Below are 57,153 nucleotides of genomic sequence, written 5' to 3'. Positions count from 1 at the left end.
TGTGCTACTTTCAGTCGGAGTTCTTCGTAGATGCTGTTCTTTTTCATGTTGTTCGCCCCCCCTCATCTATAGTGTACATGAGTTCACTATGATGACTCCATTCCAATTATGGGGCTTAAATGTATTAGTTACTTCAGGTTCACTGTTCCTCCAATTGCCGAGAAGTGGAGCCAAATAGCGTAACGAGGTTCACAAATTAGCAAATTCGGTTCATTTTTCAGCTGATGTGCTTTTTTTGCGACGGCTTAAAGACTTCTATTTCCACCGATAGCGCTCTTCCGCTTACCGAAGTTGATCTTCAGGCGAACGATCTGTTCATGCGGCAGACTGGTCACATGCGTACCGATCGTCAGCCCGCGGCCATCACATTTTAGGGGAGTTTATTTTGCATTTCCTATTTACAAGTTAAAAAGGATGGGCTTATAATGAACTCGAAAGATACAATAGTGTCATAATGTGATACGACGAAGTTGAAAATGTACAAATGTGCGATCTATTTTTATTGGGCGCAGTCGTCAGCCGGATGCTATGACTTCGGCGCTTGGCAAGCGATTTCAAAACGATATAAGAAAGCGGTGAACGCAAGATGACACGCGGTAAAGACGTCGCAACAATCGGATCGAGGATCGAAATGTTCGTCGACAATTGGCTGATCGAAGAGCGGCAAGGAACCGAGCTGCGGGTGACCCCGCCCGTCAAGCGCGAAGTCGTAATGAAGTTCGACCAGCCTTGGGAAGGCAATACCGTTTGTTATTTCACGGTCATTCAAGACGAAGGGAAAATTCGGCTGTACTACCGGGGCAATGCGCGCGCCGACGATCACGACGACCGGCAAGTTACCTGTTATGCGGAGAGCGAGGACGGCGTCCAATTCGCCAAACCGGCGCTCGGGGTCTACGAGTATGAAGGTTCCGGCAAGAACAACATCATATGGCGCGGTCTGGAATCGCATAATTTCGCGCCGATGAAGGACGTTTCACCGGCTGCAGCGAAGGAGTCGCTGTTCAAGGCTGTAGGCGGAGTCGCACCGCGAGGAACGCCGTGGACGAAAGGGATGCTTAACGCCTTACATTCGCAGGACGGGATTCATTGGTCGAAAATGGAAGAACATCCGGTCATCACCGACCAGCCGTTCGATTCGCACAACATCATCCTGTGGGATCCGAACATTGAGGCGTACCGCTGTTACGCCCGTTATTGGACGGAGCAAAAAGTCAGGGCCGTACATAGCTCCGTCTCCCCTGATTTTCGGACGTGGCAGCCGTTCGAGCTCAACACATACGATGCGGACGTTCCGATCGAACACTTTTATACGAACGCTTCGGTCGTCTGCCCGGGCGCCGAGCATATGTATTTGTCTTTTCCGAAACGATTCGTGGAGTCGCGCAAAAAAGTGGCCGAACACCCGGTCTCGGGGCTGTCGGATACGGTATTCATGTCTAGTCGCGACGGGCTTCATTGGGACCGGACGTTTCCGGAAGGTTGGCTGCGCCCGGGCCATGACCGGAAAAATTGGACGGAGCGCAGCAGTATGATTGCGCACGGCATCGTGCAGCTGGAAACGGAGCCAGAGCTGTTCTCGCTGTACGTAACCGAGCATTACCGTTGGGACGACGTCCAATTGCGTCGGGTGACGGTGAGAAAGCACGGCTTCGGCTCTCTCCATGGAGGGTATCGGGGAGGAGAGGCGACGACCCGTCCACTCGTTTTCTCCGGAAACCGGCTTCTGCTGAACTATGCGACTTCGGCTGCCGGCTCTATCCAAGTCGAACTGACGGATGAATCAGGTAGGCCGTTGGAAGGGTACGCGGCAGCGGATATGGAGACGTTGTACGGAGACGAGCTGGAAGGCGTCGTAAGATGGCGTAACGGCGAAGACGTATCGGCACTTGCCGGCAAGCCGGTGCGGATCCGTTTCCTTTTGAGCGATGCCGATATTTATTCGTTGCAATTTAAATGACGGTCAAACGGATCGCAGGGGGAAACTTCCAATTCACCGCCATAGCGGAGTTGGAGGTTTTTTCGCATTGCGGCATGCAAAATTTGAAGTACCCGGCCGGATGTGATACCTTGAATAAGATACAGGGTTCGGATTTCGCCGGCAAGCCGGCGCAAGGCAATATACGAATTTGGAGTGGGCAGCCGGTGAATACGACGAAAGATTTCATGAAAGATGCAATGGAAATGCTGGCACTGACAAGCAGGACGTTCTTGATTCCGATAAACGGTCTGGTACCGGGATTAAAGGAAGCGGTCGCATCGGCCTACCTGTGCATGAGGGCTATCGACGAGATCGAAGATCACCCCGACCTGCCGTCCGACGTGAAGGTGAGCTTGCTGACCGGGATCGGTACAATCGTTCGGGAGCCGTCCAGAAGCGACGCGCTGCAATCGCTGTTTCATCCGTATCGGGAACAGCTGCCGGCCGTTTCCGTGCGTCTGAACGATTGGATCGAGCTGTGCCCTTCCACGATTACCGACCGGGTTCTGCAAAGTACGGCACAGATGGCGGAGCAGATGGCGGAATGGGTGGAACGAGAGTGGCATATCCGGACGGAAGACGATTTGGACCACTATACGTACTGTGTGGCTGGAGCCGTTGGAGAGCTGCTTACCGATCTTTGGATGTGGTACGACGGTACGGCGACGGATCGAACGAAAGCGGTCGCCTTCGGCCGCGGACTGCAAGCCGTCAACATCTTACTGAACCGCAACGACGATCAAACAAGAGGCGTCGCTTTTTTTCCCGACGGCTGGGGAATGGAGGAAATGGTCGCCTATACGAGAAAAAACTTGCGGCAGGCCGACGAATATATCGCCGCGATCCCTCCGGGACCGGTCTATCAATTTTGCAGCATTCCACTCGCGCTGGCGCATGGCTCACTGAACGCGCTGGCCGCCGGCGAGAGCAAGCTGAGAAGATCGGATGTGCTGGAAATCGTCGGCAGGCTGACCGGCGATACGAAATCTTGAGCGCGGTACAACACTGCATTCGAGTAAATGTGATTCTTCGTGCAAGAACGAAGTAATAAGCGTTGGAGAAGGGGCCTTCGGGGCTCCTTTTTTTGCGTTTATTGAAGTTATATACAATAATAAAGAAATTTGTCGACTTTAATATTGTTGACAATATTACACCGCTGGTTTAATCTATAGATATGAAATGAAAGCGCTGTATCGGAGATGTGCGAATCATTTTGCGGTATTCGTACGGTATGAGGCGGACAATCGATCCGCTTTATATAAAATGAAGTTTGAGGTGAGCGTATGGGCAATGCTTGGGGGAGCATGAGAATGTCCGGGGTTGTGTTGGCGGCGGCGCTGGCGGTGACGGCCTGCGGAGGCAAAACGCAAGGAACGGAGGAGGCGCAGAAAGCGCCCGCGGAAAGCGCGAAGCCGGTGAAGCTGCAGGTGCTGACGCCGGGAGGCGGGAACAACGAATGGTTTATGGATAGGTATGGGAAAAGCATTCAGCAGAAATATCCGCACATTTCGTTCGAGGTGATCGAGAATACCGGACAGACCGTGCAAAATCTCGTAACGGAGAAGCGCAAGATCGATCTCATCATCACCTCGTTCGTCGGATATCGCGGGCAAATCAAACCGGTCGAGCTGACTGCGGACATGTCGGATTTGATCAAGAAGCATCAATTCGATATCAACCGGCTGGACCCCGCTTACATGGACATGATCCGCAACCTGGATGGCGGGAAGGTAACCGCGCTGCCGTTATACGATCTTAGTCTGCTGCTTTATTACAATAAAGATATTTTCGATAAATTCGGCGTTCCTTATCCGACGGACAATATGACATGGGAAAGCTTGTACAGCGTCGCCACGCGGCTTACGAGAAACGAAGGCGGAGTCCAGTACCGCGGCTTCGTCACCGCTCCGTCGAACTTGGTGTCCGTCAATCAGCTGTCTCTCGGTTATCTGGATAGCAAGGGGGAGAAAGCGGCGCTCCAGACGGATCCATGGAAGCAGTTCATCGAGACGATGCTTCCGCTGTATACGATGCCGGGATATAATGCGACTAAAGCGATGATCAGCGGCAATGCGATTAAAGAGGCGTTTTTCAAAGAGAAGTCGTCCGCCATGTTCGTCATGTTCAACTCCGATGCGCCGAAGCCGGAAGACGGCTTGAACTGGAACGCCGTCAGCCTGCCGGAGATGAAGCAAGCGCCGGGCGTCGGTTCCCAGCCGTATCCTGTTTACATTGCTGTCGCCTCCACGAGCGAGCATCGCGACGAGGCGTTTCTCAGCATCGCCCATCTGCTGTCCGACGAAGTCCAGACGAAGCTGATGTCCGACTTTGCGCAAATCTCTCCGCTGAAAAGTACGGAAGTCAAGGCGGCGTTCGGCCGGAACGTGGCGCAATGGCAAGGCAAAAATATCGCCGCGATTCGAGCGAAGAAACCGGCAGCGCCGCCCGCTTACGTCGGGGAGTACAACAACTTCGGGCAAACGGCGATTACGAACGCCATGCTCTCGGTCATCGTCGGCGAGAAAGATATGAACACGGCTCTCAGGGACGCCGATGAAGAAGTGAACAAAAAAATCGCGGAAGCGAAAGCGATGAAAAAGTGACGGCGCTTGCGGGAAGGAAGATGCGGAAATGTCCAGAAAGCTGTTTTATAATTTGCGCATACAGGCTGCGGAAGGCGGCGTCCGCCTTTCTTTCTACAAAAGCACTCCTCTCTTCCTCTCCGGATCTGAGAACGGCCAACCGCCGATGATCCGCATTTACCGGAAGGAGGAACCGGCCTTTAGTTTCAATGAAGATTACGGCGAGTATTTCGACGGACTTTCTCCCGAACAGGCCGAGATTCTTTTCGAGGGAGCAATGGATGCGGGAAACGGCCGTAAATACACGTATGTTGATTCTCTTGCAAAAGTAGGCTCCACATACGCTTATTGGGTAAGCTCCGACCGGGGTGACCCCCCGGTCGGTCCCGCTGCCGTCCGCGTCCGGGATGCGGAGATATGGTGGCCGCAGCAAGAGATCGATAGACGGATGGAACGGCTTTCCGCGATGTACCCGCAGCTCGTTACGCTGAAGAGCTTCGGGCGTTCCGTTCGGGGGGCGGATATTCGCGGGCTGCTTGTCGGGAATGCGGCTCGTCGCGCGGCCTTTATCGGCTTGATCCACCCGGGGGAATCGGGGCCGGAGCTGATCATTCCGGCTGTCGAGCGTTTATTGAGGGATAACGGCGATGAGCTGGCGCATGCCGGGCTGGCCATTCTTCCCGCCGTTTCGACCGATGAACGGGAGCGGCTCGTGCATGGACATCCGGGTTATTTACGAACAAACGGCAGCGGGGTGGACATCAACCGCAATTTTCCGGCCGAATGGGAAGAGACGGATTATAGCTACGGACTGGATACGTCCGATCCGGACGCGATCACATATAGGGGGCCTCGGCCTTGTTCCGAGCCGGAGACGCGAGCGGTCATCTCCTTTATCCATGAAGCGAAGCCTCGCTGCGTCTTTTCCTTCCACTGCTTGGCCAGCATATGCGGACCTGCCTTCTTCGCTTCCAAATACGCCCGCAACGATCAAGCCTTCTCGGAACGCTCGCTTCCATTGCTTGCGGCTTATACGAAAGGGTTTTACGGGCTGGAGGATAGGCCGGTTCGGATGAGCTACGCCTGTTCCTCCGGAAGCTTGCCCGCGTGGCTGTATAAGGAGCTTGACGTACCCGGCTTCGATTTGGAGTGGGAGGGCGAGGAACGGTCGAGAATAACGCATACGGACAAGACTACGCGGGAGCTTCTTCGCGATTATCAGGATCGACATTATCAAGGCATGCTGAGCGTTTTACGGGAATTACGAGAAAGGTGCGAATTCGATTGAATGAGGGAGGCCGTCCGTAATCGAACGGTCGGCCTTCTCCAACGGATTGGGAGGTTACAGGAATGGACGGATTGCTGAAATTGGAGTGCCATACCGCATGTCTGGAAGCGGAGCAGGCGGCGCGGATCGCGGCAGAGCGGATCGGCGAGATAAAGATGAAGGGCGGCGACACGCGGCCCTTTCGGCTAGCGTTTGCAGAACGTGAGACGAAAGGATACGTGTTGGACGTGGCGGATCCTTGGAATGTGACGATCGGCGCGAAGCGGAGGCGGGATTTCATAGCCGGGCTGGGAGAGTTGTTAAACCGGCTGTTGAAGGCGGTTGACGATGCTGCAGCAGCAGGCACCGCCGAAGCGCCGGGCTTAACGGTCGGAGTATGGGAGACCGTGCCGGCGATCAGGGACCGCATCCATTATATGCCCGGCCATTTCGGCAACTCGTTCGAGGTGTGCTGGAGCGGAGAGATGCGGCGCTACTTGGAAGATTTGGCGCTGTCTGGCGCGAGCGGATACGGGGATTGGTTCGATCCGAACGACATGCCGGACCCGTATCATCCTCACGTCTACCATAGCACGTCGATGTTTTTGTGGCGCCGGAAGAAGGAGTGGCTGTCGTTCAGCCAGCAGCTCGGCTTGGACAATGTGCTCGTCGTGACGCCGAATGTAGGATATGTCGACCAGATGCGCCCGGAATGGGTCGGGGTGAGAAATCATAGCTTGCGCGTACAGGGGCAGGTGCTGTGCCCGTCCAACCCGCAAGCCCGCGAGGTCATTCTCGGCAATCAGAGGCGGCTGTTCGAGGATTTGCGGCAGTCGGGCATCCGGGTAAGCAAGATCGTGTGCGCTCCGTACGACGACGGCGGCTGCGCCTGTCCGGATTGTCAGCCGTACTACCCGGTATTTCTGAAGCTGGTGCGGGACGTATACGATACGGTAAGCGCGTTCTACCCCGAGCTGAAGGCCGACATTTGCGGCTGGTGGACTTCTGAGGAGGAAAGCCGCCAACTTCAGGAGTTTATTAACGGGCCGGCCAAGACCTGGTTCGGATCGTTCCAATACAGTGCAGCATATGGCGTATTCGAGCTGCCCGACGACATTCACGCGCGAACTGGCGGAATGAACCTCGGTTGTTTTCTCCATATCGGCTTCTCCCATGATCGCAGGGACGTATATACGAAGACGGGGGTTCACAGCGCCTCGCGCCGAATTCAGTCGGTGCTCCGTTCGTTCGCACGTGCGGAGTGCAACGGGTTTATGACGTACAACGAGTCGTTCGGCGATCATTTCAATGCGTTCGCAGCGGGATTGCTCGGGTGGAACCCGGATCGGGACGTCAGAGAAATCGCCGAATTTTACGGCAGGCTGATGTTTCGCCTTAACGGTTCCGCTCTGCAGAAGCTCGCCGATGTCCTGCTGGAGATGGAAATGCTGGACAGCGCGCGGGCGTCCGATTGGGCGGAGACGCTTCGCGGCATCGCACCGGAAGTGAGAACCCATGAGCGGCAGGAGTGGGCGTTCGGACATATCCGGCTGAAGGCCGAGCTGATGCGGTTGGATGAACGGATCGAGCGGAAGCTCGCGGATCATGATTCGGAGGCGGCATTTCCCGATATGAAGGAAAGGCTGCGCTTGACCGAGCGGCTGTGGCGCGGCATGTACGGCTTCGGAGTACTGCGGCATATTCTTATCCCCGAGCGGATGCTGCCGGATTGGCATAAGGCTTACCTCGACATGGAGCAGTCCGGCGGGAGCGGGGGAGGCATCCGAAGCGGAGTGATGGCGGAAGAGGCGTGAGCTTGCTGAAAAAGCGACCTATTATCGGAAGGCCTTTTCCGATAGGTCGTTTTTTTTCTGTTTCTTTCGGATGCGGCGGCTTCGCGCTGTGGATAAGGTACAAATGCACACTATTTATGAAAAAATGTCGATCTTTAGCTGAAATAACGTTCATATGTACCTTATTTGATGTGAGGTGGCGCCAAAACCGCGGAAAGCGGGGAGACAGCGATGGATAAGGTACAAATGTGCACTAACCAAGCAAAAATGTCGGTGTCGAGCTGAAATAGTGTTCAATTGTACCTTATCGAGAGGCAGAATAGCACCGCAAGCCGCCGCCTTCGCTGTCCCTGCCCCTATTCGAAAAGCGTAAATTAGCGCGCCATTGCTGGAAGGCATGCAATTTTGGTATAATGGAGCGTAATGCGCGAAAACCGGGAGGGTCAACATGCCGCAAAGTACGGACAGACAAAGCATGATACGCAATTTCAGCATCATTGCCCATATCGATCACGGCAAGTCTACGCTTGCCGACAGGATCTTGGAATATACAGGGGCCTTGTCCTCGCGCGAAATGCAGGAGCAGGTGCTCGACCAGATGGATCTGGAGCGCGAGAGGGGCATCACGATCAAGCTGCAGGCCGTTCGTCTCGGCTACCGTGCGGACGACGGCAAAGATTATATCCTGAACTTGATCGACACGCCGGGGCACGTCGACTTCACCTATGAAGTGTCCCGCAGCCTCGCGGCCTGCGAAGGCGCGCTGCTCGTCGTCGACGCGGCCCAGGGCATCGAAGCCCAGACGTTAGCCAACGTCTACTTGGCGCTCGACAACAATCTGGAAATTTTGCCCGTCATCAACAAAATCGATTTGCCGAGTGCCGAGCCGGAACGGGTCAAGCAGGAAATCGAGGACGTTATCGGGCTGGATGCAAGCGAAGCGGTGCTGGCGTCGGCCAAAGCGGGGATCGGCATCAAGGATATACTGGAGCAAGTCGTGAAGAAGGTGCCCGCACCGACCGGCGATCCGAGCAAGCCGCTCAAGGCGCTCATTTTCGATTCGCACTATGACGCCTATAAAGGAGTTATCGTCTACGTGCGGGTCGTCGACGGCACGATGCGCAAAGGAACATCGATCCGGTTCATGGCGACCGGAGCCGAATTCGAGATTATCGAGGTCGGCGCCTTCAAGCCGCGGATGACCGTGGTGGACGAGCTGACGGTCGGAGACGTAGGGTTTGTAGTAGCGGGGATCAAGAACGTGAAGGATACCCGCGTGGGCGATACGATCACCGATTCGCGCAATCCGACGGCGGAGCCGCTTTCCGGCTACCGGAAAATCAACCCGATGGTATACTGCGGTCTGTATCCGATCGATACGGCCGACTATAACGATTTGCGCGAAGCGCTCGAGAAGCTCGAGCTGAACGACGCCTCGCTGCGCTACGAGCCGGAGACGTCTACGGCGCTCGGCTTCGGTTTCCGCTGCGGCTTTCTCGGATTGCTGCATATGGAGATTATCCAGGAGCGGATCGAGCGGGAATTCAACATTCCGCTCATTACGACGGCTCCGAGCGTTATTTTCCGGGTTACGCTGACGAACGGCGAAGTGCTTCTTATTGATAACCCGTCCAATTATCCGGAGACCGGACGTATCGATTTCGTCGAAGAGCCTTACGTAAAGGCGTCGATCATCGTACCCAAAGATTATGTCGGCGCGATTATGGAGCTTTGCCAAGGCAAGCGCGGCGAGTTCATTAATATGGAATATCTCGATACGACACGCGTTACGCTCATCTATGATATACCGCTTTCGGAGATTGTCTACGATTTCTTCGACCAGCTGAAGTCGAGCACGAAAGGATACGCTTCGTTCGATTACGAGCTGTCCGGCTACCGGCGCTCGAATCTGGTGAAGATGGACATCCTGCTGAACGGCGAGCAAGTCGACGCCCTGTCGTTCATCGTTCACCGGGAGCGGGCATACAACCGCGGCCGGATCATCTGCGAGAAGCTGAAGGATATTATTCCGAAGCAAATGTTCGAGGTGCCGATTCAGGCGGCTGTCGGCCAGAAGGTCGTTGCCCGGGAGACGATCAAGGCGATGCGCAAAAACGTGCTGGCCAAATGTTACGGCGGCGACATTTCGCGGAAACGGAAGCTGCTCGAGAAGCAGAAGGAAGGGAAAAAGCGGATGAAGCAGGTCGGCAACGTCGAGGTGCCTCAGGAAGCCTTCATGGCGGTGCTGAAAATAGACGAGTAAGCGTGCGCCGGCGGCCGCCATTGCGGCATTAGCTGAAGTACGTTATTTCGTTCGAAAACCGAGCTGCTGGAACGATAAAGGAACTCAGTTCCGTTAAATGGCCTAAGCGATGAGGTTTTGCCCCGCGATAGGCTGGATAGCGGAACCAAGTTCCTTTATTAATAGGAAATGCCGGGAAATATAGCCGATAACGGAGTCAAGTTCCGTTATGAGCTCCGTTAGTCCGGCAACAAAACGGAAAGGACACAGTGCTATGACGCAGAAGCAGCCAAGCGAGCGGAAGCATACGGTCACACAACCCGAATACAATCAAGCGCCGCCGCGGGCGGTATATATTCATATCCCTTTTTGCACGAACAAGTGCCACTATTGCGATTTTAACTCCTATGTGGTGCAAGGACAGCCCGTAATGGACTATTTGCGGGCGCTGGAGCGGGAGATGGAGCTGACGGCGGAGCGGACGCCCGCCGAGAGGATCGAGTCGATCTTCATCGGAGGAGGGACGCCGACCGTATTGACGCCGGAGCAAATGCGGTTTTTCCTCGGTACGGTCAATAAGCATTTTGGCGAACGTTCGTCGGATTGCGAAATTACGATGGAAGCGAACCCGGGGACAACGGACGCGGAGAAGCTAATGGCCATGCGGGAAGGCGGCGTCAACCGGATCAGCTTCGGCGTGCAGTCGTTCGACAATAAGCTGCTTTCGGACATCGGGAGGATCCATACTACCGACGACGTATACCGCAGCATCGACAATGCGAGAAAAGCCGGCTTCGACAACTTGTCCATCGATTTGATGCTCGGCCTTCCGAACCAAACCGTAGCCACGCTGAACGCGACGATCGACGAGGCGCTTCGGCTCGGACTGGAGCATTACTCCGCCTACAGCTTGAAAATCGAAGAAAATACGCTGTTCCATACACTTTATCATAAAAACAAGCTGCCGCTTCCCGACGAAGACGAGGAGCTGGACATGTACTTGACTGTCATGCGCCGCATGAGAGAGGCGGGGTACGACCAATACGAGATCAGCAATTTCGCCAAGCCGGGCAGGGCCAGCCGTCATAATCAAGCCTATTGGCGCAATCTTTCCTACTACGGTCTAGGAGCCGGCGCGCACGGGTATATAGACGGAACGAGACACGTAAACATCAAAGGCGTACAGGCTTATATCGACGCTTGCAAGACCGGTTTGCCCGTCAAGGAAACGAATGAGGTCAGCCGTCGGGAAGCGATGGAGGACTTTATGATGGTCGGGCTTCGCTTGCTCTCGGGTGTAAGTAATGCCGACTTCCGCAGCCAATTCGGAATAAGAATGGAAGAAGCGTTCGGAGAACAGCTGGACCGGCTGCTGGCGCAAAATATGCTGCTTGCGGACGAGAACGGCTACCGGCTGTCGGAGCAAGGAATTTTGTTCGGTAACGACGTGTTCGGGGCGTTTCTTGCGGATCTCGAAAATTGATTGTCCCTGCGGGGAAAAAAGGTATTGCATAAACGCTTGTGTGCGTGTATATTTATTCATATTATTTCACGTTCGAACAGCAAGGTGGGAAGCGCCATGAGCGTCATATGCAGAAGAGCGACCGAAGACGATGTCGATTCGCTCTACGATATTATTCAATCTTATGCGGAAAAAGGAATTATGCTGCCTCGCTCGAAGGAAGCGCTGGGGCGTAATATCGATACGTTCGTCATCGCCGAATACGACGGTCGGTTCGTCGGGTGCGGTTCGCTGTTCCGACTCGGCAAGGATCTGGTCGAAATTCGTTCTCTCGGCGTAACGGATGGCTATAAAGGCCAGGGAATCGGCCGCAAAATCGTCACCTTCCTGACGGAAGAGGCGATCGCGCAGGAAATACCGAAAATTATGGCGCTTACTTATGAGGTCGCCTTTTTCGAAAAAAACGGTTTTTCCGTCGTTCCGAAAGAAATATTCCCGGAGAAAGTTTGGACCGACTGCGTCCACTGCAAGAAGCAGCACAATTGTGACGAAATAGCCGTATTGAAGCGCCTTGACTGACTTGACAAGGTGCTTTTCTTTTTGGTATTTTTGTAATAAGGTTTAGCACTCCTTTGGATTGAGTGCTAACGACGCGTCAGAAGCTTGGAAACTAGAGGGAGGTCCGCATATGTTATCTGAACGTCAGAAATTGATTTTGAGCGCCATTGTCGACGACTACATTCGTTCAGCCGAGCCTGTCGGATCACGGACCATTTCCAAGCGAGGCGATGTCGGATACAGTCCGGCTACGATCCGAAACGAAATGTCGGATTTGGAGGAGCTCGGATTTTTGGAACAACCGCATACTTCGGCGGGGCGCATTCCTTCCCATAAAGGGTACCGCTATTATGTGGACCACCTGGTGAAGCTCGGAAGCTTGTCCGGCGGCGAGCTGGACGTGCTGAAGCTGTTTTTCGCCGAGAGGCTGCAAGAGATGGAGCATATGATTCAGCACGTGGCGACCGTATTGTCCGGTCTGACCAATTATACTTCGATCGTGCTCGGACCCGAGCTGATGACGACTACGCTGAAGCATTTGCAGATCGTGCCTTTGAATGAAACATCGGCCGTAGCCATTATTGTAACCAATACCGGTCATGTGGAGAACAAGGTGATTTCGATTCCGGACGGAATGCCGGTAGGCGAAATCGAGAAAATCGTGAATTTAATGAACGCCCGCTTGTCCGGGGTTCCGCTCGTCCACTTCAAGTCGAGGCTGCATAACGAAGTCAGCTCGGAGCTGGGCAAGTACGTATCGAAGTACGAGGAACTGATCCGGATGATCGAGGGCACTTTGCAAAGCGACGAGGAGGACCGCATTTTCGTCAGCGGCTCGACGAACATGCTGACGCAGCCCGAGTTCAAGGACGTCGATAAAGTAAAGGGAATTTTGGACCTGTTCGACGAGGCGCATACGCTCGTAAGGCTGTTTTCCGCCGCCCCGAAAGGCATCCAGGTCAAGATCGGCACGGAAAACAGCGTTGAGGCGATTAATAGCTGCAGCCTTATAACGGCATCCTATTCGATAGACGGGCAGCTGCTCGGAACGATCGGCATATTAGGACCGACACGGATGGAATACGGGAAAGTCATCAGCCTGCTGGACCATTTATCGAAAGACATGGCCGTCATGCTCGCCCGATGGTACAAATGATACGGGCTTCGGGCAGCCGGCCGGAAGAGGGATCGGACGGGTATGAAACAAGCGAATCACGAAGGAGAAGAACGTCACGCCGCCCTGCTTAACAATGCCGCCGCAATACGCGCCATATGCTCCGCCGTCGAAGGGACGCTCGGTCCGAAAGGGCTCGATACGATGCTCGTCGGCTCGCGCGGGGAAGTGCTCGTAACGAACGACGGGGCGACCATCTTGGAGAAGATGGACGTCTCGCACCCGGCCGCCCGCATGCTTGTGCAGGTGGCGCGATCCCAGCAGGAGCAGATCGGCGACGGAACGACGACGGCGACCGTGTTGGCCGGCGCGCTCGTATCGGAGGGCGTGGCCCAAGTTACGAAAGGGGTTCCGGTAGCCAAGGTGGTACAGGGAATCGTCGACGGTGTCGGGTACGCCTCCGAGCGGATGCTGGCACGCTCCCGCAAGGTGAGCGGCCCGGACGACCCGATTTTGTACCGGATCGCCTTCGTTGCCGGACGGGAGCATGGCGATATCGCGGAGCTGGTCGTAGAAGCGGCGAAGAAGCTTGGCGGCGGCCGGCTGACCGAAGACGGATTCCGTTTCGCGGACCTTGTCGTCTCTCACGAGCGGCAGTCGAGCGAAGTATGGCCGGGTCTGCTGCTGGAGCAGAAGCCGTTTCAGGCGCATCAGTTCGAGTCGGTCGTCGCCGGCCCCGCGGTGCTCGTGCTGTACGACGCTTTGGAGCCGGAGAAGCTGGAAGAAGAAGCGTTGGTCACGGAAGCGGGCTTCCAAACGTTCATGAAGCTGAAGGAGAGGTTTGCGGATCATTTGCGCAAGCTGCTCGAATTGAACATAAGGCTCGTCGCGTTGGACCGCGGCGCTGACCCGGAAGCCGAGCAATTTTGCTCGGATCACGGCATTATGCTGCTGCAGCGCGTGCCGAAGCGCGAGCTTGAGCGTTTATGCGAACATACCGGGGCCCGACCCGCGCGCCGTTCCGCATTGGGCAAGCCGAATCAGGAGCTGGCCGCCTATACGGGCCGCTGCGAGGCGCTCCTGTACGACAGCCGCATCCGCCGGGTGCGGTTGTCGGGAGGAGCCGGCAAGCCCACCGCGACGGTGCTCGTCGGCGCCAGCACCCGCGAGGTGGTAGGCGAACGGGCGCGAATCGCGCAAGACGCGGCGGCAGCCGTACAGGCGGCGATTCGGGGAGGCTATTTGCCCGGTGGCGGTTCGGTGGAAGTGGCAATCGCCCACGAGCTGGAGCGCTACCGGGAGATGGTGACCGGACTCGAGGCGTTCGGAGTAGAAGCGGTGGCCCAGGCTTTGCGCAAGCCGCTCGCCCAAATGGCGCAAAACGCCGGATTCAATCCGCTGGAGAAGGTAGAGTCGGTCAAGTCCGCGCAATTGGCCGAGCGGTCGGACAGGCATGGCATCGATTGCGACAGCGGTCAGGTGACGGACTGTCTGGCGAGCGGCATTATCGATCCGACGCCGGTCAAGGTGCATGCGCTTAGAGCGGCCGGCGAGGTTGCCGCCGCGGTACTGCGCATTCATACCGTAATTAAGATGAAATCCGACGAGTAACGAAACGGATTACGATCATGGAGGTGTACTGAGGTGACTGAACAAGAGAAGCGTCAAGCGATTCTCGATACGGAAGAGGAAACGAAAAAGCCCGGCGATGTGGCGGCGACCGATCCTCAGTCCGCAAATGAAGAGGCTGTTACTAAAACTGCGGAAGCGAGTGCAGGTGAATCCGCCGAGGCGCAGGAAGCAACGTCTGCGACTGCCGAATTGCAACGCCAGTTGGAGGAACAGCGTAAGCTGGCCGACGAGCATTACCAGCGTTATTTGCGCACACAGGCCGATTTCGACAATTTCCGGCGCCGGTCGCGCCAGGAGAAGGAAGATTTCGCCAAATACGCATCCGGCAAGCTGATCGAGCAGCTGCTGCCGATCGTCGATAATTTCGATCGGGCGATTTCCGTCTCCAAGGAAAATAAAGATCACGATTCGCTGCTTAAAGGCGTTGACATGATCTACCGCCAACTGGATCAAGTGCTCGTCCAGGAAGGCTTGAAGCCGATCGAGTCGGTCGGTCAGCCTTTCAACCCGGAATACCATCAGGCGATCATGCAGGTGGAATCCGAAGAGCATGAGGAAGGCATCGTAGTGGAAGAAGTGCAAAAGGGATACATGCTCAAGGATAAAGTTCTCCGCGTAGCGATGGTTAAAGTAAGCGGCTGACAAATGTTCATTATACCAGATAGTTCCATTCCAAGGAGGTAACAATAAGATGAGTAAAGTAATCGGAATCGACCTGGGTACGACCAACTCCTGCGTAGCCGTCATGGAAGGCGGAGAAGCGGTAGTTATCCCTAACGTGGAAGGCAATCGCACGACCCCTTCGGTGGTCGGCTTCAAGAAGGACGGAGAGCGCGTCGTCGGGGAAACGGCGAAACGCCAAGCGATCACGAACCCGGACCGCACCGTTATTTCGATCAAACGTCATATGGGTACGAACCACAAGGAAAAAATCGACGACAACAACTATTCGCCGCAAGAAATTTCGGCCATGATCTTGCAGAAGCTGAAGGCGGATGCCGAAGCTTACTTAGGTACGACCGTATCCCAAGCGGTTATTACCGTACCGGCTTATTTTAACGACAGCCAGCGCCAAGCTACGAAGGATGCGGGCAAAATCGCCGGACTCGAAGTGCTGCGGATCGTCAACGAGCCTACGGCAGCCGCTCTTGCTTACGGTCTCGACAAGCAGGATACGAACCAAACGATTCTCGTATACGACCTTGGCGGCGGTACGTTCGACGTATCGATCCTCGAGCTCGGCGACGGTATCTTCGAGGTTAAAGCAACGAGCGGCGACAACCGTCTCGGCGGCGACGATTTCGACCAAGTCATTATCGATTATTTGGTAGCCGAGTTCAAGAAAGAGCACGGCATCGATTTGAGCAAGGATAAAGCGGCCGTCCAACGTCTGAAGGATGCCGCCGAGAAAGCGAAAAAAGAGCTTTCCACCGTGCTCACGACGACGATTTCGCTGCCGTTCATCACGGTTGTCGACGGTGTGCCCCAGCACTTGGAAGTAAACTTGACCCGCGCCAAATTCGAAGAAATTTCGGCTCCGCTCGTAGAGCGTACGCTCGGCCCGACTCGTCAAGCGCTAAACGACTCCGGTCTAGCGACAAGTGAAATCAACAAGGTCGTATTGGTAGGCGGATCGACGCGGATTCCGGCCGTTCAAGAAGCGATTAAGAAATTGATCGGCAAAGAGCCGCACAAAGGCGTTAACCCGGACGAAGTCGTAGCACTCGGCGCAGCGATTCAAGCGGGCGTACTGACCGGCGACGTAAAAGATGTCGTGCTGCTCGACGTTACCCCGTTGTCGCTCGGAATCGAGACGGCCGGCGGCGTGTTCACGAAGATGATCGATCGCAATACGACGATCCCGACGAGCAAATCGCAAGTTTATTCGACTTATGCGGACAACCAAACGAGCGTAGAAATTCACGTTCTTCAAGGCGAGCGCGCGATGGCGAGCGACAACAAGACGCTCGGACGGTTCATGCTCGGAGATATTCCACCGGCTCCTCGCGGCATTCCGCAAATCGAAGTTACGTTCGACATCGATGCCAACGGTATCGTGAACGTATCCGCGCTCGATAAAGGAACGGGCAAAAGCCAAAAAATTACGATCACGTCGTCGAGCGGTTTGAGCGACGATGAAATCGACAAAATGATGAAGGACGCCGAAGCGCATGCCGAAGAAGACCGCAAGCGCAAAGAGCTGGTCGAAGCCCGCAACGAAGCGGATCAGCTGATCTACTCCGTCGACAAAACGATCAAGGATCTCGGCGACAAAGTCGATCAAGCGGAAATCGACAAAGCGAACGCCGGCAAAGAAGAGCTGAAAAAGGCGTTGGAAGGCAACGACCTGGAGGCGATCAAAAAAGCGACGGAATCGTTGACCGAAGTCGTGCAGCAGCTGTCCGTCAAGCTGTACGAGCAAGCGGCTAAAGACGCGCAAGCCGGAGAAGGCGCTGCAGCGGGCGGAGCCGAAGGCGCGAAGCGCGATAACGTCGTAGACGCCGACTACGAAGTCGTGGACGACAAGAAGTAATAGTTGGGTTGCAGGCGATTTCGTCGGAAGTCAAAGCCGGGGCTTTCCTTGGCTTTGACTTTCGTTTTGCAATCGAATCGGGTGGGGCAAGTACGTCACTTTTTGGGGCATCAGTCTCGGGGTCCCCGAAAAGTACTCGGAATATGCAACGAAGAAATACGTCACTTTTTGGGGCATCAGTCTCGGGGTCCCCGAAAAGTACCCGGAATAAGCTACAGAGCGATACCTCACTTTTTGGGGTAACTTGGGGGAGGTGGAACGGTGAGCGACCGCGATTTTTATGAAGTGCTCGGCGTGGGCAAAGATGCATCGGAAGACGACATCAAGAAGGCTTACCGTCGGTTGGCCCGCCAGTATCATCCGGACGTGAACAAGGCGGCCGATGCGGAAGAGAAGTTCAAGGAAGCGAAGGAAGCTTACGAAGTGTTAAGCGACAGCCAGAAGCGGGCGAACTACGACCGTTTCGGCACTGCGGATCCGAGCCAGGGCGGAGGCGGCTTCGGCGGTCAAGATTTCAGCGGCTTCGGAGACATCTTCGACATGTTCTTCGGAGGAGGCGGCCAGCGCCGCAACCCGAACGCGCCGCAGCGCGGAGCGGATCTGCAGTATACGATGACGATCGAGTTCAAGGAAGCCGTCTTCGGGAAAGAAATGGATATCCAAATTCCGCGTACCGAATCGTGCGACAACTGCCACGGCTCGGGAGCGAAGCCGGGAACCCGGCCGGAAACGTGCCAAACGTGCCGCGGCACAGGGCAGCAGGAGGTCGTGCAAAACACGGCGTTCGGGCGGATGGTCAACCGCAGAGTGTGTTCCACCTGTAACGGACAAGGCTCGATTATCAAAGAGAAGTGCTCGACCTGCCACGGCGCGGGCAAAGTGAAGAAGCAGCGGAAAATTCACGTGAAAATTCCGGCCGGCGTTGACGACGGAGCGCAGCTGCGCGTATCCGGCGAAGGGGAGGGCGGTACGAAAGGCGGACCTTCGGGCGACCTCTACATCGTAATCCGCGTCAAATCGCACGACTTCTTCGAACGCGAGGGCGACGACATTTTTTGCGAAGTGCCTCTGACATTTACGCAGGCGGCGCTCGGGGACGAGATCGAAATACCGACGCTTACCGAGAAGGTAAAGCTGAAAATTCCGGCCGGCACCCAGACGGGCACTTATTTCCGCCTGAAGGGCAAAGGCGTACCGCGTCTGCGCGGCTACGGCCAAGGCGATCAGCAGGTCAAGGTCGTCGTCGTAACGCCGACGAGTCTGGACGAGCAGCAAAAAGAGCTGCTTCGCGATTTTGCCAAGCAAAGCGGCGAGCATACGCACGAGCAAAACAAATCGATTTTCGAACGCATGAAAAAGGCGTTTTTGGGTGATTAACTACCATACAGAGGACCAGGCCGATATTCGGGTTATCCGGATACGGCCTTTTCGCGTTTTCCTGCCGTGCATAATTTTTCCTCTCCTTGGAAAACTAGACGGGTACGAGAGGACATGTCCATGAACAGGAGGAGAACAGTATGAGTTTCGAGCAAGTTGAAGCGAATGAAAACGAAGCGTTACCGATAGGGAAAAATGAAGACGTGGATTTTTCCGAGGCGCTGGCCGATGAGGACGATCTCGAAGCGGTCGAGCGCGCCGAAGCGGCGGACAACCGGCAGCAAAACGATTAATGGATGGCAGCCGTATCGAATTGGAGGTGAGAGACGATGTCTGAAAAAAATATATTGGCTTATTTCCATACGGTCGAGGAAGCGAAAGAAGCGGCGGCCAAGCTGAAGGCGCTGAGGATTACGGAGATGCGGGTCGACGAGGTCGGCCGTTTTCCGGGCGAAGGCAGCGATCATCTGGAGAATCCGATCAACGGCGATTTCAGCGGACTCGGGTACTTGACGCTCGGAGGCGATTTCGGGGACCGCAATGCGGCCATCCTTGCGGCGGCGGACGTAAGCGCGAGCGGAATGAGCTCCGGCGGCGAAGACGATACGATGGGCCGCAATTATTTATTGACGGCCGTAATGGACGAGAGCGTGCATCATCAGGCGCTGCGGGTCGTCAAAGATTGCGGCGGTTTATTGTAAGAAAAACGTCTATCGTCGTAATTCGAGGATGAGCGACCACGGTTTAGCGGAAGTTTTTCTTGGTTCAGAATGTCTCTGTTCGCTTTAACGCTTTAGCGAACTTAAACATTCTGAAACGTTAAGGAAGGAACGGGGAGCGGCCGAGGCAGCCGGCTCCTCTTTTTTTTGCCCGCTATCCGAAATGTTTATATTTCCAGAACTATACCGGGCCCTTATAATAGACGAGTAACGGATACGAACTGGGAGGGAATGGATTTGAAGCTGCAGCCGAAAAGCAGACTGGTCATGATCGGCGACTCGATTACCGATTGCGGACGCGCAAGACCGATCGGAGAAGGAAGAGGGGAAGCGCTCGGCAAAGGATACGTATCGCTCGTGGACGCGCTCCTCGGGACGATGTATCCGTCCTATGACATCCGTGTTACGAATGTAGGGACAAGCGGCAATACGGTGCGCAATCTGAGAGAACGTTGGCAGACGGACGTTATCGACTTGAAGCCGGACTGGCTTTCGATCATGATCGGCATCAACGACGTATGGCGCCAATTCGATTTGCCGACTTATACCGAGAAGCACGTCGGCATCGAGGAGTACGGGCGGACGCTGCGCGAGCTGGTCGCCGAGGCGAAGCCGCTGCTGAAAGGTCTCGTCCTGATGACTCCGTTCTATATCGAACCGAATCCGAACGATCCGATGCGCGCCGCGATGGACCGCTATGGCAAAGTTGTCGAGCAAATCGCCTCGGAGACGGGGGCAATCTTCGTCGATACGCAGAAAGCGTTTGATCGGGTGCTGGAACATTACTACCCGGCGACTCTCGCGTGGGACCGGGTACACCCGGGTATGACCGGTCATATGGTGTTGGCGCGCGCGTTTCTGAACGGCATCGGATTCGATTGGAACAAGTAATTCCGGGCACACCTGCTCTGCGGCAGCGCCTCATGTTGTGGAGGAGCTGCAGGCAGGGTATTCTCGGCGAATATCAGAAATCGGTTTCTATACTGGGTAACCGTCCCTTATTCATTCTCGGCTCCTAAACTCAACTGCTTGCTGTATTGACACGTCTACCTATATTCCATATAATCGTCTCGCTTACAGTCTAACATAGGGAGAGACGACACATGGACAAGCATAAGGGCAAGCTGAAATTTCGCCAAGACGGTACATTTACGATCGCACAATTTACGGATATTCATTGGATTGACGGCAGCGAGGCGGATATGCGCTCCCGGGCGTTAATGGAGCAAGTCATACTTGAGGAGAAGCCGGACCTTATCGTTTATACGGGTGACGTAATTTATACGGGGAAAGTCGGAGAGGGGAAGCGTCCTTGTCTCGATCCGAGCGGAGCGTTCCGGGATGCGGTCGCATCGGCCGAGCGCAACCGCATTCCATGGGCCGTCGTCTTCGGCAACCACGATACGGAGCAGTACATCACGCGCGAGGAGCTCGCCTCACTCGTCGAAGCGATGGACTACGCGGTTTCTGCGGGCGGGCCGGAGCACGTTCATGGTTACAGCAACTTCGTACTCGAGGTGGTGGGGAACGGAGGCCACAGCGCGGCCGCTTTGTACGGCTTCGACTCCGGCGCCTATTCGCCTCTGCCTCGTGTACGCGGCTATGATTGGATTCGCCGAGATCAGATCGACTGGTACATGAACGAGTCCCGTACGATTATCGATCGCAATGGCGGCGAGCCGCTGCCCGCCCTCGCTTTTTTCCATATCCCGCTGCCCGAATACCGCCAAGTATGGGAGACGGAAACGTGTTATGGCAGCAAGCACGAAGATGTGTGCTCGCCGCAGCTGAACAGCGGTTTGTTCGCGGCGATGATTGAAGCGGGCGGCGTAATGGGTACCTTCTGCGGGCACGATCATGTGAACGACTACTGGGGCGAGCTGCACGGCATCCGGTTATGCTACGGCAGGGCGACCGGATACAATACTTACGGCCGCGAAGGTTTTCCGCGCGGATCGCGCTTGATCCGGCTTCGTGAAGGCGAGCCTACTTTCGAATCGTGGCTCCGCTTGGACGATGGAACCGTCGTAATGGAGCAGCAGGAGCATATTCCCGTTAAGGGATAAGCAAGAAATGTTGAATAATTCGTTCATCCCGCAAAAAATGAACAGAAACAAGATAGAAATTGCGCTAAGATGAGGCTAACGAACTTTAACGAAATAACCGCCCTGACTGACGACCGGGGCTTTGTGTACCGGCAAGTCCCGGTCGTCAGAGAGCAGGCACGTTATTCCGTTAAAGTTCCTAAGTGTGAGTTTGTGCGAACGATTATCCGTAAACTAACACTAGAAGCCGTCAATTTGACGGCGATATAAGGAGGCACCAGATGCAAACAATACATTCCGTCATTGAAGCATTGAGGAACGGCGGTGCTGAGCTGTCCGTCTACGAGCGCTCGCTCGCCGAGCATGAGGGCGTCCGGCTCGTCATGGTCAAGCATAACGGACGCAAGGCGCTGCTGGCAGAGGGAACAGGCGAGCTTGCGGACGCATTGGACGGGGACACCGTTCAAGGGGGCTCCGTTCCCGCTAAGCTGTGTCCGCTTACCCATGCGAACCGTCTGACGCTCAACCGCTTTTTCCCTTATACGGCCCCCCGCGCCTTCGGAACGAACATTTCCACGATCGGGCTGGGAGACCGGCTGGGCATCGCTTCGCCCGGACATATTCAGACGGTCCGCGGGAAGGACATTCGTCCGATTCTGGCCCAGCAAAGCATCCGCGAGCTGAATTTGACCGGCCGCAATTACAAGGAAGTGCTGGATGCCGCTTGCTACGCCGCTTTTCAGGAAGGCTACAAGGACGGCTTCGGCGCCGACGGCGACCATCTGAAGGTCGAGGCCGATATCGAGATGGCGCTCGGGCTTGGCTTCACGATGCTGACGCTCGATTGCTCGGAGCATATCGACAATACGATCGAAGGGCTTTCCGAAGCAGAATTGCTGGCGAAGTACGACCAAGTATCCGCCGAAGTTCGCAGCCGTTACGAGAGCAAATATTTGAACCGCACGTTCGAAGCGGCCGGAACCGGTTTTGCCTTCAACAAGCATTCGCTCGCCAAAAACGTGCTGATCTATGCCAAGGCGATCGATTACATGGAGCACGTATTCCATAAGTACATTCAAACTGCGGGACGGGAAATCGACTTCGAAGTGTCGATCGACGAGACGTTGACTCCGACCGACCCGGCTTCCCATTTCCTGATTGCCGAGGAGCTGTACGGACGCGGTGTGACGTTGTTCTCGATGGCGCCCCGGTTTTGCGGCGAGTTCCAGAAGGGGATCGACTATATCGGCGACGTCGCCCGATTCGAGGAAGAGCTGAAAGTGCACGCGGCCATTGCCGACCATTTCGGCTATAAGCTGAGCATTCATTCCGGCAGCGACAAATTTACCGTATTCCCGATGATCGGCATTCATACGAAAGGCCGGTTCCATCTGAAAACGGCCGGAACGAATTGGCTGGAAGCGATGCGCGTCATCGCGAAAACGAATCCGGACTTGTACCGCCGCATGCATGCTTACGCGCTTGAGCATTTTAGCGAAGCGACCGCGTATTACCACGTAAAGGCCGACCTGAACGCGATCAAGCCGCTTGACAGCGTATCCGACGCCGCGCTTCCGGACTATTTGAACGAAGACGATGCGCGTCAAATGCTGCATATTACGTACGGCATTTTGCTTCAAGCGAAGAAGGAAGACGGCGGTTCCTTGTTTAAAGACGAGTTTTTCCGTTCGATGGACGAGAACGAGCAAGCTTTCACCGATGCACTGATCGCCCATATCGGAAAACACGTGAACCTTCTTGGCAAATAAGGCGGAGACGTGTAAAATAGAAGCATGACTTAGATGCACACGTTAACATCATCAATTCCGTCTTACTGGGGAAAGGAAGCGGCTTATGGCATTTCAAAACAAAGAGGAGCTTCGTGCGTACGTTCGGGAAACCGTCCGCACCACCCCGATCTCCGACATTCACACCCACTTGTTCACGGAAGACTTCGGCAATATGCTGCTGTGGGGAATCGACGAATTGCTGACTTATCATTACCTGGTCGCGGAGACGTTCCGTTTCTACCCGGAGCTTGAGTACGAGGCGTTCTGGGCAATGTCGAAGCGGGAGCAGGCCGATCTCGTCTGGAAAACGCTGTTCATCGACCATTCGCCTTACAGCGAAGCGTGCCGAGGCGTATTGACCGTACTCAGCCGTCTAGGACTCGATGTGGCGTCCAGAGATTTGGAAGCCTACCGCGCTTTCTTCGCTTCGAAAACAACAAGCGAATACATCGATCTCGTCTTCAAGCTATCCAACGTGGCCAACGTATGCATGACGAACGATCCGTTCGTCGATTCGGAACGCGACGGCTGGGAGACGCTCGAGAAGGTGGATCCGCGCTTCAATACCGCCCTGCGGATCGATCCGCTGCTCATGCAGTGGGGGGAGCATACGTGGAAGCGGTTGAAGGAATGGGGATACGATGTCGAGAAAGCCGTTTCGGACAAAACGGTCGAAGGCATCCGCGAGTTTTTGCGTTACTGGATCCGCAAAATGAATCCGCTGTATATGGCGGTTTCGCTTCCTCCGAGCTTCCGTTATCCGGAAAAAACGGCGCGCGGCGACATTATCGAGAAGTGCATCATTCCGGTCGCCCGCGAATTCGATATTCCGTTCGCGATGATGATCGGCGTGAACAAACGGGTGAACCCGGCGCTCGGCGACGCGGGAGACAGCGTCGGATTGAGCGATGTCCGGGCGGTCGAGCAAATGTGCGCGATGCATCCGGACAACAAATTCCTCTGTACGATGCTCGCCCGCGAGAATCAGCACGGCTTGACTGTCGCCGCTCGCAAATTCCGCAACCTGCACGTATTCGGCTGCTGGTGGTTCCTGAACAACCCGAGCTTGATCGAGGAAATGACGCGCATGCGCTTCGAGCTGCTCGGCACGAGCGTTACGCCGCAGCATTCCGACTGCCGGGTGCTGGATCAGCTGCTGTACAAATGGGACCATTCCCGTGAAATTATCGCGAACGTTCTGGGCGATAAATATTGCGACCTGCTCGACACCGGCTGGAAAATCAAGAAGAAGGAAATACGCCGCGACGTGGCCGATCTGTTCGGCGGAGCATTCTGGCGTTTCCTGGGCAAGCCGAATCCGGTGGAAGGCGCGGGAAGCTGAACCATCAAGTAAAAAAATCCCTCGAACCGTTGCGGTTTCGGGGGATTTTACGTATTACTCAGAACAGCCACCTGAACAAAGCGGCGGAGACGATTCCCGTAAGCACGGTCATCAGCAAGCTTTTCGTTTTTATCGCGGTGAATAAAGTGGGAACCAGGATCGCCAAATTCAACCAGTCGACGGCAGGGACCGGATCCGATTTGCGGATAACCCCTTGTACGATCAGAGCGGTAAGCAGGCAAACCGGGATATAGGACAGCCACCTCAGAAAAGCTTTCGGCAAATTCATATTCCGGACGACGACGAAAGGCGTAATCCGGGGAATCCAAGTGACGAGAGCGCAACCCAGGATGATAAGCAGCACCGACAGATCCACTGTCACTTCTCTGTCACCGCCCCGACAGCAGCTACGATAACCGTCGACAAAAGCACGGCCATATAGGTGGAGAAGAAACAGGATAGGACGAACATGGTGATGATCATATAAGCGATCAAGGTTATGTAATGCCTCAGCTTCGAAGCGGGCAGCGCATACAGCTGCAGAACGAGCAGCGCCACAAACATGGCCGTCAAGGCAAAGTCCAGGCCGGCCGCTTCCGGGTCGGGAATCCAGCTGCCTAGCCATCCTCCGGCCATGCAAGCGGCTATCCAAGTAAGATAGGCGCTGACATTCAAGCCGTTCATCCAGCGGTTGCCGAGCATGAGCCCTTTGGCAATCCGGTGGGACGCCACTCCGAACGATTCATCGGTCAGCAGGGTGCCGATCCCGATGTTTTGGAGCAGTGAATACTTCGAGAAATACGGAGCCAGAGCCGCACTCATCAAGAAGTGGCGCAAGTTGACGAGAAACGTCGTCGCTATGATCGCGGACGGCGGGCTCATCGTCATCAGCATGGCGCAAATGATGAATTGCGACGCTCCCGCATACACAAGAGCCGACAGCAGGCCGATCTCCATGACGCTGAGATCGGCGGAATTTCCGACTATTCCTGCCGCGAAGCCGATACTTATATACCCGAGTAAGGTAGGTACGCAGTCATATACTCCTTGCATGAAAGAAGGAGATGTGTCCCCGCTCGTTTCCATCCGCTATTCCTCCCAGTCTGTCTCCCATTATACCATCAAATAAGCAAAAGAGGCCGACCTCGAAGGGCAACATTGCCCCCAAGGACTGCCTCTATAAAGATTGCCGGTTACGAACGGACGCGTCCTATCCATAAAATCAGGGTGATCAGGCTGAACGCGATCAGTGCCAAGAAAGGAATCGTAATAAATCCGAGCCAGTTGATGTAATCCGTATTGCACGGCACTCCCGACGTGCAAGGCATTAATCCGGCCATTCCCGGAATTTTCTGCTCCATGTAATGATAAAGGGAAATGAGTCCGCCGATGATGCTGAGCGGCAATACGTAACCGATCTGTTTGCGGTCGTCCTGATAGCACGCTTTGCCCAGAATGATGACCAGCGGGTACATGAAAATCCGTTGAAACCAGCAAAGCTTGCACGGTACGTACCCGGCTATTTCGCTGAAGTACAGGCTTCCGCCGACGGCGACGAGGGATACGAACCAGGCCATATACAGCGAATATTTCCGAACCAGCGAAAGCATTCCGGATTCGTTCGTCATTTGCCTTCACCCTTTAATGCCTGATCGATCGCGGACTTGATCGAATCGTAGTCGACCGCATTGGCAAGCTTCACTCCGTTAATGAACAGCGAAGGAGTGCCGGTAACTCCGGATTTGCGGGCTTTCGCATTATGCTCGTCCACTTCGGAGACGTACGTTTTGTTCTTGATATCGTCCATCACCTTGTTCGCATCGACCGCAATTCCTTGGGTACGAATCAAGTTGGTCAAAAATTCGGGAGTCGCCCATTGTATATTTTCGTTGCCCTGGTTTTTGTACAGCGCGTCATAAAACTTCCAGAACGCATCGTTGCTCTGGTGGTATACCGATTGCGCGGCCAGAGCCGCCGTGGTCGAATCCGGGCCCAGAAAAGCAAAGTTGACGAAATGGAGAGAAGCGAGTCCTTTGTCGATGTAGTCTTTCTGGAGCTTCGGCGCGATCTCCTGGCTGAAATATTGACAGGTCGGGCATTTGTAATCGCCGAACTCCACGATTTTCACCGGCGCTTCCTTCGATCCCAGAACGGGCAGCTGATCGTAGGCAAAATCTACGGGTCCCGGCTTAGGCTTGAATATGACAACGAGCGCAATAATGGCTACAACGGCGACCGCCGTTATCCACATGAGTCTCTTATTCGTTTTTTGCTGTTTTTCCAGCTCCTGTCTCCGATGTTCCTTGTAGCTCGCTTTCGCGGATTTTTTCTTCAATGCTCGCACATCCTTATCTGTTATTGTCTGCCGATGAGCACTTGCGTGTTCTCCTGCCTCAGTTAGGTAACTCGCCCGATCCGCAAACGGTTTGTCCTCTGTGTTCCCCATTTTATTCCTGTTCTTGCCGACCGCCCCTATAACCGTTTCGAATCATAATTTCGGGGGAGTTGGGAAAATGTATCTACGAGGATATACACGTGAACAGGACGGGGGTACACCGATTATGAAATCCGCATGGCTGATCGGAATGATGATGCTGCTTGCGCAAGCACATATTCCCGAACCTTTATCGCTGGAGCTTCAAGGACAACCGATAGTGACCGCCAACCGGTCGGACTATTCGCTTCCGGGTCAAACGATGATCGACATGGACAAGCTCGACCGTCTGATCGATCATGCGGACCGGCGCACGTACCAGCCGCCCGTTAACGCGAAAATCGGGGACAACGGGAAGATCATTCCGGAGAAGCCGGGCTATAGACTGAATCGCGAATCGTTTAAGGAGCAATTTTATACGTATTATTACGGCAAAGGCCCATCCCGGATCGAAGCGGAGCGAATAGCGATTTATCCGAGGGTGGACAGCGAGCTGCTTGCGAACATACGGCAGAAGCCGATCGGGCAATACACGACTTACTACAATACGGGCAACAAAAACCGCTCTTTCAATTTGGCGCTTGCATCGAAAACGATCAACAATCACGTCGTCTTCCCGGGGGAACTATTCTCGTTCAACAAAGTCGTCGGAAGGCGTACGGAGGACCGGGGATATTTGCGCGCTCCGATCATCGTAAGGGGAGAGATGTCGGAAGGAATCGGCGGAGGAATATGCCAAGTTTCTTCGACACTGTTCAATGCTTCAGACCGTGCGGGCTTGCAAATCGTGCAGCGTTATTCCCACAGCCGCGACGTGCCTTACGTGCCGCCGGGCCGGGATGCGACGGTAAGCTGGGGCGGACCGGATTTTACGTTTGTGAACCAATACAATCAGCCGATCCTCATTCGCTCGTTCGCGGGCGGAGGGACGATGTCCGTCTCGATCTACTCTTCCGACGCGATCGAGTACAAGCCGCGTGAAGTGCCCAGTACGTCGAAACGTTTGCCGGAAGAGATATCGATTGATAACGACGCGAACGATCCGAGCCGACAGTAATTCCCGTCGCCGAGTGCCGGGAAGGGGCGTCGTTCCTCTCCGGTACAAGCGGGCGGCTTCATTGCCGCCGTTTGTCGGACGCTTTAGCTGTACCAAGGATTGAGATGGATCAGAACTTCATCCACTTCCTGATGGCGGTCCATGATCGCCCGCTTGATGGAGCGGGCGATGTCGTGACCTTGCTGGATGCTAAGCTCCCCGGGAATGCTTACGCGCACGTCGACCAAAATATAGTGGCCATGCTCTCTAGCCCGGATCCGGTCGATCCTTTTCACTTGGGGTATGCTTCTCACGAGCGAGGTGTATTCGCTCAGCTTCTCCTCGCTAACCGTTTTCTCCATCAAGATGTCGATCGCTTCCTGGGCCATATGCCAAGCCAATTTCAATACGAGGACGGACACGATAATACCTGCGGCCGGATCGCCGTAAGCCAAATAATGAATGTCGTAATAATCGCCGATAAGAGCGAGCCCAATTCCGATTACCGCAGCGATAGAGGCGTACACGTCGGCCAGATGGTCGTATGCGGTTGCGATCAGTCCTTTGCTGTTCTCCTTCCTGCCGATTCTCATCGTGTACACGTACAGCGCCTGCTTCCACACGACGGAAACAATCGCCGCCGCAAGAGCGAGCAAACTGGCCTGACCCGGTTCGTGAAAAAAAGCGAGTACGGCGTGGTAGCCGATATAGAGCGCCGCAAGCCCAAGAATGATGGCTACGATGCCGGAGCCGAGCACTTCCGCCTTGCCGTGACCGTATGGGTGGTCCTCGTCGGCAGGGCGTTTCGAGATGCGCATGGAGCTTAAAGCGGCGGCCGTGGCGATAACATCGCCTGCGTTATGAACGCCGTCGGCGATCAAAACTTGGCTTCCCGCCAACAAACCGACGAGTAATTTAAGTACGGTTAACGCGGCATTGCTGAGCAGGCTGATCCATACGGCAAGCATGGACGCATTGTTCCCCCCGGTCACAAATGATTACCCCCTACAGTTTTTTTTCCCGAAGGAAACAAAAATCCTTGACCGGTTTCGGTCAAGGATTTGGCATTTTTTAGGATGTGCAAATACGACGAATTCAATTCAACCACCACTTTGCCACAAAGTCACGTTATTATACCATACCGGGTTTGAACGATTCAATGGATTCATGCCGGTAATGTGTGAACAAGCTGTGGAATGATGCTGACGGCGGAATGCGCAAGCCCGGACAGTCACCACGTTCGCCGGTTCGTCCGACGGCACCTTGACGCTTAAAAAAGACGGCACGTTCGCCTTCGCCAAATCGACCTACAATTGGAATCCGAACAAGAGCGAGTACAGCGCAGGGACAGGCGAGTGGAGCAAATCGAACGATCCGGAATATCCGATCGTCCTAAACGACAAAGCTGCCGGAAAACAATATAAAATCGGAAAATCGAGTATGGCGAGTTTGGAAAACGGTGCTTTTGCGAAGCGTAGGTCGCAGACGTGCCGTTTTTTTGTCGTTTGTAAACTGGATCGTTCCCGATTATTCTTTTCGTAGAGGACCGAGCTTTGTACGGATGATTTTGCCAAGAATATGAAATTTTTTAGATCCAGTAGGCCAACCGTTTCCCGCTGACGGCTACTTATATAACGAGACGTCTCAAAGGAGTTCATGCGATGCTTCCGGAATACCGTTTCGACGAATCCCTAGTCAAGAAATACACCGCCAAAATATTCGGGTTTGCTCTGGCAAAGACGGGGCACCGGCAAAACGCGGAAGATTTGGCTCAAGACATTGCGATGGCACTGCTCCGTTCCGTCCGCTCCGGCAAAGAAATCGCCAACTGGGATGCTTGGGTGCATACGATTTGCTGCTATACGTGGAGCAATTATTTAAGCAAAGAGAAGCGCCATTGGAACTTAGTCGATCTGGACGATCCGTACACCGCCAGGCGGGGGATTCAGGAGCAGCTCTCAGCGGGGCTGGAAGGCGGCTTGGAACGGATTGCCATGGAAGTGGCGTATTTGTCAAAGGTGCATCGGGATATTACGATCCGCTACTACTACGAGCGTCAATCCGTCGAGCGCATAGCCGGGGATACCGGAATCGCTCCGGGGACCGTCAAATGGCATCTGTTCGAAGCGCGCAAAAAATTGAAGGAGGGCATGAATATGAATCAAACCGCGGAACAATTGAGCTTCAAACCGGTGAGGCTCGGGGTGGGCCATTCCGGTATGCCGGGTCCCAAAGGCGAACCGAACAGCTACTTCCAATCGCTCATAGCTTCCAACATATGCGCGGCGGCTTACGACAAGCCGCTGTCCGTCGAAGAGATCGCCCGCGCCATCGGCGTGGCCAGCGCTTACGTCGAGGACGAAATCGCCAAATACGAGAAATCCGACTTGCTGCTCAAGACGGGCAAAGGCAAGTACCGGACGAATTTTATTATCGATACGATGGACAGTTACGCGCAGGATGTCGTCATTAGAAAAGAGTGGGCGGATAAGATGGCAGGAGAGCTGTACGGCTGCATTTCCTCCAGACTGGACGACATTCGCGCCATCGGCTTTCACGGATGCCATTTGAACGATACATTCTTGTTATGGGCGTTCATTCCTTATGCTATCGGCCGCCAATACGGACGGGTGAAAGAGCCGGACTATTACAAACGATATCAGCCGGAAGAACGGAAGGACGGCGGCAAATATATCGTATCCGCCAGAATGATCTACGAGCCTTCGGAATATGAGCGCCGAATACCGGATTATGGTATCGTTCGCAAATACGTCAATAACGGAATCAAGTCCAGAAATAACGGGAAATATTATGGGCTGCAAATGGAAACCTGGTGGTCCGGGCTCGGGTGGAGAGATTTCAACGCGCCGGATATCGCCGATATGGCCCGGATCGTGGATCTCATGGAAAGCGGCGCCGAGCACGGCGAATACGACAAGCTGCTCATCAGCCGGATGGTCGAGAAAGGATTCGTGTCCATGTAGGGCGGCAAGCCGGACTCGCTCATTCCATTCTTCAAGGAAGGTCAAATAGAAGCTCTGCAATCGATTCTGGACGAAGCGCTCGCCGGCATACAGGCGCAATCGAAGCTGGAGGACGTGCACGATCAATTTGTCCGGCTGTGGAAGAAGCTTGCTCCATCGCACATATCGGAAAAAGAAATTGTGTACAAAGCGATGAATGCAGGAGCTTCCATCATCTTCGCCTGCATGGAATACATGGAACGAACCGGCCTGCTGGCGCTTCCGGCCGAGGAGGAGAAGAAACGGCTTACGACGATCATGTGGCTGCGATCTTAGAGCAGGTACCGGTCCATACGTTTTCGCGACCGCCCTTACGTCAAGGGCGGTTTTTAGCTTGATACGGAACGGGTGTTCGTATATAATGGGATATAATCCCATCGCGAGTGAATCTATGAAGAGGAGTCGTGACTATGCCCATTATCGATATTCGAATCGTGCAGAAGCCATCCTTCAAAGCTGTCGGCTTGCCGATCAGCTGGACGCCGGAGAGCGTCAATCCGGCGGACAATGAATTGTCCAAGCTATGGGGACGGTTCAATCCCAGAGCGAACGAAATTCCGTTCCGAGTGCCGGGCAAGATGTATGGTTTGGAGCAATTCAAGCCCGGTTTCAAGCCGGGCGACCCGATCGATTATGTCGCTTGCGTCGAAGTGTCCGAGGCGGGCGATATCCCCCACGGAATGGTGTCGGCGGACATACCGGAGGCGAGCTACGTAGTGGTTACTTGCAAAGGAACCATTAACGATATCAATTCCGCATACGGGCATTTCTGGTCTACATGGCTTGGACAGCATCCAGAATATGAAGTCGTCCCCGGCTGGAATTTCGAATACTATGACGAGCGGTTTCTCGGCAATGCGAGTCCGGACTCGGAGTACAGCGTTTGGTTTCCCGTACGGCTGCGGCAGGGAGGCTCGTGAGTCGGACCGGGTAGACCCGTTTGTTGAGGATGCTTGGCAGAAGTCCCGCTAGTCGGGGCTTTTTTTGTTGCCGGTATAGAGCGGGACATTCCTCAGGTATAGGTTGTCAATTTCCGGAGATATTACCATTAGACCGACCGCGAAAAAAGAGGAATCGAGAGTGGAGGACGCAATGGGAACATTTCGGAGAACGGCAATCATTACGGCGTGTTTGATCGCAACAGCAATAAGTACCGCGAACTCGGAGCCGTCGAAGAAAGGGCGGGAATATTATGAAGCTCGCGGAGAAATCGTCTGGGAGGTGCCGACCGAAGAGAAGGTGATCGCCCTCACCTTCGATGACGGACCCGATCCCGTAGATACGCCTGCCATATTGGACCTGCTGCGGCAGTACGAAGCGAAAGCGACGTTCTTCGTAGTCGGCCAGCGAGTAGAGAAGTTTCCGGCCATCGTACAAAGGGAAACGGCGGAGGGGCACGAAATCGCCAATCATACATTCACCCACAAGTATATGAACAAAAGGAAGCTTTCCGCGGACGGGATCGAAGCGGAGATTATGAAAACCGAGCACAGCATCGTTCAGGCGACCGGGCAGAAGCCGCATTTGTTTCGCCCGCCGGGGGGGTACTATAACGAGCAGGTCGTCAGCGCTTCGAAAAAATCGGGCTACAAAGTGGTCATGTGGTCGTGGCATCAGGATACGGAAGACTGGAACACGCCTGGCGTCGGGAAAATCGTCAATAAAGTATTGAAAAACGCCCGCAACGGAGACATCGTCCTGTTCCATGATTATGTGGAAGGCAAAACGCAGACGGTTGAAGCGTTAAAGCAAATTTTACCGGAATTGAAGCAAAGGGGCTTCCGGTTCATAACCGTTTCGGAGCTGTTGACGCACCGGAAAGCGGCCGCGGTAGAGAAATGATCGAATAAGGGCTCACTCGACTTGCATTAGCCGGGAATAAAGACGCAACTTGCGAATAGACTGGATGTTGTGCGCGAATAAAACGGTTGTGGAGTGAGTAAAAGATGCAAACGGCAGTGAAAACGAAGCTCGTCAAGGAAGCGGAGAACAGGGAACGGATGATTCAGTTTGTCAAACAGAACTACAAAGGGCTCTATTCCATGAGTCAATGGGTCGAGAATAGGAAAAAAGGGCTGACCAGCCAGCCGGGAGCCGTTATGAAATAGATCGGCGTATGTGCTGCAATGGACTACTGTAACGATGGCTAGGAAAGAGGGCAGCCGGGTATGCGGCGCGGCTGCTCTTTCGTTGCACAGGAAATTATGCGAAGCTAATTTCTGTGGATAACGGGGGCTCCCCCAGAAGTAATCGGAATCGGCTTCGGAGGACAGCTTCACTTCTGGGGGATTTGTTCTAGATGGCGCCCAATTCCGAATTACCGCGTTGACAGAGGGAGAGACTGATGATAATATTTAATTCAAAGTAATAATATAGGTTTAGTAAATATTATCTTCCGGAAAACCGGTGACCGACCTCGCGTTGTGTCGCCGGTTTTTTGCTTTTCTTACTACTAACGAGGGGGACTTACCCGAATGAACGCGATTATCGAACAGTTGAAGCAGCACCGTTCCATCCGCCGATTCAAGCCGGACCCGATCGGCGAGGAGCAGCTGCTTGCGATCGTCCAATCGGCCCAGGCGGCATCTACATCAAGCAATGTGCAGGCATACAGCGTCATTGCCGTGACCGACCGGGAAAAGAAACGCTCGCTTGCGCGATATGCGGCCAATCAGGCATATATCGAGGAATGTCCGGTATTTCTCGTCTGGTGCGCCGATCTGAACCGGATTCATTATGCCGCTTCGCTTGTAGAAGAAAGCCGCGTGCCGAATTCGACGGAAATTTTCATTATCGCCACGGTCGATACCGCTCTCGCCGCGCAAAATGCCGCCATCGCGGCGGAATCGCTCGGGATGGGCATCGTCTATATCGGCGGAATCCGCGACAATCCGGCGGACGTATCGAGGCTGCTCGAGCTCCCGAAGTACGTGTATCCGGTGTTCGGCATGTGCGTCGGTTATCCCGACCAGGATCCGACGAGCCGGCCGCGGCTGCCGGTGGAAACGGTACTGCACCGGGAACGGTATACCTCCGATTCATTTGCGGAAGGAATCGAACGGTACAATGGGGAGCTGCGGCAATATACGCTGACACGCGCGGGCGGCAATCGCGATACGACGTATTCGAAAGAGATGGCGAATCGTCTCCGTGTGCGCAAAAGAGACCATATGCGCGCCTTTTTAAGGGAGAAGGGCTTCGACTTGGAGTAGAAACGGGGAGAGGGACATGCTGGATCTGATCATAATCGGCGCCGGTCCGTACGGCATATCGCTGGCCGCCCACGCGAAAGCCAGGGGATTGAGTTACGTGCTGCTCGGACTGCCGATGCATTTCTGGAAGCGCCAAATGCCGCAATCGATGTTCATACGCACGTATCCGGATTCGATCCGATTGTCCGACGCTCATGGACGCTATACGCTGGAGCGGTACTGCGAGGAAACCGGAGCGGAGTTGACCATTCCGCTGCCCCGCCCGGTATTCGTCGACTATGCGTTTTGGTTTGCCATCAAAACCGGTGTGGAATTTACAGTGGAATCGGTCACGCGTCTGGAGCCGACTGCCGGTGGATACGCCGCCTCTACTGACGAAGGGAATTTGTTCCTCGCCCGTAATGCGATCGTGGCAACCGGCCTGCAGCATTACGCCCACGTGCCGGAAGTATTGGCCGGAATCCCGCCGGAGTTAGTTTCGCATACATTCGGATACAGCGATTTCCGGTCGTTCTCGGGTAAACGCGTGGCGGTTCTCGGCAGCGGACAAAGCGCTTGGGAAGCGGCTGCCTTGCTTTATAAGGAGGGAGCCGATACGGAGCTGCTCTACAGGCGCGAAACTCCGAACTACCGGGAGGCGGTCACGACGGGGAAGGAGCTCGTCGAGCTGGCGAGCGCCTTCTACGATTTGCCTGTCGAGAAGAAGCGGGAGAGACGGTCTCAGCCCCCGGGGAGCATCGCACACTTTCTGCGGCCGTATGTGGAAGGAAACGTTCGCGAAACCGGAAATGTCTCGATCGAATACGCCGAGGCTGCAGCGGACGGCAAGCTGCGACTCCGCCTTACGAACGGGGAAGTCCGCATCGTGGACCATTTGATCGCGGCTACAGGGTATCGGATCGATCTGGACCGCGTCCCTTTTCTCTCTCCGGAGCTGTCTCGCGGTATCCCCAGGGAGGTTGAGGGCGGGGAACGGTTCCCGAAGCTTGGCGCCTGCTTCGAAAGCGGCCTGCAAGGTCTTTATTTCGCCGGGCCTTTGGCATCTTACAGCCACGGACCGGCTTTCCGTTTCATCGCCGGGCTGCATAAGACGTGCCATGGGATTATGGAGCATATCGGGAGCCGGGAAGATGCTTCAACCGAGAAAACCCCGTCGTAATGTGGTACAATGGCACTACGATTATGACTGGGGGATGACAACCGTTGAGCCAAACATTGAACGAACAGGAATTGGTGCAATACATAGCTAACCTTACGAAAACGGACGAGAAAAGTATCCGGATCGTGTTGAAGCACGAGCAAGCTTATATGGACAAGCTGCAAAAAAACGCCGGTAAGGATGTAGAGATCGATAGCGACGAAGTCGTCGATTATGTGCTGGGGCAGTCCGATGTGAAGCTGAGCGAGCTGAAGGTCGAGGCGATTTTGGATGCGGAGATGAAATATTTGATCGATAACGGCTTGGCTGATTACGAGGATTAAGCCGGCACGACTGCGAAGACACCTCTTGCGAGCAGGAGGTGTTTTTGTGTTGACGGGAATCGGAGCGCCGCGATGAAGCTTATGAAACTTTTTCCAGTTGGAAGGAGTCTAATAAGTTACATCTTTTACATTTATAGGTAAGGAAAGGAGCATGCTTGGTGGAGAATGGAAGCGTCGCGCTGCCGGCGGATTTCGTACATAATCGGTTCATCGTCAAACCGATCGCCGAGAATGGATCGACTCTATACATGCTTGCGGATACGGGCGGCGGCTGTGTATTGACGCCGGAGGCCGTTAGCAGAGCAAGACTTACCACTTTTGAAGGAACCGTAGGGGATGCGCGATACGACATGGCAGAGTTGCCGAATTATCGCGAAGATGCATGGATCCCGCCTTTAATCATCGGAGGCAAGCCCGGAGCTTGTATTATTATGAACCGCGGTTACGGGATACTCGGTCAAGCCTGGTTTGCCGATCGGGTTTGGACGTTCGACTACTTTGCCGGAACATTGATCTATCACGGTGCGGGGGGAAAGTCGCTTCTGGAGCAAAAAGAGCGCTGCGTCCGTCTAAACTTCCAAGAGGACGGCGACGGTAAGCGGAACAACAGCTTCCCGCGCATACAGGCGGTTATCGACGGAGAGGTTATCGATTTTCTGTTTGATACGGGAGCGACGCTAAACGTTTCGGATCAAGGTCTGGCGGAGTTGAACGATAACGGGGGCAGACAGAGAGGGACGTGCTTTATTACCGAATCCGTGTTCAGGAGATGGATGAAGCGTAATCCGCATTGGCGCGTAATCGACAAAGCCGAGCAGAGCACAGGGCTTCCGATCATCGAAGTGCCTGAAGTGACGATCGCGGGATACACGGTGGGACCGGTTTGGTTCACGTTCAGACCGGACCACAATTTCCACCGATTCATATCCGACTTGATGGATCGCAGGGTGGAAGGCGCTCTTGGCGGCAGTGTTCTGCAATACTTTCGGGTTACGGTCGATTATCCGAACGGTCTGGCTTTGTTCGAGCGGTGATGATGGCAGCATGAAGTTTGTGGAACCGCGTCTATTACCATCGAATGATCTAGCTGAAAAATTTATTTGGTCTCGCTGTCAGAAATCCAATCCTTTCCGAGTCATTACAGCAGGTCAACAACATATTCGCGAGGTGTTTTACGCTTGAACGACAATTTGCCGGGGAGCCGGAAGAGCGGAAGCTTATGGCGATCGAGTGCGGCCGGGACGATGCGCTACCGTACGACCATGTGGGGCGCGGAATTTTGGAAGACTTGTTCGTTCTCGCACTGGATGCGCCGATAGCGATCGGTGCGCGGGAAGGCTTGACCGGGGCATTGCAGATGATTTTGGCTCACTATCGCGGCGAGGAGGTTTGCGGACCACGAATCGTATACGGCTTGAACGCTTACGATACATGGATCGAGGCGTTCCGGGGAGCGCAGATCGAACCGAACGGGAATGCGTACAACGTCGCGGTCGTGCAGGACGCCCGCCATTATGCATCGGCGTTTCTGGCCGAATTGGCCGATACTTGGCAGGGCGATTCCGTGGCGGACGAACGTATTCGCAGCTTAAGCCGGGAAGCTTCGGGCTTGTATCGGAATATGGCCGAGGAGCTGCTGGTACTGCGCGATATGTTTCCTTTCCCGACCGAAGGCGAGCCGAATCAGCCCGCCCAAGCGGAGCGATCCATCGGAGTTTTGCAGTCGGTGAAAAGGCTGGAGCAGCAGGCCGTCGGCTTGTTGGAGACGAAATACGAGACATTGCAGGCGGATTCGGCGGCAGGATAGGCTGGCAAATAAGAGATATGGATATGCAGTCCGGACCTTGACAAGGGTTCGGACTTTTTTTGCCGATTTGCGATACGACAATCCCAGGTATTAGGAAACCAAATCCCTTCCCACTCCCTTGCCGATATAGTCGGCTTGGTACCCACACACCTCAAGGAGCATATCTACGCGATCAGCCCATATTGTATAAGCTTATGCTTACCACTTACTGTGGCAAACTTATGCTTCCGAAACAAAGTAGTCCTTTATTTCAGGACTCTTATAATCAGCTTGATGGTAACGCAGAAAAGGCGCTGACTTTAATCGACAGCGCCCCAACCATAACCTAGTCACTCAGTCTATCGTATATTATACTTCTTATTCGTTCTTCACTTAAATTGTATAATTTAGTCAGTTCCGCTATAGTTAATCCTCCATGGTATTGTCTCGATATTTCCTCATTTCGTTGTTCCATTTCATTCCGAATTCCAGTTGAGGTTCCCCAATTTTGACGTTCCGTTTGTGGAATGTAAATATGCTGTCCTTTTACATATTTTTGAATTTCTTTGATTAAATTCTCCGGCAATACGTCTTTGGCGTTCACATATTTCCCCATATATATATTCCTTTATATATTTCTATAAAGACGGAGTACATTAGCACTTTCTAAATGTTCATTATGAAATCCCTCGGTAACCATAGCGGCGAACACACGAAAATTTTTCAACGTGATTCTGGTAATAACATGATATAAATTTAATTGTTTCATCGATATTAGGGAACCTTGCAGGAACCTTCTTATTTCATGACGATTCAAAAGAAATTCGGGTCTGATATGGAGTCCGAACGCAGATGCATCGAAGAACTCATTTTTTGTACCCTTATTGCACAGGACAACCCTGTAATAAGCGATACCAGCAATTTCATTGGTTGCTTTATCTCTAAGAGTGAGTACGACTCGATCAGGATTTTTGGTTGGAGAGTATTGATTTTGGAACAATTCAGCCATTTCATGTTCCCCATCTTCGATGAAAATTCGTAAAATGTTATCATAGTCCAACTCTATGGCCGATTCTATTCCTGATGCATCAAAGTCTTCAGATTCTTTCCATTTTCTTAAATCTAGTGTCGTAGTGATTAATGCATATTCATCGGAAGTAAACCCTAGTCTTTCCCATAGTGCAATTTCCTTATTTCTTACTTGACCGAACTTTGTGGAAGTAAATTTATAGATTTTATGGCCACCTCTTTCTCGAGCAAAAGCAACACACTTGATTAAGAGTTCATCAAGTTTACTTTCGTAACCAACCAAAAATCCGCATTCAATGTGACCATTCGTTGTTACCTTCGAGGAGATAACTCCCATGAAAGCAACAATCGTATCGTCCTCAACAGCAATAAAAGCCATATTTGATAAATTTGGATAACAATATTGTTTTTTTAATTGTTCTCCCTTCACACCGTATGAGCCCCTAAGATCACCAGAGTATCGTTGAAGAGTGTCATTTATAAGATCATATATCGCGTCAAAATTATCGTTTTCCTTGACAGTTCTAATCTGGACCAATCCAATCATCCCCTTTAATATTGATATCCATATTATGTATTGAAACTATATCAGATAAAATATCGATGTTTTTTATAAAAAAAGTCAACCAGAAATATACAGGAAAGCATAACCCTTTGTCGGAATGATCGGCCTCCGGCTTGTGATTGGACAAGGGTGTGGAATAGGTATTTTGGATAAGCAGTCCGGACTTGACAAGGGTTCGGACTTTTTTGGCGCCGACTTGGCGATACGAGTCCGTCGCATAACTTTTTGAATAGTCCGATTTCCTTCTCGACTTTTCTTTGTTTTCTTTTGAAAAATATATATTCAAAAATAAACAAAGATGATATAGTGAAATCAAACGAAAACAAAAACAAACGGAGGAGACACCATGGTACAAAGTTTGTGGGACAGTACGAAGGCATCGCAGCTGCAAGGAGGACTCGATGAGCTCGTGTACCGTTCCAATCTGATCGGCACGGATCGCCGGGTATGCAATTGGGGCGGCGGGAACACCTCGAGCAAAGTAACCGTGCAGGATTTCCGCGGACGTGATGTGGAAGTGATGTATGTGAAGGGCAGCGGCTCGGACTTGGCCACGATGAAGGCCGGAAATTTCACCGGCCTGCGGATGGACGACATTCGGCCGTTGTTCGAGCGCGAGGTGATGAGCGACGAGGAGATGGTCGCCTATTTGGCGCATTGCATGATCGATGCCAAACATCCGCGCGCCTCGATCGAGACGCTGCTGCATGCATTCCTGCCGTTCAAGCACGTCGACCATACGCATCCGGATGCGATCATCAGCCTATGCTGCGCGGATAACGGCAAAACGGTGGCGCGTGAAATATTCGGCGACCGATTCGTGTGGGTTCCTTACGTAAGGCCAGGCTTCACCTTATCCAAAATGATCGCCGAAGGCGTACTCGCCAACCCGAAAGCCGAGCTTGTGCTGATGGAGAAGCACGGACTCGTGACGTGGGGGGAAACGTCCGAGGAGAGTTACGCGAAGACGATCGCGATCATCAGCGAAGCGGAAGCATATATCGAAGCGCGCGTCGAGGAGTCGAAGCTGTTCGGCGGCGTGAAGCATGAGGCGCTCGCCGCGGAAGTGCGCCGCGAGATCGCGGCCAAGGTGATGCCGACCATTCGCGGAGCGGTCAGCGATGCGAAGAAGATGATTCTCTCGTTCGACGACGAGGCCGATGTGCTGCAATTCGTTGGGGGACGGGATTCCGCCGCACTTTCCCAGATCGGCGCGGCTTGTCCGGACCATCTCGTGCATACGAAAGTCGTTCCGCTATTCGTAGATTGGACGCCTGACGCGAACGACGTCGAAGGGCTTAAAGCGAAGCTGAAGGAAGCGGTTGCCGTCTACAAGGAGCAGTACAAGGCGTATTTCGAGCGGAACCGGAACGACGGCGACGTCATGTTCGAAGCGGCGCCGCGCGTCATCTTGATCCCGGGCGTAGGGATGATCAACACCGGCAAAAGCTGGGCGATGTCGAAGGTGAGCGGAGCTCTGTACCATCGCGCGATTGCGGTTATGCGCGGAGCTACGGCTCTCGGACAGTTCGTCTCGCTGACGGAGAACGAATCGTACAACGTGGAATATTGGCCGCTCGAGCTGTATAAATTGACGCTGGCTCCGGCCGAAGCCGAGTTTTCCCGCAAGGTGGCGTTCATTACCGGGGGAGCGGGCGGCATCGGCAGCGAAACGGCGCGCAGGCTCGCGTCGGAAGGGGCGCACCTGGTACTCGCTGATCTCAATCTGGAAGGCGCGCAGAAGGTAGCCGCCGATATTAATGAAAAATACGGCGAGAACCGGGCGATTGCGGTTAAAATGGACGTAACGAAGGAAGAGGAAATCATCGCGGCGTATGCGGATACGGCGCTGACGTACGGCGGCGTGGATATTATCGTCAACAACGCGGGCCTCGCCACGTCCAGCCCGTTCGACGAAACGTCGCTCAAGGAATGGAACTTGAATATGAACGTGCTCGGGACCGGCTACTTTCTGGTAGCCCGCGAAGCGTTCAAGCTTATGAAGGAGCAGGGTGTCGGCGGCAACATGGTGTTCATCGCCTCGAAGAACGCCGTCTATGCGGGCAAGAACGCTTCCGCCTACAGCGCGGCCAAGGCGCTGGAAGCCCATCTGGCCCGGTGCATCGCGGCCGAGGGCGGCGAATTCGGGATTCGCGTCAACACGATTTTGCCGGATGCGATATTGCAGGGCTCCGCGATCTGGAATTCCAACTGGCGCAACGAGCGGGCGGCCGCTTACGGGATCGAGCCGGATCAGCTGGAGGAGTATTACCGGAAGCGGACGACGCTGCTCGTGAACATTTTCCCGAAAGATATCGCCGAAGGGATCGCCTTCTTCGCTTCTTCCAAATCGGACAAAACGACCGGCTGCATGCTGACGATCGACGGCGGCGTACCGGCGGCATTTACTCGATAACAGGGGTGAAAAAAGTATGCACAAAGGTGCAGGAGCAACGCATTGGATTATTCCGGACGGCTACATTCCGGAGAAAAGCAGCGGGGAACTGACCAGCCACGAATCGATTTGCGTGCTGAACTGCTCGTCCGAGGACGCTCAGCTTATGATAACGATTTTTTTCGAAGACAGGGATCCGCTGGAGGACATTTTCGTGATCGTACCCGGAAGGCGGACCAATCATATCCGGACGAGCTCGCTCGCGAAGGACGGGGTGCCGATACCGGTCGGAGTCCCTTATGCGATCGAAGTGCGCAGCGATATCCCGGTCATCGTCCAGTACAGCAGGCTGGACGCCACGCAAGCGGCGAATGCGCTCATGTCGGTCGTCGCCTACCCGGTCCAATCATAACGAATACGGGCTTATCCGGAAGGAGTCAAGCGAATGCGGTCAACTATCGAAAGAAGCTATGAGGACGCCAAGCAGCTGTATGCCAAACACGGAATCGATGTCGATGCGGTGCTCGAGAATGTGGCGAAAATCAAAATATCGATGCATTGCTGGCAGGGAGACGACGTGCGCGGGTTTCTGAACCGCGATCAAGACTTGACCGGGGGCATCTCGGTAACCGGCAATTATCCGGGAGCGGCGCGGACGCCCGAGGAGCTGCGCTCCGATCTGGAGAAGGCGTTCTCCTTGATCCCGGGGAAGCACAAAGTGAACCTTCACGCGATTTATGCGGACACGGAAGAAAAGGTCGAGCTGAATCGGATCGAGCCGAAGCATTTCGAGAAATGGGTAGCGTGGGCGAAGGAACAGGGGCTCGGTCTCGATTTCAATCCGACCTGCTTCTCGCACGAGCTATCGAAGGACGGGTTTACGCTGAGCCACCCGGACCCGGATATCCGGCAATTTTGGATCGACCACTGCAAAGCATCGCGTAAAATAGGCGCTTACTTCGGCGAGCAGCTCGGCCAAACTTGCGTAACGAACGTCTGGATTCCCGACGGATTCAAGGACGTCCCCGCAGACCGGCTCGCTCCGAGACAGCGGCTCAAGAGCGCCTTGGACGAAGTGTTCGCGGAAGAGCTCAATCCGGCCCATAACCTGGACGCGGTCGAGAGCAAGCTGTTCGGCCTCGGCTCGGAAGCGTACGTCGTCGGTTCGCACGAATTTTATATGGGCTACGGCCTGCAAAACAACAAGCTGATTTGTCTGGACGCCGGCCATTTTCATCCGACCGAGACGATTTCGGGTAAACTATCGTCGCTCTCGCTGTTCGCGGACGGTATTCTGCTGCATGTAAGCCGCCCGATGCGGTGGGACAGCGACCATGTAGTCACGCTGGACGACGAACTGCTCGAAATCGGCAAAGAGCTGGTGCAGGGAGGCCTGCTCGGCAAAACGCATATCGGGCTCGATTTCTTCGACGCAAGCATCAACCGTGTCGCCGCATGGGTCATCGGAACGCGCAATACGATCAAAGCGCTGATGAGAGCGATGCTCGTACCGGTGGAAGCGATCAGACAAGCGGAGTTGGAAGGCGATTATACGACCCGCCTTGCTTTGACCGAAGAGTTCAAAACGTATCCTTTCGGAGCGGTATGGGATTATTACTGCGAGAAAACCGGCGTTCCCGTCCGGGAAGAGTGGTTAGCGGAAGTAAAAGCCTACGAGCGGGAAGTTTTGTCCCAACGCGGCGTATAAATATTGAATCAAGCAGGGTGATGCCAAGTGGCGAGCATTCTCGCATACGATCTGGGCGCGAGCAGCGGCAGGGCGCTGCTCGGCCGGTTGAACGGTCGAACGATCGAGACGGAGGAGCTTCATCGTTTCCCGAACGACCCGGTGCAAGTCGGCGGACGGCTGCATTGGGACATTCTCCGGTTATTGCACGAGATGAAGCAGGCGCTGCTTAAAGCGAAGCATCGGGGCATCGCGCTGCAAAGCATGGCCATCGATTCGTGGGCCGTCGATTTCGGTCTTCTCGGAAAGAACGGGGAGCTGCTTGGCAACTCGTACCATTACCGGGATTCCCAGACGGACGGGATGATGGAGGCGCTGTTCGCCGACATGCCGCAAAGCTTCATCTTCGAAAGAACCGGCATTCAGTTTTTGCCGTTCAATACGATCTACCAGCTGGCCGCGATGAAGCGGGCGAACAATCCGCTACTGCGCGAGGCGGAGCAGTTTCTGATGATTCCCGATTTGCTTCGGTATTTCCTGACCGGGGAGAAAATGAACGAATTTTCCAATGCGACGACGACGCAATTGTACAACCCGTTGAAGGACGGCTGGGATTCGGAGCTGCTCGGGAAAATCGGAATCCGTCCCGAACTGTTCGGGCGTGTCGTCCAGCCGGGTACGGCTGCCGGACAGCTGCTTCCGTCGGTTGCCGCGGAGCTCGGCATCGATTCGATTCCGGTCACTGCCGTCGCGGAGCACGACACGGGATCGGCCGTGGCCGCGGTTCCGGCCGTGGAGCGTTCGTTCGCCTATTTAAGCTGCGGCACTTGGTCGCTGATGGGGACGGAAGTGGAACGGCCGGTTATGAACGAGCTGGCGCTCGGGCTCAACTTTACGAACGAAGGCGGCGTCGAAGGGACTTACCGGCTGCTGAAAAATATTATGGGTTTGTGGATTTTGCAGGAGACGAAACGGGAGTGGGAGCGGAACGGCGCTTCTTACTCGTTCCCGGAATTGATCGCTCTTGCCGAACGGGCGCCCGCCTTCGCGGCGTGGATCGACCCGGACGATCAGCGGTTTCTGCATCCGGGCGACATGCCGTCGCGAATCTTGCAATATTGCCGGGAAACCGGACAGAAGCCGCCCGAACAGCCGGGTGCGGTCGTACGTTGTATTTTGGAAAGTTTGGCGTTAAAATACCGCTATGTGCTTGAATTGACCGAGCGTCTGTCCGGCCGGCGGTTTAACGGCCTGCATATGGTCGGAGGCGGCATTCAGAACTCGCTGCTCTGCCAATGGGCGGCGAATGCGATCGGCAAGCCCGTATGGGCCGGCCCGGCTGAAGGAAGCGCGATCGGGAATTTGGCAGTCCAATGGATCGCCCAGGGGGAATTTGCCGACATATGGGAGGCGCGTTCGGTCATCCGGGAGTCGTTCCCGGTAACCGTCTACGAACCGGCGGATCGCGAGGCGTGGGAAGACGCGTACGGACGGTTCCGGTCGATGGCGGGACTCGATTAACTACGATTGGGAAAGAGGGAGCGTATGCTGGTCGCGGAACGGTACGAGAAAATTGTGCAGCTGGTGAGCGAGCGGGGCAGCATCCGGGTATCCGAGCTGAGCGAATTGTGCGACGTGACCGAAGAAACGATCCGGCGCGATCTGGACCGGCTGGAGCAGGCCGGACGGCTGCGCCGTTCTCACGGAGGTGCGGTCAGCGTCAAGGAGCAGCAGCCGGAAATCCCTTATTTCGAGCGGGAAGTGACCCATGCGGAAGAGAAGCGGCGAATCGCCCAGGAGGCGGTCAAGCTGATCTCGCCGAAGGAACGGATTTTGCTGGACGCAAGCACGACCGCATGGTATGTGGCTGCTAATTTGCCGGACATTCCGTTGACCGTGCTTACGAATTCGATCAAGGTGGCGACCGAGCTCGCCGGCAAGGAGAAGATCGAGGTGATTTCGACCGGAGGCATACTGGCCTCCCGCTCGTTGTCATTCGTCGGACCTTTGGCGGAGCGCTCGCTGGATGCCTATCACGTCGATAAAGTGTTCTTGTCATGCAAAGGGGTTCACTTGGAGCGGGGCATCAGCGAGTCGAACGAGCTTCAGGCGCGGTTGAAGCAGAAAATGATCGGCATGGCCGATCGCGTCATCCTGCTGGCCGATTCGAGCAAATTCGGCGTGCAGGCGTTTACGCAAGTGGCGGCTTTGCAACAGGTGGATACGATTGTAAGCGACCGTCGGCTGGATGGCGGAACGTTGGAGCGGTTGGGTGAGCTCGGCATTTCCGTTACGACCGTGTAAATTGTGATTGTGAGCGGCCTTATGCAAGGCGGGACCGAATATGATTGTTGATTTTTCAATAATAAAACCGGCGTAGCGATCAAGTGTCGCAATGCCGGTTTTTTTCGTCGTGGTTGCCGATGTCGCTGCGGGTTTCATTGTCTTTGGGGATCGATCGTGTGCCTGTCTACGTGCAAAAATGCAGGTGGTTTGCTCCAAATAGGCGATATTTGCCGGTCTTTTGTTCGCCCCCGACTTTCCGATTGGGATTGACAATTGGGGAACGATTGACCATAATAATATCTATACATAAATATATATTAAGTATTAAATGTTGCGACGCAGTTTAACATCAAATAGAGGCGGAAAGAAGGGCGAGAAGATGGAGAAGTCCGCTATATCGCGAGAGCAGCAGGCGAATAAGCTGCTGCGCGTACTCGTATTTACGTTGATCATTTCCGTAATGAACGCTTCGATGTTCAATGTGGCCTTGCCGGTTATCCGGGCGGAATTCGGCCTTACGCCTTCGCAAGTGAGCTGGATGCTGACCGGCTACATGATCGTCTATGCGATCGGTTCGGTTACGTTCGGCAAGCTGGCCGACAAGTACAAGCTGAAAGATTTGCTCACCTATGGGCTGATCGCGTTCGCTCTCGGCTCGATCATCGGATTGTCCGCTTCCGAATTCTGGATGGTGATCGCGGGCCGATTGTTTCAAGCGGCGGGCGCCTCCGTCATACCGGCCACCGCTATGATCGTGCCGGTCCGATATTTCGCGCCGGAGAAAAGAGGCAGGGCGCTCGGAACGACCGCAGTCGGCTTGTCGCTAGGCGCAGCGCTAGGTCCGATCGTATCGGGAATCGTCTCCGGACTGGTCAGCTGGCGCTACTTGTTCGCTTTGTCGATTCTGGCGATATTCGTGCTTCCCTTCTTCCGCAAATATTTGGACGACGAGACGGGAACCGCGCGTAAAATCGATTTCGTCGGCGGATTGACGCTCGCCGGTACCGTCGCTTCGCTGCTGCTCGCGATTACGCAAGGAAGCTTGCTGCTGTGCGGACTAGGCGCTCTGCTGTTCATTTTGTTCGCGTTTCGCATACGGAACGCCGCCGAGCCGTTCGTACAGCCGGCCATCTTCCGCAACAAATCGTATACGCTCGGGCTCGGCATCGCCTTCGTGCTGACCGGACTCAATTTCGGCATCCCGTTTATGGCTCCGCAATTTTTGGCGCAGTTGAATCATTTGTCTCCGCTTGCTGTAGGGTTCGTTTTGTTTCCTTCGGCGATATGCGCCGCACTTTTGGGTCGCATTGGCGGCAAGCTGGCCGATGAGAAGGGCAACCCCCGTCTATTCGCGATTGCGGCCGCCATGATTTTGTTATGCTTTATCATGTTGTCATCCGTCGTAGGTATGTCGCCACTCTGGATCGCCGGGTTTATGATCTTCGGAACGGTGGGCCAATCGTTCATCCAGATCGCGATGTCGAATACGATATCGCGAACGTTATCGAAGGAACAGACCGGCGTCGGAATGGGGCTTTATGCGATGCTCAACTTCATCGCGGGAGCTACGGCGACAACGCTGATCGGCAAGTCGCTCGACTCGGGCACCACATCGTTCCGGTTGAATCCGTTCCCGCCGGGAGAGGCGCTGTTGTACAGCAACATTCTCGTCTTTCTCGCGGTGCTGATTATCGCGGTGGGGATCGTTTATTTTGCACAGTTCCGTTCAACCGCTTCTGTCGCCGCTCCAGCCAATGCGGCACCCGTGAGCGGAAAAATGTCCAGATAGGCCGGAGTAAAAATAGAAAGCCTGCCGACGTCGCATGACGGTCTGCGGGCTTTTCTGCTTGTGCCTATTTGCCCGATTTTCGAAGCAAATATTTCGCATAAGAAATCGGATTGGCGTATGTCTGATAAAACGTGTCTGTCATTTTCGCCTTCTTAAAGCTGTATCGCTGGTCGCGGCAGTTCAATTCGATAAAATACGGCTTGCCGGCCGATGTGACGCCGATATCCAAGCCGACGTCCGCCAGACGGTCCAGACGTTTGCCCAAATAACGGGTGATGTTAAGGGACAATGCTTTAACGGAGCCGGCTACTTTCGACGGATTCATCGCACCGCTGCCGAATAGCGGTTCACACCGTTTAACCGATCCTCCCCGCGCTACGTTCGTAACGTGACTGCCTTTTCGGGCGACTTTCCCAACCATGCCCGTTACCTGCCAATGCCCGCCGCTCCCTCGTTGTACGGACACTCGGATATCGTAAGGCCTTCCTCTATATTGCGCGAGCGGGATCGTTCTTTGGATAAGATAAGGTTTCCGCCGCGCGATGCGGTCAACCGCCTGAATGGCGGTTTTTCTTGCGGTGACTGTCGTGCCGCCCGGCAGTTGGACTTTCCATTTGCCGCTGCCAGCCCGAGACAGTTTCATGATCCCTCTGCCGATGCTGCTGCTCTGCGGTTTCACATACAGACTGTCGTACCGGTCCATCATTCCGTTCAAGCCCGACCTCGAGTAACCGGAAGTAACGGGAAGATGCGAGGAGAATTTGCCGGCGAGCATCCGGTGTATCCGGTATTTGAGATAACGGTTACGCGAATTGTATACGAAGCTGCGCCGTCTTAGCAGCTCCATACGCGATCGGTCGCGCGAGGAGGTCGGCATCGTCCTGTTATGGATCACTTTCGGAATCGCGATTTTTACATAGCTGTATTTGCTCCCGGAGTATTTGTAGCCGAAGGCGTATCCTTTGGACGGATGGATCCGGGCAAGACATAAGTAGACGGGAGTCAGTCCGTTTTTGGCCGAAGCTTTATTATATAGACGAATATGCTCGTTGCCGGTTTTTCCGCTCGTAATGTTGCGGAACACTTTGGCGTCGACTAAAATTCCTACTGCGCTCATCGCTCGACTCCTTTCGAGAAGCTCATACCAACACCATATGTTGAGCCTACTTTCTCCGCATAGGCACAAGCGGAAATCCGTGCAAAACAGGCTTGTATCCGTTACGCGGAACGTCTGTTTTTTCTTTTGTTTTTTCACCGATTCTGGGAAAGCTATATTTGTAAAATTACCCACAACGCCGTTCCGGCTCCGGCGCGGTGAAACTATAACCAATTCGAGGAGTTTTGTATGAGAATGAACGGATTTTGGTTTTTGGTTGGCACTTTTGCAGGCTCGTTCGTTGCCGTCATGCTGGCGGGGTTAATCGGACTTTTATTTGCGAGACCGCTTATGCAGCATGTGATCGGAAGGTTCGTCAAAAGGCTGATGTCCGACCGGTATTCCGAAAATATATGGGAAATGGTTACCGCGATGACGCGAATCAACCCGATTGTCGTCGTCGAGAACAGTTTGCGCGCGGCGACCGGCGGAATCATCGAAAGACCGTTCGGCAGCCCGCGCAAGTTTTTGAATTATGACGGGCTGCAGTTCTCTGCCGCCCAGCTGGCGGCCCTTCCGACGAAGGAGGGCGTGGAAATCGACATGTCGGTCACGATCGGGCCGCGGGCGAAAAGACCGCTGAAGCTGGATATTCCGCTTATGGCCGGGGCGATGGGCTACGGGATCGGCGTCACCGAACAAGTCAAAAGAGCGATCGCCCGTGCGACAGCCGCTGTGGGCACCTCCACCAACTCAGGTGAAGGGGGCTTTCTGCCCGAGGATAGAGCTCTTGCCAAGCATTACATTTGGCAGTACAGCTCGGGCCCTTGGTCGCGAGACCCGAAGGTGCTAAAGCAGGCCGACGCGATCGAGATTCATCTGGGCCAAGGGGCGACGGCGGGCACCGCGAGCATTATCCCTTCCGAGTTCATCCAGGGCCGTGCCAGCGAGATTATCGGTATGCAGAACGAGGATTTTGTCGTCATCCCGGCAAGGCATGAAGAAATCAATCAAGGGGACGATTTGCGGAAGCTTGTCGACCATTTGCGGCAGCTGACCGGAGGCGTACCGATCGGCGTCAAAATATGCGCCAGCGGCCATTTCGAGGAGGATCTCGAAATCATCATTCAAGCCGGAGTCGATTTCATCAGCATCGACGGCGGGCAGGCGGGAACGAAGGGAGGCGCCCCAATCCTCGAGGACGACTTCGGCTTGCCGACTGCGTTCGCATTGCCTAGAGCGATCCGGTATTTGGAAGAGCGCGGCGTCAAGGATCAAATCACGCTTCTGACGGGAGGTGGATATTCGACGCCCGGTCAATGCCTTAAAGCGCTCGCGCTCGGAGCGGACGCCGTCTATATGGGCACCGCGATCCTGTGGGCGATGACGCACGATCAGGTAGCGAAGACGCTTCCTTGGGAGCCGCCTACGGAGCTTGCTTTCTATCCGGGCAAAAGCACGGACCAGTTTGACGAAGACGACGCGGCGACTTATTTGGAGAACTTTTTTATTTCGATGACCGAAGAAATGAAGCTGGCCATCCGCGCACTCGGCAAAACGAAGCTGACGGAAGTGAATCCCGGCGATTTGGTCGCGATGGATGAATGGACGAGCAAAGTGACCGGGGTTCGGCTGGTTACTGTCCCGTATGCGCCCGGTAAAGACGGAAGCCCTGCCGCGGAGATCGGAGCCAGAAATCCGGCTTCGTCGAAAGCGGTCGTGACGGCTAAGACGGACGCCGCACAAAGCGTAGGGAACGAGCAGCGATATAAAAGCGGGAATGCGGCGAATCAAAAACAAGATCAGGCGAGCGGAAACAGTAGCAGCCAGCAGGGAAGCGAAGGCCAGCAAGGAAGCGGCAGCCAGCAGGGAAGCGGCAGCCAGCAGGGAAGCGGAGGCCAGCAGAGCAGCGGAGGCCAGCAAAGCAGCGGAGGCCAGCAGAGCAGCGGAGGCCAGCAGAGCAGCGGAGGCCAGCAAAGCAGCGGAGGCCAGCAGAGCAGCGGAGGCCAGCAGAGCAGCGGAGGCCAGCAGAGCAGCGGAGGCCAGCAGAGCAGCGGCGGTCAGCCGATCAGCGGCGGCCAGCAGATCAGCGGCGATCAGCCGGACAGCGCCGAAGCGTCTTCGGACGACGAGAAGGCGGAAGCCGCACGGCCCAGAAAACGGAAACGGGTAATGATAAAACCGAAAAAGCTGAAGGAATAACGGTGGAAATCGACAGGATACGCCCCGAGAAACGGTGCTGTCATCGACGCCGCTTACCTGATATAATGAGACCAACGCAGGTTATCGGTCCATATTATGGGAAATGGTTGGTGTGACATGGTGCCTCAAAACAAATTTTTCCGGATCGGGTTCGGCATCCTTCTCGTCTTTCTAATTATTTGGGTCGGTGTGAAGATCAGCTTCGTTTTTTATCCGCTCAAAGTGCTCGTGCAGACGCTGTTCGCGCCTATTCTCATATCCGGCGTACTGTTTTATTTGTTCCGGCCGCTCGTCAATTTGCTGGTCGCCAAGCGGGTTCCGAAGTCGCTGGCTATCTTGATCATCTATTTGGGCTTCGCCCTGCTCGTGACGATTATCGTCATATTTGTCGCACCGGTTCTGCAGCGGCAGTTTACGGAGCTGATCAACAGCTTGCCGGCGCTGCTTCAGTCCATAGTCGCCAAAGGCCAGGAGTTCGCCGAGAGCGAGCTGTTCAACCGATTTATCGACAGCTTCAATGTCGACTTCAACCAATTGTCCGCGAAAGTTTCCGACTACCTGGTCGTCGGTTTGAACCTGCTCAGCTCCAATTTCAAAACGGTTATCGGTTTTGTGGCGAACGTCTTTTTATTGATCGTAACCGTACCTTTCATCTTGTTTTATTTGCTGCGCGACGGGGACAAAATCCGCGACGGTATTTTGAAGCTGCTGCCCGCGACCCGCAAAAAAGAAATTAAAAACATTTTGACCAAAATGGACGAAACGGTCAGCCTCTATTTGCGCGGACAAATCATCGTAGCGTTCGTAGTAGGAGTGCTCTGTCTGGTCGGGTATTTGATCATCGGCGTCGACTATGCGTTCCTGCTCGCGCTGGCTGCCATGATTACGAACGTCATCCCGTACGTCGGCGCTTTCCTCGCGGCTGTGCCGGCTATACTGGTCGCGCTGGTCGATTCGCCGTTTATGGTGCTCAAAGTCGTGATCGTGGCGGTTATCGCCCAGCAGATCGAAGGCAATCTCATCTCGCCGCAAATTATGGGCAAGCAGCTGGAAATTCACCCGTTGACGATTCTACTCCTGCTCCTTGTCGTCGGCAGTCTCGTCGGACCTATCGGGATGCTGCTGGCCGTCCCCGTCTATGCGGTGGCCAAAATCATCATCGTTCATATTTACGGTCTCATTCAGCTGCGGTTCAATCCTCCCGACAACGGATGATCGCGGGATGCTCGGCCCGAATAAAGCCGTACAACCGACGGAATGGGGAGAGGCGCTGACATGGAAGTTACTCAAAATTTGTATTTGCTGCTCTCCTTGACCAATATTTTGTTCGCCGCAACGGTCATTTTTTTGGAACGACGAAACATAGGCGCTACGTGGGCATGGATCATGGTGCTGTTTTTTTTGCCGGGCATCGGAATTATTCTGTATATATTCCTCGGGCAAAACTTGAGCCGCCGCAAAATTTACAAAATCAAGGAAGAGCAGCGCGAGTTCGTTCAGCATCTGGTCGAGCGGCAGATGCGGGACATCCGGCAAATCCATTTCCACGATCCGACGATGATACATTTTCAGGATATGATCTATATGAATTTGGCCAGCGGACAAGCTTTGTACACGCAGGACAACGAGATTGAAATATTTACGGACGGCAACAGCAAATTCGAGTCGCTGCTCCGCGCGATCGGGGAAGCGAAGCATCATATCCACCTTGTCTACTACATCGTCAAAAACGACGGGCTCGGCGCAAGGCTGGTGGAAGCGCTGGCCGCCAAAGCGAGAGAAGGCGTCCGCGTCCGCTTTTTGTACGATCAGATCGGCAGCTCGGGGCTGACGAGACGTTTTTTTCTCCCATTGACAGAGGCGGGAGGCAAGACGGCGGCGTTTTTTCCATCGAAGATCCCGTATTTGAATTTTCGGCTGAACTACCGGAATCACCGCAAGCTGGCGATTATCGACGGAACTACCGGCTACATCGGGGGTCTCAACGTCGGCGACGAATATCTCGGACTCGACAAACGGTTCGGGGATTGGCGGGATACGCACCTGAGAGTGCGCGGCGGCGCGGTGTTCCAAATGCAGATGCTGTTCGTGCTCGACTGGAACTTGTCCTCGGACAACAAGATCGGAGACGTGACCCCCTATTTTCCGGCGGCTACCCATCCGGGCAAAGTCGGAATGCAAATCGTCTCGAGCGGACCGAACAACGAGAAGGAGCAAATCAAGAAGGCGTACATTAAAATGATTCATGCCGCGAAGCAGAGCGTATGGATTCAATCGCCCTATTTCGTGCCCGACGAAAGCTTGATGACGGCTTTGAAAATGGCCGCCTTGTCGGGGGTCGACGTGCGCATCATGCTGCCCGGCAAGCCCGACCATCCGCTCGTTTATTGGGCGTCGACATCGTATCTGGGCGAGCTGCTGTCGGTAGGCGTCAAGTGTTACTTATACGGCAAAGGATTTTTGCATGCCAAAACGATTGTCGTGGACGGCCGGGTCGCGTCCGTCGGGACGGCGAATATCGATCTGCGCAGCTTCAAGCTGAACTTCGAGGTCAATGCGGTGCTGTACGATACCGCGACCGCCACCAGACTGCAGCACATTTTTACGGACGATCAGCGGAACAGCGAGCTGTTGACCGAGGAAAATTACCGGAAGCGCCCTTTATTCAAACGTTTTCTCGAATCGTGCGCCCGTCTGCTTTCGCCGATATTATAATCCCGTTATCGTAAAAGAGACTGCCCTCCGGAGAACCGGGTGGAGCAGTCTCTTGTCCTTGGGGGACCTGTCCTTGGGGAGCTGTTTGTTTTAGTCCAGATCCAGCAGCCCGCGCTGCAAATAACGTTCCAGCTCCTTGGCCACATCGTAGATCGTATGGGACGAATCCACGTTCTCGTAAGCGTGCTCGCATTCGCCGCGGTATTCCATCTCTTCGCTGTAATGGGATAAATAGCGGTCGATCCGGTCTTGGGAATCGCCTCGTTCCGCCAACCGGCTTACGATCGTATCCGGGCTCGCGTATATGAAGAATCGTTTGACTTTCTCTCCGTATAGCTGCTTCAATATCTCGGCGCCGTATCGGTTCAAAACGAGATAAATGCAGCCGTACTCCCGCAATCCCGATTCGACGTCGGCGCTGCGGATTCCGTAATGGACACCGTCGATTTCCACCGATTCCACAAATTCGGCGTTGCGCGAGGCTTCTTGAAATTCATCTTCTCCGATAAAATGGTAGTCCCGGCCGTCCGCTTCATTAGCTCTAGGCTCCCGGGTCGTACAGGAGAGCACCTGCTTCATCTGGATCGTAGCGCCAGCCATTTCGGCGATCGTTTTACGCCCCGCTCCGGTCGGTCCCGTAAAGACGAAAATCAGTTCTTTGTCCTTCAGTTCGTACATCGCAGTCGCCTCCTTTTGTTTCTTTTCCGTTAGGCGCGATCAAAAAAACCGCTGATTCAATTTGAACGAAATTTCGCGTCACTATGCTACATTGGACAATCGAATTGGTCTATTATTTTTTTGATCGCGCCTTAATCGACAGACTCCATTATGACGATTATGTACAGTATTCGCCATTTGCACCGATTTTCCTCCGTTGTTTGAAAATTCTGTTTTCGAATGCGAGGAGGATGCAATCACCCCCCAATCTGGGTACGACGGACCGTTTTCCGCGGAACAACAGCTAGTATATGATGGCAGCAATACGGTAAATAGCGAGGGGATGAAGAAGTGGATAACATGACTGGGGGAGCCGAAATACGAGATAGCTTCGATATTATAGGACTGCAAGTAAACGGAAGCATCAAGCCTATGGGAGCCGATACGAAGTCGATCCGATTCGGCTGGCGGCTCGGGAGCCCGGTTCGGGGACTGGAACCGCAGGCGTATCGTATACGGGTGGCGACTGTTCGAGAAAAGCTGCGGGAGGACCAAGCGGACGTTTGGGACAGCGGCAAAGTGGAGAGCGGAGCGCTGTACGCGGACTATGAAGGGGGCGAGCTTGCGGGCTCCGCAACTTATTGGTGGAGCGTGACGGTTTGGGATCGTTCGGGGGCTTGCAAAGAGTCCGAACCCGAATGGTTTCATACCGGATTGCGTCAGGAGCAGTGGAAGGCGGAATGGATCTGGAGCTCCGATACGGTCCGTGTAAACGATTTTGCCTATTTCCGCAGCGAACTTGTTATCCGCAAGCCGGTTGCCGAAGCCACCATGTACGTATCGGCCCATAATGTGGCCCAAGTATATTTGAACGGAGTAAAAATCGGAGGGTACGGGACGCCTGCGCCGACGAATCCTTGGAGAAGGAAATATTATGCCGCATACGATGTCGCCTCTTTCTTGCAGCCCGGAACAAGCTGCATCGCTGCGATAGCGCACTATCTCGGCGGGGACGGCCAAAACTATGTGAATGGGCTGCCCGGCTTTCGGCTGCAGTTGGAAGTGCGCTACATAGACGGTTCGGGAGATACTTTCACAACGGATACATCCTGGAAGTCGATTCCCGACACCCGTCACCGGAACGAAACGCCGTATCAGCAAAACCGGCGCATTTCGGCGATCGAGGATGTGGATGCACGGAAGCTCGGTTCGGAATGGATGCTAGCCGGGTTCGATACCGCCGCATGCCCGCACGCAGTTCTGTCGAATTCGCAAATGAACGGGTGGACAATGGTGTGGCAGGAAATTCCGGAAGGGGCGGTCGAGGAGCTTATCGTACCGGTGGAGACGTATCGCGGAACGGAGCTGCAGGAAAGCGGAAGCCAGACGTTCCGGCAAGTATTCGACGCCGGGAAAATCGTATCCGGCTGGCCGAAGGCCAGGCTCGCCGGGATCGCCGGTGCGACGGTGCAGCTGCGCTACGCGGAAGACTTGGATGAGAACGGGTTCGTAAGGCACAACGTCAGCAACGAGAAGTCCGAGCATTACTACGACCGCTATACGACGGGCGGAACGGGGACGGAAACGTGGCAGCCGGATTTATCCTATAAAGCGTTTCGTTTCGTGGAGGCTACCGGTTACCCCGAACCGTTGATTCCGGGCGTTAATCTGTGGATCGCATCCGCGCATACCGATATGGCCGGAGGAGGTTCGTTCCGCTGCTCGAACGGGCTGCTGAACGAGATGGCACAAGTGTGCCTCCAGACGCAGAAAAACAATACGCTCGGACAAACGGTTGACTGCCCGCATCGGGAGCAGGCGCAATATTTGGCCGATACGGATTTGCAAGCCGAGACGCTGCTGTACAATTTCGATGCAAACCACGTGCTTGCCAAGACACTCGCCGATTTTGGCGACGGGCAATTGGAGAACGGAACGTTTCCTTTCGTATACCCGACCAATTATGGGCATCGCGACTTCAGGCTGCAAATTCCCGAATGGGACTTGCACTTCTGCACGTTAATGTGGAAAATTTACTGGACTTACGGGGATGAGCGGCTGCTGGAACGGAATTACGGTACGGCGAAACGGATGGCCGATCATTTCATAAGCCGGCTCGATGCGGAAACCGGGCTTGTTCCGGCGGACCAGCCTTGGCATATTAGCGACTGGCCGTATTCGACGGTTCTGCGCAAGGCGAAATATTTGACCGTGGAAAATATAAAGCTGGCACAAGCGGTTGCCGTCATGTCCAGAGCCGCGTCGTTGCTCGGCAAAAAAGATGAAGCCGACGCTTACGCGCTTACGGAGAACCGGCTAAGGGAAGCGATCGTGGACGTTTTGTACGATCGGGAGGCGGGTCTGTTCCGGGACGGATACGAGTCGGAGCAGCATCATCAAGGGGTTAACGGACTTGCGCTCCATGCCGGACTATTCCCCGAGCAAGCGCGGATGACTGCGCTAGAAGCGGTTGCGGCCATGTCGTGGGACAGCCGGGTCGTGCTGTCGCTGCCGCTGCTCCGGGCGTTGTTCGAAGGGGGCAAGGATGAGGCGGCCTATAGGCTAATCGCCCGCGAGCAGTATCCGGGCTGGGGATATATGATCCGTCAAGGCGCGAAGACGTTGTGGGAAGGATGGGACGACCGGGATTCGCACTGTCATGCGTGGAACGGTTATCCGCTCCGTTTGCTGCAGGAGTTCGTAGCCGGCATACGCTCCGTGTCGCCGGGGTTCGGCGAAGTGGAAGTACGTCCGTACATGCCCGACGATTTGGACTATGCCGAAGCTTCCGTGCCGACCGTCCGGGGAGAAGTATTTGCCCGCTGGGAGCGCCGGCAAGCGTCCGGGAACAGAAGCTGGTGTTTCGTATTGGTGATTCCGCACGGGGCGAAAGGACGATTGGTCGTCCGTCATGAAGCCGAGCGGGAGCGTACGCGCATTACGGAGTCGGGACAGCCGGTCTGGGAGCAGGGGAGCTTCACACCGGGCGTGGATGGGGTGTCCGGCTGCCGATGGAACGGGGATACGGTCGAATTGGATTTGGCGTCGGGCCGGTACGAGTTCGAATTTGAGTTTGCGGGTGTTGGAATATAAGCAGGTAGCGAAAAACCGCCTTCGGGCGGTTTTTTGCCGAAATATAAGAATCTTAAGCTCTTTGCAGCTTGAACGAATCAAACTTCACTATTACTGAACTCTATTGTTACTACTTAGGTCCCCCCTTTTCAAACGTAGAAAACTTGGTTAATAATGGGTAACCGAGTTCAAATGGAAAAGGGGACCACTGATGAAAATGAGTCCGGAAGAGATCGAACGAATCAGTCAC

General features: G+C 54.5%; 48 protein-coding genes and 1 pseudogene. 40 read left to right on the top strand and 9 right to left on the bottom strand.

Annotation, left to right across the window (positions count from 1 at the left end):
* Positions 1-586 precede the first annotated feature (586 nt).
* From FE783_RS34340 to FE783_RS34250, 19 genes are all read left to right on the top strand, one after another.
* Entirely contained in the window at positions 587-1,960 is a 1,374-nt protein-coding gene (locus FE783_RS34340) for a hypothetical protein (RefSeq protein ID WP_138883914.1), read from the top strand.
* A gap of 218 nt (positions 1,961-2,178) precedes the next feature.
* Positions 2,179-2,973: a squalene/phytoene synthase family protein gene (locus tag FE783_RS34335; protein WP_138883918.1), complete on the top strand. Its 795-nt coding sequence runs from the start codon at positions 2,179-2,181 to the stop codon at positions 2,971-2,973.
* A gap of 318 nt (positions 2,974-3,291) precedes the next feature.
* Complete coding sequence (locus tag FE783_RS34330; protein WP_138883913.1) at positions 3,292-4,584, top strand: ABC transporter substrate-binding protein; 1,293 nt, start codon at positions 3,292-3,294, stop codon at positions 4,582-4,584.
* Positions 4,585-4,612: 28 nt separating this feature from the next.
* Positions 4,613-5,851 carry a M14 family zinc carboxypeptidase gene (locus FE783_RS34325; RefSeq protein ID WP_138883912.1) on the top strand — a complete coding sequence of 413 codons (1,239 nt, stop codon included), beginning with the start codon at positions 4,613-4,615 and terminating at the stop codon, positions 5,849-5,851.
* 62 nt (positions 5,852-5,913) lie between these two features.
* Positions 5,914-7,644, top strand: coding sequence for a hypothetical protein (locus FE783_RS34320; RefSeq protein WP_138883911.1), 1,731 nt, complete (start codon positions 5,914-5,916; stop codon positions 7,642-7,644).
* A 427-nt stretch (positions 7,645-8,071) separates the two neighbouring features.
* Complete coding sequence (gene lepA / locus FE783_RS34315; protein WP_138883910.1) at positions 8,072-9,886, top strand: translation elongation factor 4; 1,815 nt, start codon at positions 8,072-8,074, stop codon at positions 9,884-9,886.
* Between the two features lie 253 nt (positions 9,887-10,139).
* Positions 10,140-11,348 carry a radical SAM family heme chaperone HemW gene (gene hemW / locus FE783_RS34310; protein ID WP_138883909.1) on the top strand — a complete coding sequence of 403 codons (1,209 nt, stop codon included), beginning with the start codon at positions 10,140-10,142 and terminating at the stop codon, positions 11,346-11,348.
* A gap of 96 nt (positions 11,349-11,444) precedes the next feature.
* Positions 11,445-11,906 carry an N-acetyltransferase gene (locus FE783_RS34305; RefSeq protein ID WP_138883908.1) on the top strand — a complete coding sequence of 154 codons (462 nt, stop codon included), beginning with the start codon at positions 11,445-11,447 and terminating at the stop codon, positions 11,904-11,906.
* 109 nt (positions 11,907-12,015) lie between these two features.
* On the top strand, positions 12,016-13,041 hold the full coding sequence (gene hrcA / locus FE783_RS34300; RefSeq protein WP_138883907.1) for a heat-inducible transcriptional repressor HrcA: 1,026 nt from the start codon (positions 12,016-12,018) through the stop codon (positions 13,039-13,041).
* 42 nt (positions 13,042-13,083) lie between these two features.
* Positions 13,084-14,610, top strand: coding sequence for a TCP-1/cpn60 chaperonin family protein (locus tag FE783_RS34295; protein WP_138883906.1), 1,527 nt, complete (start codon positions 13,084-13,086; stop codon positions 14,608-14,610).
* 33 nt (positions 14,611-14,643) lie between these two features.
* Positions 14,644-15,273: a nucleotide exchange factor GrpE gene (gene grpE / locus FE783_RS34290; RefSeq protein ID WP_238403356.1), complete on the top strand. Its 630-nt coding sequence runs from the start codon at positions 14,644-14,646 to the stop codon at positions 15,271-15,273.
* A gap of 49 nt (positions 15,274-15,322) precedes the next feature.
* The gene (gene dnaK / locus FE783_RS34285; RefSeq protein ID WP_138883905.1) at positions 15,323-17,164 is read left to right on the top strand and encodes a molecular chaperone DnaK; all 1,842 of its coding nucleotides are present in this window, start codon (positions 15,323-15,325) and stop codon (positions 17,162-17,164) included.
* Between the two features lie 261 nt (positions 17,165-17,425).
* A complete protein-coding gene (dnaJ, locus tag FE783_RS34280) occupies positions 17,426-18,541 on the top strand; it encodes a molecular chaperone DnaJ (RefSeq protein ID WP_138883904.1) in 1,116 nt (371 codons plus the stop codon).
* A gap of 140 nt (positions 18,542-18,681) precedes the next feature.
* Positions 18,682-18,834, top strand: coding sequence for a YfhD family protein (locus tag FE783_RS34275; RefSeq protein ID WP_138883903.1), 153 nt, complete (start codon positions 18,682-18,684; stop codon positions 18,832-18,834).
* Positions 18,835-18,870: 36 nt separating this feature from the next.
* Positions 18,871-19,242: a hypothetical protein gene (locus tag FE783_RS34270; protein ID WP_138883902.1), complete on the top strand. Its 372-nt coding sequence runs from the start codon at positions 18,871-18,873 to the stop codon at positions 19,240-19,242.
* 249 nt (positions 19,243-19,491) lie between these two features.
* The gene (locus tag FE783_RS34265; protein WP_138883901.1) at positions 19,492-20,151 is read left to right on the top strand and encodes an SGNH/GDSL hydrolase family protein; all 660 of its coding nucleotides are present in this window, start codon (positions 19,492-19,494) and stop codon (positions 20,149-20,151) included.
* A 212-nt stretch (positions 20,152-20,363) separates the two neighbouring features.
* Positions 20,364-21,326, top strand: coding sequence for a metallophosphoesterase family protein (locus FE783_RS34260; RefSeq protein WP_138883900.1), 963 nt, complete (start codon positions 20,364-20,366; stop codon positions 21,324-21,326).
* A 260-nt stretch (positions 21,327-21,586) separates the two neighbouring features.
* On the top strand, positions 21,587-23,074 hold the full coding sequence (locus tag FE783_RS34255; protein WP_138883899.1) for a tagaturonate epimerase family protein: 1,488 nt from the start codon (positions 21,587-21,589) through the stop codon (positions 23,072-23,074).
* A gap of 85 nt (positions 23,075-23,159) precedes the next feature.
* Positions 23,160-24,437 carry a glucuronate isomerase gene (locus FE783_RS34250; protein WP_138883898.1) on the top strand — a complete coding sequence of 426 codons (1,278 nt, stop codon included), beginning with the start codon at positions 23,160-23,162 and terminating at the stop codon, positions 24,435-24,437.
* A 58-nt stretch (positions 24,438-24,495) separates the two neighbouring features.
* Here the strand turns inward: FE783_RS34250 and FE783_RS34245 are convergent, their stop codons facing one another.
* The 4 genes from FE783_RS34245 to FE783_RS34230 all read right to left on the bottom strand — a co-directional run bounded on the left by FE783_RS34245 (position 24,496) and on the right by FE783_RS34230 (position 26,772).
* Complete coding sequence (locus FE783_RS34245) at positions 24,496-24,819, bottom strand: AzlD domain-containing protein (RefSeq protein ID WP_138883897.1); 324 nt, start codon at positions 24,817-24,819, stop codon at positions 24,496-24,498.
* Positions 24,816-25,523, bottom strand: a complete 708-nt coding sequence (locus tag FE783_RS34240; RefSeq protein ID WP_138883896.1) for an AzlC family ABC transporter permease — start codon at positions 25,521-25,523, stop codon at positions 24,816-24,818. Before FE783_RS34240 ends, FE783_RS34245 begins: the two co-directional genes overlap by 4 nt.
* Positions 25,524-25,630: 107 nt before the next feature.
* The gene (locus FE783_RS34235) at positions 25,631-26,065 is read right to left on the bottom strand and encodes a disulfide oxidoreductase (RefSeq protein ID WP_238403355.1); all 435 of its coding nucleotides are present in this window, start codon (positions 26,063-26,065) and stop codon (positions 25,631-25,633) included.
* Positions 26,062-26,772, bottom strand: a complete 711-nt coding sequence (locus tag FE783_RS34230) for a DsbA family protein (RefSeq protein ID WP_238403354.1) — start codon at positions 26,770-26,772, stop codon at positions 26,062-26,064. Before FE783_RS34230 ends, FE783_RS34235 begins: the two co-directional genes overlap by 4 nt.
* A gap of 226 nt (positions 26,773-26,998) precedes the next feature.
* Between FE783_RS34230 and FE783_RS34225 the strand changes: the two genes are divergently transcribed.
* Entirely contained in the window at positions 26,999-27,928 is a 930-nt protein-coding gene (locus tag FE783_RS34225) for a VanW family protein (RefSeq protein WP_138883894.1), read from the top strand.
* Between the two features lie 83 nt (positions 27,929-28,011).
* Here FE783_RS34225 and FE783_RS34220 read toward each other — a convergent pair whose 3' ends face one another.
* Positions 28,012-28,899 carry a cation diffusion facilitator family transporter gene (locus tag FE783_RS34220; protein WP_420799794.1) on the bottom strand — a complete coding sequence of 296 codons (888 nt, stop codon included), beginning with the start codon at positions 28,897-28,899 and terminating at the stop codon, positions 28,012-28,014.
* 669 nt (positions 28,900-29,568) lie between these two features.
* On the opposite strand from FE783_RS34220, the gene FE783_RS34215 reads away from it, so the two are divergent.
* The 10 genes from FE783_RS34215 to FE783_RS34175 all read left to right on the top strand — a co-directional run bounded on the left by FE783_RS34215 (position 29,569) and on the right by FE783_RS34175 (position 37,431).
* Positions 29,569-30,891: an RNA polymerase sigma factor gene (locus FE783_RS34215; RefSeq protein ID WP_138883893.1), complete on the top strand. Its 1,323-nt coding sequence runs from the start codon at positions 29,569-29,571 to the stop codon at positions 30,889-30,891.
* 114 nt (positions 30,892-31,005) lie between these two features.
* Complete coding sequence (locus FE783_RS34210) at positions 31,006-31,206, top strand: hypothetical protein (RefSeq protein WP_138883892.1); 201 nt, start codon at positions 31,006-31,008, stop codon at positions 31,204-31,206.
* 134 nt (positions 31,207-31,340) lie between these two features.
* Positions 31,341-31,850, top strand: a complete 510-nt coding sequence (locus tag FE783_RS34205) for a GyrI-like domain-containing protein (protein WP_138883891.1) — start codon at positions 31,341-31,343, stop codon at positions 31,848-31,850.
* Positions 31,851-32,022: 172 nt separating this feature from the next.
* On the top strand, positions 32,023-32,772 hold the full coding sequence (locus tag FE783_RS34200; protein WP_138883890.1) for a polysaccharide deacetylase family protein: 750 nt from the start codon (positions 32,023-32,025) through the stop codon (positions 32,770-32,772).
* Between the two features lie 104 nt (positions 32,773-32,876).
* Complete coding sequence (locus FE783_RS37775) at positions 32,877-33,038, top strand: hypothetical protein (protein ID WP_158302183.1); 162 nt, start codon at positions 32,877-32,879, stop codon at positions 33,036-33,038.
* 366 nt (positions 33,039-33,404) lie between these two features.
* Entirely contained in the window at positions 33,405-34,142 is a 738-nt protein-coding gene (gene nfsA / locus FE783_RS34195; RefSeq protein WP_138883889.1) for an oxygen-insensitive NADPH nitroreductase, read from the top strand.
* A gap of 16 nt (positions 34,143-34,158) precedes the next feature.
* Complete coding sequence (locus tag FE783_RS34190; RefSeq protein WP_138883888.1) at positions 34,159-35,301, top strand: NAD(P)-binding domain-containing protein; 1,143 nt, start codon at positions 34,159-34,161, stop codon at positions 35,299-35,301.
* 44 nt (positions 35,302-35,345) lie between these two features.
* A complete protein-coding gene (locus FE783_RS34185) occupies positions 35,346-35,624 on the top strand; it encodes a hypothetical protein (RefSeq protein WP_138883887.1) in 279 nt (92 codons plus the stop codon).
* Between the two features lie 158 nt (positions 35,625-35,782).
* On the top strand, positions 35,783-36,658 hold the full coding sequence (locus FE783_RS34180; protein ID WP_138883886.1) for a pepsin/retropepsin-like aspartic protease family protein: 876 nt from the start codon (positions 35,783-35,785) through the stop codon (positions 36,656-36,658).
* Between the two features lie 185 nt (positions 36,659-36,843).
* Positions 36,844-37,431 (top strand): hypothetical protein, encoded by a 588-nt coding sequence (locus FE783_RS34175; RefSeq protein WP_138883885.1) that lies wholly within the window; start codon positions 36,844-36,846, stop codon positions 37,429-37,431.
* A 325-nt stretch (positions 37,432-37,756) separates the two neighbouring features.
* Here FE783_RS34175 and FE783_RS34170 read toward each other — a convergent pair whose 3' ends face one another.
* Positions 37,757-38,026, bottom strand: coding sequence for a CD3324 family protein (locus FE783_RS34170; protein ID WP_138883884.1), 270 nt, complete (start codon positions 38,024-38,026; stop codon positions 37,757-37,759).
* A 12-nt stretch (positions 38,027-38,038) separates the two neighbouring features.
* Positions 38,039-38,869, bottom strand: coding sequence for a hypothetical protein (locus FE783_RS34165; RefSeq protein WP_138883883.1), 831 nt, complete (start codon positions 38,867-38,869; stop codon positions 38,039-38,041).
* A gap of 481 nt (positions 38,870-39,350) precedes the next feature.
* Here FE783_RS34165 and FE783_RS34160 point away from each other — a divergent pair, with 481 nt between their 5' ends.
* From FE783_RS34160 to FE783_RS34135, 6 genes are all read left to right on the top strand, one after another.
* A complete protein-coding gene (locus FE783_RS34160) occupies positions 39,351-41,420 on the top strand; it encodes a bifunctional aldolase/short-chain dehydrogenase (RefSeq protein WP_138883882.1) in 2,070 nt (689 codons plus the stop codon).
* Positions 41,421-41,436: 16 nt separating this feature from the next.
* Positions 41,437-41,811, top strand: a complete 375-nt coding sequence (locus tag FE783_RS34155) for a sensory rhodopsin transducer (protein ID WP_138883881.1) — start codon at positions 41,437-41,439, stop codon at positions 41,809-41,811.
* Between the two features lie 33 nt (positions 41,812-41,844).
* Positions 41,845-43,107, top strand: coding sequence for an L-rhamnose isomerase (rhaA, locus tag FE783_RS34150; RefSeq protein WP_138883880.1), 1,263 nt, complete (start codon positions 41,845-41,847; stop codon positions 43,105-43,107).
* A gap of 27 nt (positions 43,108-43,134) precedes the next feature.
* Positions 43,135-44,607, top strand: coding sequence for a rhamnulokinase (locus FE783_RS34145; RefSeq protein ID WP_138883879.1), 1,473 nt, complete (start codon positions 43,135-43,137; stop codon positions 44,605-44,607).
* 24 nt (positions 44,608-44,631) lie between these two features.
* Positions 44,632-45,390 (top strand): DeoR/GlpR family DNA-binding transcription regulator, encoded by a 759-nt coding sequence (locus FE783_RS34140; RefSeq protein ID WP_138883878.1) that lies wholly within the window; start codon positions 44,632-44,634, stop codon positions 45,388-45,390.
* Positions 45,391-45,751: 361 nt separating this feature from the next.
* Positions 45,752-47,161 (top strand): MFS transporter, encoded by a 1,410-nt coding sequence (locus FE783_RS34135; protein ID WP_138883877.1) that lies wholly within the window; start codon positions 45,752-45,754, stop codon positions 47,159-47,161.
* Positions 47,162-47,225: 64 nt separating this feature from the next.
* On the opposite strand, the gene FE783_RS34130 is transcribed toward FE783_RS34135, so the two are convergent.
* Positions 47,226-48,278 (bottom strand): YheC/YheD family protein, encoded by a 1,053-nt coding sequence (locus FE783_RS34130; protein ID WP_138883876.1) that lies wholly within the window; start codon positions 48,276-48,278, stop codon positions 47,226-47,228.
* Between the two features lie 234 nt (positions 48,279-48,512).
* Between FE783_RS34130 and FE783_RS34125 the strand changes: the two are divergent.
* The 3 genes and pseudogenes from FE783_RS34125 to cls form a co-directional block, all read left to right on the top strand.
* Positions 48,513-49,892: pseudogene (locus FE783_RS34125) on the top strand (FMN-binding glutamate synthase family protein); the annotation flags it as partial.
* A 684-nt stretch (positions 49,893-50,576) separates the two neighbouring features.
* Positions 50,577-51,674 (top strand): AI-2E family transporter, encoded by a 1,098-nt coding sequence (locus tag FE783_RS34120; protein ID WP_158302182.1) that lies wholly within the window; start codon positions 50,577-50,579, stop codon positions 51,672-51,674.
* A 60-nt stretch (positions 51,675-51,734) separates the two neighbouring features.
* A complete protein-coding gene (gene cls / locus FE783_RS34115) occupies positions 51,735-53,174 on the top strand; it encodes a cardiolipin synthase (protein WP_138883874.1) in 1,440 nt (479 codons plus the stop codon).
* A gap of 90 nt (positions 53,175-53,264) precedes the next feature.
* Here cls and FE783_RS34110 read toward each other — a convergent pair whose 3' ends face one another.
* The gene (locus tag FE783_RS34110; protein ID WP_138883873.1) at positions 53,265-53,852 is read right to left on the bottom strand and encodes a guanylate kinase; all 588 of its coding nucleotides are present in this window, start codon (positions 53,850-53,852) and stop codon (positions 53,265-53,267) included.
* A 339-nt stretch (positions 53,853-54,191) separates the two neighbouring features.
* On the opposite strand from FE783_RS34110, the gene FE783_RS34105 reads away from it, so the two are divergent.
* Positions 54,192-56,924, top strand: a complete 2,733-nt coding sequence (locus FE783_RS34105) for a family 78 glycoside hydrolase catalytic domain (protein WP_238403357.1) — start codon at positions 54,192-54,194, stop codon at positions 56,922-56,924.
* The last annotated feature ends 229 nt before the right edge of the window (positions 56,925-57,153 follow it).

The organism is Paenibacillus mesophilus (assembly GCF_005938385.1).
GTDB lineage: Bacteria > Bacillota > Bacilli > Paenibacillales > NBRC-103111 > Paenibacillus_AB > Paenibacillus_AB mesophilus.
This window is presented reverse-complemented; position numbering and strand designations above follow the sequence as displayed.

Bases quoted from the DNA above. Each gene is read 5' to 3' on its own strand.
- FE783_RS34340 (WP_138883914.1), top strand. From the start codon at position 587: ATGACACGCGGTAAAGACGTCGCAACAATCGGATCGAGGATCGAAATG.
- FE783_RS34335 (WP_138883918.1), top strand. From the start codon at position 2,179: ATGGAAATGCTGGCACTGACAAGCAGGACGTTCTTGATTCCGATAAAC.
- FE783_RS34330 (WP_138883913.1), top strand. From the start codon at position 3,292: ATGTCCGGGGTTGTGTTGGCGGCGGCGCTGGCGGTGACGGCCTGCGGA.
- FE783_RS34325 (WP_138883912.1), top strand. From the start codon at position 4,613: ATGTCCAGAAAGCTGTTTTATAATTTGCGCATACAGGCTGCGGAAGGC.
- FE783_RS34320 (WP_138883911.1), top strand. From the start codon at position 5,914: ATGGACGGATTGCTGAAATTGGAGTGCCATACCGCATGTCTGGAAGCG.
- lepA (WP_138883910.1), top strand. From the start codon at position 8,072: ATGCCGCAAAGTACGGACAGACAAAGCATGATACGCAATTTCAGCATC.
- hemW (WP_138883909.1), top strand. From the start codon at position 10,140: ATGACGCAGAAGCAGCCAAGCGAGCGGAAGCATACGGTCACACAACCC.
- FE783_RS34305 (WP_138883908.1), top strand. From the start codon at position 11,445: ATGAGCGTCATATGCAGAAGAGCGACCGAAGACGATGTCGATTCGCTC.
- hrcA (WP_138883907.1), top strand. From the start codon at position 12,016: ATGTTATCTGAACGTCAGAAATTGATTTTGAGCGCCATTGTCGACGAC.
- FE783_RS34295 (WP_138883906.1), top strand. From the start codon at position 13,084: ATGAAACAAGCGAATCACGAAGGAGAAGAACGTCACGCCGCCCTGCTT.
- dnaK (WP_138883905.1), top strand. From the start codon at position 15,323: ATGAGTAAAGTAATCGGAATCGACCTGGGTACGACCAACTCCTGCGTA.
- FE783_RS34275 (WP_138883903.1), top strand. From the start codon at position 18,682: ATGAGTTTCGAGCAAGTTGAAGCGAATGAAAACGAAGCGTTACCGATA.
- FE783_RS34270 (WP_138883902.1), top strand. From the start codon at position 18,871: ATGTCTGAAAAAAATATATTGGCTTATTTCCATACGGTCGAGGAAGCG.
- FE783_RS34265 (WP_138883901.1), top strand. From the start codon at position 19,492: ATGGATTTGAAGCTGCAGCCGAAAAGCAGACTGGTCATGATCGGCGAC.
- FE783_RS34260 (WP_138883900.1), top strand. From the start codon at position 20,364: ATGGACAAGCATAAGGGCAAGCTGAAATTTCGCCAAGACGGTACATTT.
- FE783_RS34255 (WP_138883899.1), top strand. From the start codon at position 21,587: ATGCAAACAATACATTCCGTCATTGAAGCATTGAGGAACGGCGGTGCT.
- FE783_RS34250 (WP_138883898.1), top strand. From the start codon at position 23,160: ATGGCATTTCAAAACAAAGAGGAGCTTCGTGCGTACGTTCGGGAAACC.
- FE783_RS34240 (WP_138883896.1), bottom strand. From the start codon at position 25,523: ATGGAAACGAGCGGGGACACATCTCCTTCTTTCATGCAAGGAGTATAT.
- FE783_RS34235 (WP_238403355.1), bottom strand. From the start codon at position 26,065: ATGACGAACGAATCCGGAATGCTTTCGCTGGTTCGGAAATATTCGCTG.
- FE783_RS34225 (WP_138883894.1), top strand. From the start codon at position 26,999: ATGAAATCCGCATGGCTGATCGGAATGATGATGCTGCTTGCGCAAGCA.
- FE783_RS34215 (WP_138883893.1), top strand. From the start codon at position 29,569: ATGCTTCCGGAATACCGTTTCGACGAATCCCTAGTCAAGAAATACACC.
- FE783_RS34205 (WP_138883891.1), top strand. From the start codon at position 31,341: ATGCCCATTATCGATATTCGAATCGTGCAGAAGCCATCCTTCAAAGCT.
- FE783_RS34200 (WP_138883890.1), top strand. From the start codon at position 32,023: ATGGGAACATTTCGGAGAACGGCAATCATTACGGCGTGTTTGATCGCA.
- FE783_RS37775 (WP_158302183.1), top strand. From the start codon at position 32,877: ATGCAAACGGCAGTGAAAACGAAGCTCGTCAAGGAAGCGGAGAACAGG.
- nfsA (WP_138883889.1), top strand. From the start codon at position 33,405: ATGAACGCGATTATCGAACAGTTGAAGCAGCACCGTTCCATCCGCCGA.
- FE783_RS34190 (WP_138883888.1), top strand. From the start codon at position 34,159: ATGCTGGATCTGATCATAATCGGCGCCGGTCCGTACGGCATATCGCTG.
- FE783_RS34175 (WP_138883885.1), top strand. From the start codon at position 36,844: ATGGCGATCGAGTGCGGCCGGGACGATGCGCTACCGTACGACCATGTG.
- FE783_RS34170 (WP_138883884.1), bottom strand. From the start codon at position 38,026: ATGGGGAAATATGTGAACGCCAAAGACGTATTGCCGGAGAATTTAATC.
- FE783_RS34160 (WP_138883882.1), top strand. From the start codon at position 39,351: ATGGTACAAAGTTTGTGGGACAGTACGAAGGCATCGCAGCTGCAAGGA.
- FE783_RS34155 (WP_138883881.1), top strand. From the start codon at position 41,437: ATGCACAAAGGTGCAGGAGCAACGCATTGGATTATTCCGGACGGCTAC.
- rhaA (WP_138883880.1), top strand. From the start codon at position 41,845: ATGCGGTCAACTATCGAAAGAAGCTATGAGGACGCCAAGCAGCTGTAT.
- FE783_RS34140 (WP_138883878.1), top strand. From the start codon at position 44,632: ATGCTGGTCGCGGAACGGTACGAGAAAATTGTGCAGCTGGTGAGCGAG.
- FE783_RS34135 (WP_138883877.1), top strand. From the start codon at position 45,752: ATGGAGAAGTCCGCTATATCGCGAGAGCAGCAGGCGAATAAGCTGCTG.
- FE783_RS34130 (WP_138883876.1), bottom strand. From the start codon at position 48,278: ATGAGCGCAGTAGGAATTTTAGTCGACGCCAAAGTGTTCCGCAACATT.
- FE783_RS34120 (WP_158302182.1), top strand. From the start codon at position 50,577: ATGGTGCCTCAAAACAAATTTTTCCGGATCGGGTTCGGCATCCTTCTC.
- cls (WP_138883874.1), top strand. From the start codon at position 51,735: ATGGAAGTTACTCAAAATTTGTATTTGCTGCTCTCCTTGACCAATATT.
- FE783_RS34110 (WP_138883873.1), bottom strand. From the start codon at position 53,852: ATGTACGAACTGAAGGACAAAGAACTGATTTTCGTCTTTACGGGACCG.
- FE783_RS34105 (WP_238403357.1), top strand. From the start codon at position 54,192: ATGACTGGGGGAGCCGAAATACGAGATAGCTTCGATATTATAGGACTG.